This window comes from Microcoleus sp. S13_C3 (assembly GCF_036700905.1).
Taxonomy (GTDB): Bacteria; Cyanobacteriota; Cyanobacteriia; order Cyanobacteriales; family Microcoleaceae; genus Microcoleus.
Genome location: NZ_JAUBPT010000013.1, coordinates 2,243 through 47,582, shown reverse-complemented (window position 1 = coordinate 47,582; position 45,340 = coordinate 2,243). Strand labels below are relative to the sequence as shown.

Sequence of the window (45,340 nt, the reverse complement as noted above, 5' to 3'; positions counted from 1 at the left end):
CAAGAACAGGCTGTCCGGCCTGTTCCACAATACATCACATCTCAAGAACAGGCTGTCCGGCCTGTTCCACAATACATTACATCTCAAGAACAGGCTGTCCGGCCTGTTCCACAATACATCACATCTCAAGAACAGGCTGTCCGGCCTGTTCCACAATACATCCAATTGCTTGTGGGGTGTCCCGCCCTTCTAATTTCTACTAATTTTAGACTTGAATCTCTAAGTAATGCGATCGCTCACGGCTTTGGGCAGGTCTTATTGGTGAAATCACAGGTATAAATATAAGGTTTCTGCCAGTTCAGAGGAATTTCTAATAAATCCCTAGTTCCGGTCATTCCCTGTCCCAGAAAGAGCAGCACAGCGATCGAGTTCAAGATCACATGGATAGTGCGCCAGCGATTTGAACGGTCTTTGTAAATGTCTTCAATGATGGCAAGGGAGAAAACCATAATTAGCGCAGCGGTGATGCCAATGTAGTAGTGAGACCAATACCATTCATTGGTTCGCCGATAAACGCCATCTTGAGTGCCAAGAATCACCAAACCAGTACCTGTTAGGGTCGCAAATATGCCGCGCCATAAAGCGGGTGTCGCTCGATATAGCATCACCAAAGAGGCGACAGTTGCAACAAACATCAGGGCAATGAAAATGACCTGAAAGGAGTTTTTGCTCCAAACATCCTTGCTCAAAATATGCTCAAAAATCGGGTAGGCTAGACCCACCAACGTCACTCCTACCACAGAACCTGACAGAATTCGACCTGCTTTGACGTGTTCTGAACCGACTACAGGTGGAATTTTGCTCTTGGTGTCGATCGCAATTTGCTTCCGACGCTGCATGGTTTGCCACCCCATATTGAGAACAACACCCAGCATAGGAAAAACAATCGCTACAGCTAAAATAGGATGCAGCAAACCCAGAAAATCTTTAAATTCCATAAATAACCTTTTTGTTGAGGAGGGTTGGCTTCATCAACCCGGTTTTTGCCATACATAATATCATATCCGGCCATCTAACCACAGTAAGTTTGTAGTCAGGACTCATAGTAATTGTTCATCTGCCTAGAGATAACTGAAGTCCTGACTACAAACACGCTTTATGAAGGGTAACTCACCGGAAATGTTGATAAATCAGAAAATATAGCAGTTGTCAATTGGGTGAGGTACAGCTTTCTCAATTACGCAATGGAGCAATTACAATTACCTTGTTCTCAGGGAAATGAAAACTGCTGGTGGTAATCTAAGTGGCAGTTAGCGGCGACTAATTGCCTGCATCACTTTGAGCTTAGCGCAACAGTTCTTTGTTATTCAGAATAGCGGGCCAATTTTTGTTTCCTGAAGCAATGTGACCAGGAATATCCCCCATCCATTGTGCTTGTACTGTTTTATCGTAGTTGAGATAAAGCTTCCCATTAACGATTTTCCAGGCGTCAGGCTGGGTGACAACAAGATTCCCTTCACTGGTAGCCTGGGCGCAATATCCACCGTATTGAGGAGCATACTTTTCAGGATTGTTGGCAAACATATCACGGTTTGCTGCACTAGCAAACATCCAAGTTGTTCCACCCCAATTATGTTTAAATTGGCTAGCTCCCATAACTAATTTGCTTTGGGTGAAATAGGCTACGACATCCTGACCATCAAGAGCCACACCTTTTTCGGTGTAGAACTGAGGATGAAGGGTTGTTGTGCTGCTTTTACCAGCACAAGGATTGGCTTTACCAGCGCAAGGATTGGCTTTACCAGCACAAGGATTGGCTTTACCAGCACAAGGATTTTCTTTACTCGCGCAAGGATTTTCTTTACTCGCGCAAGGATTTTCTTTACCAGCACAAGGATTGGCTTTACCAGCGCAAGGATTGGCTTTACCAGCACAAGGATTGGCTTTACCAGCACAAGGATTTTCTTTACTCGCGCAAGGATTGGCTTTACCAGCGCAAGGATTGGCTTTACCAGCACAAGGGTTGGATTGTGCAACCTTGGATGAAACGGTTGTAGAGTTTAAGTTTGTGGAAGCCTTGGAATTGGCGTAGCTAAAATTAGTTGTTACCAAACCGAGAATGGTGGCAATGGCGATCGTGGTAATGTATTTTACTTTCATGTGTCTAATTTCCCGATAAATTGTTAATAGTTCCATGCCAGATATTTGCTTGAGAGTTCTTGCTCTCTGGCAATTTTTATGGCTTTTTGTTGTCCTCAAGACTTGAGGTTGTTTACATTAACACTCAATAAAATGAGTGCTAGATGAGGAAGAGATGGATGGGAGATAAAACTCTGAATACTTTATACGTCCATTTCTTCAGCAAAAATTCATCTAGGAATTAGGAACGCATCATCTAGTTGCAAGGAATGTTTTATAGAGTGGAGATTAAACCTGACTATATTTTAGTAGTGCAGTAATTTAACCGCGAGTTGAGAAATTATGACAGGAAAAGACTGGTTAGTGACTAATGATGGACAGTGCAATATTTTTGAGGCTACAAGTCAAATTGAAGATTTGACCCATCCCTACCGACTTTACCGCTTTTTAACTGACTTGGAAGATGTATTAGAGCAAATTAGTGATGATTATTTACGACTCCAGGCAATTTGTCCCCTTGTCCGCAGGTTGTTAGATAGTTCTTCCTGGTTTCAAATTGCTCTCCTTGAGCCTGACTCTGAGACAGGCTGGGCCGTACAAACACTGTATGATGAACCATTTTTCCCTCTGACGGTGCAGTTGGTCGCTTGGGCTCCGGGTGCAGTTTCTCCGATTCATAATCATGCCAGTTGGGGACTGGTGGCGCTACTTGATGGAGAGGAGAAAAATACTTTTTGGCAGCGATCGCCAACTCGCAAGTTTCCAGATAAAATCACAACAGTAGGAGAGATTTTGCTTGCTCCTGGTGACGTTTTGTGCTTCATGCCAGATGCGATTCATCATGTGGAAGCACTCGGAGATAAACCAACCATTAGTTTTAATCTTTATGGTGTAACAGATTACGATCGACGATTTGAGTTTAACCAGATTAAAGGTACTGCGGACAACTTTTAAGATAGCAGCCTGATGAAAGCAAATATCAACAAATATCAAATATATCGGGCGATTGCAATCGCTGCTGCACCAACTTTCAGGCGTGATTCAGGCTTCGATACTGGACGGGTTCGGAGGCCTGAACCACAACTCCTGCTTTTGATTGCTATAGTTTTGATTTCCATAATTTTGATGCTTAATTATCTTCACTACCTGACGATATAATGAAGCTAATATCCCAAGTTAGAGCCGCTATCAACCATCTCACGGGCAAGCGAATTTCCACCTCTTCGCTTCAGTTTCGCCTGACGCTGGAATTGCTGGTACTCTCGATTTTAGGACTTAGCAGTGTGGCATTTTGGGCCGGCTGGCAAAGGTCACAAAATCTAGTCGGTGCCCATAAAAAAACCCTGGAATACATTGGAATACGCTTTCCCGAACAGGTTGAGCTTTATAGTGAAATGGGCTCACTAGAAATTGGCTTAACCCGAAGCGTCCATAAAGCTTCCACAGGAGGAATCATGGTGTGGGTGAAGCGCAATGATGGGATGCTTTTGGTGAATTCACCTGATATGGATCTGCAATCTTCTAAGATTACGAAGATGATCTCGTTGACGGAAGTACCTGCACAGCCTACTTTTGTTCAGGTGGGCGATCGCTACTTGGTGATCTGTAGCAGAACTCTGAGGATTAAAAATGAGTTACTGGGTACGGTATATTTCTCTCAAGATATCACTGATGAGCAACGTCAATTAAATGATGGGATTCGCAGTCTAATTTTTGTCAGTATTGTGGTAATCTTAGTGTTAATGTTGGCGATCGCCAGTCGCATTCGTCATGCTCTCCATCCTTTGGAACATATGAGTCAGGTAGCTAGCACTTTGTCTGCTGATAATTTGCAGGCGGCAAAACTCCAACTGCATCAGGCTCCTGATGAGATTTTAGGACTAGCACAAACCTTTAATGAGATGTTGTTTCGCTTATCGGGTTCCTGGGAGCAACAACGCCAATTTGTCGGTAATGTTTCCCACGAATTACGCACTCCTCTGACGGTTGTAGTTGGTTATTTACAAAGTTTGCTGCGACGCAGCACTAACTTAAGTGACTATCAGCAACAAGCACTGGAAACAGCCGTTGGGGAAACTGAACGCACGATTCGGATGTTAGAAGATTTGCTCGATTTGGCACGGGCTGATAGTGGCAACTTGCACTTTCGTCTGAATCCGGTGATCCTGAATACTCTGGTGGCTGAGGTGGCCCAGATGAGTCAAAAAGTTAGCAATCGGAAAATTATTTTGGTGTCAACTGATGAGGATGTTGTAGCCTGTGCGGATCAGGATCGTTTACAACAAGTGTTAATTAACTTAGTCGATAATGCAATCAAGTATTCTGCTCCCGAACAACCAGTTGAGTTAGTATTGGAAAAGAGGGAACAGCAGGTGATGATTCATGTGGGCGATCGCGGAATTGGTATTTCTCTCCCCCATCAAAACCGGATTTTTGAGCGGTTTTACCGGGTGGATGAGTCAATGACGCGCTCTAGAGACGGTACAGGGTTGGGATTGGCGATCGCCAAAAGCCTCATCGAAGGCATGGAAGGACGTATTACGCTCCGATCTAAACCGGGAGAAGGTAGTATTTTTACTATCACCTTACCTGTCTGGAATCCGCAGCTATGAGCGATCGCATTCTCGTTGTTGAAGATGACCCTAAACTGGCAAAGTTCATCGAATCTGAACTTAGTCTTGAAGGATATCACGTCACTGTAGCCCCAAATGGATTGGATGGATTAATGATGGCTCGTGATGCTCAACCGGATTTATTAATTTTAGATTGGATGCTTCCCAGCATCTCTGGATTAGACATCTGTTTAAGGTTGCGATCGACTGGTGTTCAAGTACCAATAATTATGTTGACAGCAAAAGATGAAGTACCCGATCGCGTGACTGGATTAAATGCTGGAGCAGATGACTATGTTACTAAGCCTTTCAGTATGGAAGAACTCCTCGCGAGAGTCAAAGCCCGTCTGCGCCGATCTCAAGCAAATGACCCGGATAATTTACAATTTGAAGACCTAGTATTGAACGGTTTAACCCGTGAAGTTTATCGAGGTAGTCAACTAATTGAACTCACTGCAAAAGAGTTTGATTTGTTAGAATTTATGCTGCAAAATCCCCGTCAAGTCATTACCCGCGACCGAATTTTAGAAAAAGTATGGGGTTACGATTTTATGGGCGAGTCAAACATTATTGAAGTGTATATTCGTGCGTTACGGATTAAGTTAGAAGCAAGTAACTCAAAACGCCTGCTGCATACTGTTCGGGGAGTTGGATATGTGTTGCGAGAGCAAAAGTGAGGAGGGGCGGATTTACAAATACTTGGGATATGAAGTATGGATCATGGTGAACCCGCTCCTATTATACTACCTATTTTTTTGTACCAAATAGACCTAGAAATCCGGTCGTTCCTGATAATCTTCCGCAGAACTCGGGTCTAATTCCCACCGACTTTCATCTCGATGTTCAAGCATCTCTGTTGTGTGCAAAATAGCCCCATCTGGCAATTCTATGCCCGCAGCGGCTCCGAGTTCGTCAACAATATCCAGGTCGGGAGTAGGCGTGGTTCCACCCACCGATTGCTCGCCCGTGGCACTTTCTTGTTCCGCCGCCGGATCGCCATCCTCGCCGCCGATTTGGGAACTGGTGGAAGAGTATTCCGAACTGCTGTCCTGCAGGGTTGTTATGTCGTCTTGGCTCAATCCCGGTTGATCGATGACGCCGGTACCGTAAGATTCGGTAATTTCTTGAGGCAATTCGCCCAAATTATCACCATCTCTTGTTGTTTTTGCGTTGCGTTCCTTTTGCTGTGCCACGAGACTTGCTCCTGTTGGTTTTTGAACTCAATTAAATTAAAAGTGTCCGACTTTCGCTTGAGCTGAATTATTTTTAGTTATTGCCAATGGCTGTCATTAAGTGGCATCATAATTGCTATTTAAGCTAAAAGCTTCTATCCCAGGAAATATATTGATTCGGCTCAGCTATTTCATTGGGAATACAAAAAGAGATCGCCCTTTTGCAACGGGCGATCGCTTTTTAATGGGGATGTTAATTCTATTCGGGAAAATCAGGAATTATCCATTTGGGGGGTTCCGTCCGTTTCCTTCTCACCGCTTCCTCTGCTATTTCTAGCATTTTATCCAGAGAAGTATTTTCAATAAACTGGGACGTTGCTTCTGCGTATTCCCGCTTCGGGCACTTGTCGCCCAGAATGCAGCCATTAATGCAAGCTACAGCACAATCGACAGTGTTCTCCACCATAACTTTTTTCCTTTCACGGTTCCAACAACTAATAGGCAGGTACTCTGGGTAAATTTGTCAAGAGGCTGCTCTATATCTTTATTTTACTTCACAAATTGTCATCAAAGGTCGATCGCCAGGGCAAAACTGTTATAAAATCAAAGCAACCTACCTAATCTGCCGATCGTGAGTAATTTTCTGCGGCGCTTAAAACTTTTACCTTGGCGAGAAATGCTGCAAATTGCCGCCCTCGTCAACTCAATCGTGATTGGATTGGAGTTATTTTTAGCCTGGGGTTTCACGCAATCGCGGCCAATCCGCAACGTCGTGACGCTTCTTTACGGTTCCTCCCTGGGGACATTGATACCTTTCGCTGCTGCACTGGGAATGGGAGCTTTAGCAGTGTACTTTTTAGAGTATTGGCAACAACAATTTTTGCTCAACCGAATTAGTTTGTGGGTTTTAGTTTTCTGCGTACTCTTGGGTTTGGTGTTAAAGTCATTCCTACCCATCCCTCCTTTATTAGCAAGTTTATCGGAAGCTGCACTAATCGGAGTTACGGTGGGAGTTTTTTGGAAGGGCCGGCCTTATTGGCGATAGTCATGCCATTTGAGATTTGAGATTTGAGATTTGAGATTTGAGATTTGAGATTTGCTATGACTGATGAAGATTCGGGTTTGGTGCTTGTCTATAGTTACATTTTTTTTGATGATACTATCATTAGACCTCTTGCGAAAGTCTCAGGCGATCTCTAATTTAGTCTTTAAAGAAAGTTCATAATTATAAATACCAGCTATTAAATTAAATCTTAATTTGAATGATAGGTATTTTTAGACCGGATGAGCTGGGATAATTTTAACGAATCAGGAGAATTGAAAGCACAAGTACAAGCTTATTATAGCTTCACAGGATATTATCCCGAATAAGGGAATGCAGAGCGGATTTATCGTAAAGCGAGAAAACCGAGCTTGGTGTAAAGAAAAAGGAATTAGAATCAGTGAACCACCTCTAGGAAGACCTCCAGCAAATGTGAGTAAAGAAAAAAAGAAGCAAGCAAAGGAAGGTGAGAGGATTCGTCAGGCAATTGAAGGAAAATTTGGGGCTGGCGTCAACGAAGATTTAGCCTGAATCTGGTAAGGAGAAAACTTGAGAATACCTCTAGTACAGCTATTGCTATCACTTTTTTAGTAATGAACCTTTCTACCTGGTGGCGGCGGGTTTTTTGTATGTTTTTATGCGGTTCGGGGAAAACAATGCCTGTTTTTGGGTTGAACATAATTTGCGCTTATATTTTACTCAAAATGAAGCCGGAAAAACTCATATTTAACTCGGGTTGAATAATCAATCACTCCCCCTCGCCAAAAAGCGATCGATTATTCAGCAAGCCCTATTTAGTAATGCACAAATTCACCTTTTTGTCAAATTAATTTAGATGCGTTTACCGTGGCTATTCGTAAGGAATGAGAATTAAATAACTTGCATTTTTTGTAGGTTGGGTTGAGGCACGAAACCCAACCCCACGCTTGATTGTTGGGCGGAGTGAAACGGAGGGTTCGTGCCACGGGCCCAACCTACGGAAGTTATTTAAGCCACGATCCTCATGTGCCAATAGCGCACTAGCCAGAGAAATTGTGCGCTATTGACATTTTACAGAAGATAAATTGTGCAGAATTACCGATGATCGACTAAAAACACAATTAATTAATTCCCAATTCCCCAATTTCATCGCATCTCAGGAACTCTCACAGTCTCTGTAGGAGGCATCATGGCTTCTTTAGCATTCAACTTTTGATTCAACTCCCGAATCCGGCGCGACAGCAAGCGAATAATATTCACCGCAATTCCCGGCGTTTCATCAATCGCATCGTATAGCTGCATTTGAGTCAGCATCAAACACTCGGATTGTTCGAGAGTAGAAATAGAAGCCGATCGAGGTTCTGCATCAAACAGCGACATTTCCCCGAAACAAGCCCCCGCTTTCAACTGTGCCAAATCCCGATCGCCTATATGCACGCGCACCGTTCCCGATACCAAAATATAGAGAGACCGCCCTTCTTGTCCTTCCGTAAAAATCCTGTGCTTGGAAGGAAACGAAAGTTCATCCATTACCGATGCTAGACGCACGAGAAAATCATCCCGCAGTTCCTTAAAAATCGGAACCTCCCTCACAAACAATAGGCGTTCGACGCTTGTTAACATAATGAGATGCAATGATTAATTTAAACTTAAACAAAGGAAGAGGAATTGGGCATTGGGCATTGGGGATTGGGCATTGGGGATTGGGCATTGGGGATTGGGCATTGGGCATTGGGCATACTTTCTTGTTATTTCCTCTTCCCTATTCCCTCTTCCCGACATCCGTTACATCCGTTACATCCGTTACAGAATCCGTTGCCGAACTTCCTTCTTCCTTCTTTACCTTTTTCCCCCAGCACCCAACTCTGCCATCATCTCTTCAACTTGAGCGGATACCAAATTATCGGGGTCATTTTGCAGCCTGGGCAACAATTCGACCAAAGCCCGGGGCGAGGCTATTTTCAAATAGGCTAACACTGCTTCGCGGACAAAACCCGTCGGGTGCTGCAGACAGACGAGAGTTTGTTGAGCCGTAAGACTCCAGCGCGCTTCTCTCGCCAAGTGAAAGCAGCAGGCCAAAGCCCAATCCGAAAGGAAGTGGCGCAATTCTAGCAAGCGGCGCAAACGATCGCTAGGGGCTAGAGGTTTGTAAACCATCAATTCCGAGAGGTTGCTCAATTTTTCTCTTTCCGAGTGTTGATCTAACAAATTGATGAGCGATCGCTTCCTAGCTATATCCACAGTATTATCGAGAATTTCCAATCCCCTAGCCACCAAAGAAGGTTGGCCAGAAGCGATGTTGAAAGCAGCGGCTTGTACCGTGTCCAGCGGATAAAGAAACTTCATCAGCAAAAAACACCGCTCCCTAGCATCAGCTTCCAACCCCGCCAGAGCACGCTGCAACAATTGAGCCGTATCGCCCCCATGTGCCCCAGTGCTGTTAGCACCCCCCGACAAATTGCCGTAGCTTGTTACCCCAGACAAATCTACCAGACCTGCATAAATTTGACCGATAAACATTAACTCCTGTTCGATAAGAGTTTCCAAGCCGCTGCGGCCGATGCGGTCTAGAACCCCTTCTATCCCCGCTTCCGAAGGCATTTTTAACAGGATGCGGAGGATATTGCGCCTCGTCGTTCCCCAAGCCGTCATCAAATTGCTCACCAAAATGTCGATCGCCTCATTTGTCCCAATTTGACCCAGAGCCGTCCAAGCTTGCAACCTGACCAAATCCGACTTGTGGATATCCTCAGCCAAATACACAAGCAAAGGAATGGCATCGTTGTGAAGTTTGACTATCGCCTGCAAAGCCGCTTCCCTAGTCGATTTGTAACCAAGTCCGCGCAGCAGCGAAGGATAATATTCTTCCGAATGAGTAGACGAAATCACGTCTAACAGAGCGCAGCGCACTCGCAGAGATTCATCTTGCAACAGATTGGGGATATGCAGCCGCAGTCCTTGCAAATAATCAGCTTCTCCCAGAGCCCGCGTCCCCATAACACGTTCCCGCTCTTGTTTGTGCGTCAGCATTTGGCGCAGCGTGTTAGTAGCCTCTGCCTTTTGCAGGCGATCGCCCCTTCTCATAATTAAAGCAGCCGCCGTACCCCGCACCACCGGATCGACCGTCGGCTGCAAGTAAGGCCGCAAGCTCTCAATATTCGGTTCAGCTTCCGTCAGCCAGATGTAGCGCAAAGCCAAGGCCAGAACCTCCGGCGGCAAGGATTGGTGCGAAAGGGCGCGGACAGCTTCTAAATATGCGGGGTTCGGGTGTTGCAGCATCGTTTCCAAGCTCTGGCGCTGCAAACCTGCAGACAGCGAATCGAGGAGGGGAGCCAGAACTTCTCCGACATTTTTGGGGTCAATTTGCGTCAGGAGTTCTATGCAAGAGCGCTTTTCATCTTCGCCCCCCGGCTTTTGTAGAGTTTCCACCACTGCGCGCTTGAGAGCTTTGAGGTCAACGTCTGTGACGCCCAAGCGCCCCCGCTCCGCACTTTTGACCAACAAACCCACGTATTGAGAGCGGATCAACCATACGACAAACACCCACAACAGCGCCAATATGACGATCGCGCCAATAAATATCAAGCTTTGCTGGTCGTGAAATACATTTTCGTCTTGCTGGGGGAGTATCTTGCCTGTCACCCACAGCATAATCAGGATGCCTACTCCTGTAGCTCCGCAGGACAAAGGTTCGCCCACACCGTTGACCAAAGTTTGAATTCCCGATCGAATATTGTCGGGAATCGGTTGAAATAAAACCGGGCTAACAGTTTCCAACAGCGTGTAGTGCAGCAGTTCGTCTAAAAATCTCAGCAATATCAGCCCGATGAACACAGATACTAGCTGGCCCAGAGATGCTCCTATGGTCAGCACCCCGAGTATAGCGATGCCCGTGGGCAAAATCATCGCCGTCACGAATACACCGATTCTTTCCACCAACCGGCTCGAAGCGAACCACTGAGTCGCCACCTGAAACAGGCCTTGTATGCCTTCATAAATGCCCAGGAAGCTAGCGATCCAGCTAGCTCCGTCCCCCGGGTTTTGGTATTCTAGCTGGCTGTAGAATTGGAAATCTACCAGCACGTAGACGACTTCTGCGAGGATGAAGAAACTGACTAGAGGTACGGCGTATTTTTGAAGTGGGCCTGTAACTTTGCGGGCGGTAAATTCTTCTTGGTCGTCGTCTTCGTCGTCATCCGTCCAGTGAGCCGTTTCCGGGAATGCTTGGCTGTATTTTTCCGTGAGGTAGTAGAGCAACACCGAGCCTGTCGCCACCATCAGCCCCGATATGAGCGTAACGTTTTTGAGTCCGACTACGTACAGCAAAACAGGCAGAGAAAATCCGCTGACTACTCCAGCTACTAGATAGCCGCTACTGACTAGCGGATAGGTGCGCTTGATTTCTCTAATATTAAACAGTTGGTTGGAAGTGATAGAAGTGTTGAGGTCATTGAGGACATAGCAAGCTTCCACCCAAAGCCACATCAAAAAAATAGTAATAAAAGCGATGCTGATGCCAGCTATCTTAGTATTTTCGTAGCCTATTCCGAATCGAAACAAAAATAGCGGTATCGACATCATGCCCAGAACCACTACGACGGTGCGCCTCAGCGGCAGGATTTTTTGCAGCCACGAATAAACAAATCCCAAGCCCGAACCGATAAAGGCGCTGGCTATGTAGATAAAAGGCATTTTGTCGGCACCGTACTCGTCTAAAAACAGACCTACTGTGCTGAGTTCCAGCCAGATCAGCCCGACGGAGGTTAGAGTGTAGACGAGGAACATCAGTGCGGTTCGCTCTACTTCTTCCGATCGCAGGTTAAGCGATCGCAGCACTCCTTGTCTTACTCCCGCCGAACCGCTGATTTGAAAATTTTCCATGCAGCGTTGATTTCCCTGTGTGGTAGCTTATTCCTGACTAACTAACTTCGGAAATCATTAGTCATCAGTCACCAGCTTATGACTGATGACTGCTTACTAATGACTATCTATTTATACTTTCTTTGGCGACAGCAGCATCATCATACTGCGTCCTTCTTTTTTGGGGGCTTGCTGCACTTCTGCGATTTCCTGCAAATCTGTGGCCATGCGCTTAAGCAAGTCCTCTGCTAGGTTGCTGTGTTGGATTTCCCGACCTCTGAACATGATCGTGGCTTTTACTTTGTCCCCAGATTTGATAAAGCGGTCTGCTAGTTTGAGGCGCACTTGGTAGTCGTGTTCTTCAATTTTGTAGCGCATCTTCACTTCTTTAACATCGGCAGTGTGCTGCTTCCGCTTTGCTTCTCGCGCTTTCTTTTCCTGCTCGAATTTGTACTTCCCATAGTCCATTACCCGGCATACGGGCGGGTCAGCTTTGTCGCTGACAAGTACGAGATCGAGTTCTTTTTCTTCTGCGAGGCGCAGCGCTTCTGCAGGCGTCAATATCCCTAGTTGCGCGCCGTCGGTATCGATTACCCGGATTTTGGGGTATCGAATATTTTCGTTGATCTGGGGTAGGTTGCGATTTTGTCTTCTTTCAATCACAGGCATGAATGGTTTTACAAGCAGTAGTTTAATAGCGAAGCTTATTGATAGTTACAGGTTTGAACGCTCAATTTTTCACGATTGACGATCGAACTGTTTTATAAGGTGTTACCCTTACCGGACGTACTACCGCGCCCTATGTCCCCTCCGCTAAAGCCTTGGGGAATATTTGGACTGATCGTAAATGAATTCTTACAATACTTGCTATTCTACTCACTCTGGCTGAGTTTCTGCCTAGTTTTATTTTAACTTCACACAGGATCGCCCGCCCCCTTGCCCGATCGATGACAAAACCGTCAAAAATTCAGGGTAAAAGCTTAAGGATGAGGTAAAACCGCTTTTCCTAGCCCATCTCGCCCCGTCTGGCAAGTCACCCAAGTCGCCTGATGTGCCTTGTAGAATAGGTATAAGAAGTGTAAATTTATGTTGCGATCTGAGGCAAAATTGACAAATTCTCTGCTGTGGCACCAACGGGTGGGAACTCAACGAGACTGGATGTGGCGGGGTTGGCAAACTCGCTACACTTATTTGCGGCCCGATGGGGTACGAAATCAAGGCGCGCTGGAATTTCAAGATTCTGCGGCCGAACCAATGGCCCCGCGCGCATCGGGAACGCCGATTATTTTACTGCACGGGTTTGGAGCTTCGATCGGTCACTGGCGACAAAATCTCGCCCAACTAGCCGAAAACCAAACGGTTTACGCCTTGGATTTGTTAGGGTTTGGCGCTTCCCAAAAAGCTCCGATCGACTACTCTGTGTCTCTGTGGGTCGATCAAGTTTATGATTTTTGGCTAACTTTTATCAGAGAGCCAGTAATATTGGCAGGAAACTCGATCGGCTCGCTAATTTGTCTGGCCGTAGCCGCAGCTCACCCGGACATGGTGGCCGGCACGGTGATGATTAGCCTCCCAGACCCCTCTGTGCGAGCCGAGGCGGTGCCAGGATGGCTGCTTCCGGCGATCGAAGCGGTTGAAAGTTTGTTTGTTTCTCCGATCGTACTGAGGCCTCTGTTTTATTTTGCTCGCAAGCCTTCCTTTGTCCGCCGCTGGGTTTCCTTTGCCTACTCCAACCCCGAAGCTGTTACCGACGAATTAGTGGAAATTCTAGCAGGGCCTGCGGGCGATCGGGGAGCAGCCCGCGCCTTCTGCGCTTTATTTAAAGCTGTAGGCAGTTCAAAATTTTGCCCCAGTGTCAAGACAGTGATGCGAAATCTAACAATCCCCATGCTGTTAATTTGGGGCAAACAAGACCGGATGATTCCCCCTCGGTTCGCCCGCCCCCACCAATTTGTCGAATGCAATCCCCATTGTGTAGAGCTAGTTGAATTAGACAATGCCGGCCACTGTCCCCAGGATGAATGCCCGGAACAAGTAAATCAAGCAATTTTGAACTGGATGAGCCGGAATTTTGCACCTATGGGCGAGAGCGAATTGCAGCACTGTTGATTAGACATGGGGCCGTCAACTACCGCACACCAACCCGAAGGGTCTGGTGTGGGCTTGAAAAAGCCTGTTGACCAGACGGCTAGTTCTTGACTAGCAGGCGTTAAGACCAAGCGTTAAACTTCGTACCTTGAAATGCGTGCCAGTTTCAAGCTCTACAACCGAGCAATTAAACAGGTGATTAAGGGAAAGCCAGTGTTGCTCAGACAGTACCGAGTCTTAACATCGTCGAGGCAAACTTAACCAAGAAATTGAGTGATGCAGTAATGCGTACATTTGTCCTAGATAAAAACTTGAAACCTCTTGACCCATGCCACCGGGCACGGGCAAGAGAACTATTGAAAAAAGGGAGGGCTAAGGTTTTTAAACGCTATCCGTTTACCATTGTTTTACAGGATAAAATTCTCGAAGATTCGGTAACTCACTGTCACCGAATCAAAATTGACCCAGGTAGTAAAACTACGGGTATTGCCGTGGTTCAAGAGCAAACAGGTCGCGTCACGAACGCATTAGAAATTGCTCACCGAGGGCAACAAATTAAAGATACTCTCGAATCTCGCAGAACGCTCAGAAGAGGGCGTCGCAACAGAAAGACCCGTTACCGCCAACCCCGTTTTTTAAACAGAACCCGTAAAACAGGATGGTTTCCACCATCTCTTGATAGCCGTGTTGCCAATATTGAAACCTGGGTTAGGCGAATCAGAAAGGTCTGTCCCGTTACCGCCATTTCTCAAGAATTGGTGCGTTTCGATTTACAACAGTTCCAGAATCCTGAAATTTCTGGAATCGAATATCAAAGGGGCGAATTATTCGGTTTTGAAATTAAGGAATATTTACTGCAAAAATGGAATAGGAAGTGCGCTTATTGCGGTGCGACAAATGTTCCTTTCGAGGTTGAGCATATTCTCGCCAAGTCTAAGGGAGGAAGTAATCGGGTCAGCAATCTGTGTCTTAGTTGCCATTCCTGCAACCAAGCCAAGGGAAGTAAACCCGTTGAAGAATTTCTCAAGAAAAAACCTGAAATCCTTCAGCGGATACTAGCCCAAGCCAAGACACCTCTACTGGATGCAGCAGCCGTCAATGCTACTCGTTGGGAGCTATACAGAAGACTACAGTTAACCGGACTGCCCGTGGAATTGGGTTCAGGGGGACGAACAAAATTCAACCGCCAAACCAGGGGAATAGAAAAACAGCATTGGACTGATGCAGCTTGTGTCGGGGAATCAACTCCCGAAAGACTACTGCTAAATAGCGTGAAACCTTTGCTAATTAAGGCTAAGGGACACGGAAGAAGACAGCGCTGCGGAACCGACAGATTTGGGTTCGTGCGATTCGTTCCCTACAAAGTGGAAGGCTATGCAGCCTGAAACGAACTAGGGGCAAGGAAAACCAGCCTCTCGTATTGGTTGGAACAGAACCTTGACAACTTGATTGACCTGTAGGTGAGCCCTAACAAGGGCAATTCCTACCGCCTTGACGCTTAGGTTGAAGCATCTCCCCCAGGATGGCGACTGACTATCAAAATCTGGAAATCAGCAGGGGGGAGAAACGACAGACAAACCTTACCTCAGAGGGTAATCTGGCTAGCTAAGTTGGGACGGGTTAACGTTCAGTAAACTCACTTGAAACCTTCGTTAATTTGAAGCTGCGGAAATGAGGAGAGAGTAGCCAACAGCTACGACCGCAGCCGTCAAAAAGACAATGGGGAAATGTGGCTGGTGAATTAAATCCGTCACCAGAAAGCGTTCACGTAAGTTATCAACCAGATAACTATACTAACCCCGGAGGAGTGTGAGAACCCACCCCCGACGCAATTAGGTCAATCAGGAACGAATTAAGTCCCCTGTCATCTCTCAGGGTAGGTCGATACTCTGAGCAGGTAGTCAGCCGCATGAGGCAGGGGAATGGGATGGCTTCAGAAGCGAACGCCTCGGGGAAAGCCCAAGGATATGCAGACAGAAGCCCGACTGTTTGGAAGATGTAGAGGTACAAGTAGTAGTACATATACCGTGAGATGAAGGCAAGTAACCAAAAATGTGAAAACCAGAGTACGGATGGTAAGCCTAACGAGTGGAAGAATATTCCCTGGCGCAAGCTGGAACGTAAGGTTTATAAGCTACAAAAGCGCATCTACACAGCCTCGCAGCGTGGTGAAACTCCTCAAGTTCGGAAGTTACAGAAGCTAATGATTAAGTCCAGAGCTGCCAAGCTTCTGGCTGTCAGACGGGTCACGCAGGAGAACAAAGGCAAGAAAACCGCTGGCGTCGATGGGGTGAAAGCGTTATCCCCACGTCAGAGATTGGAACTTGCTAAGAACCTGCGAATAGATGGTAAGGCAATGCCGACGCGAAGAGTTTGGATAGACAAACCCGGTCGAGATGAGAAACGCCCCCTTGGTATACCCGTCATGAGAGACAGAGCGAAGCAGAAGCTAGTGGAACTAGCTCTTGACCCAGAATGGGAGGCTCGCTTCGAGCCAAATAGTTATGGGTTTAGGAAAGGACGCTCATGCCTTGATGCGATTGATGCTATTAACAGCAGTATCCAAAAGATGCCCAAATGGGTATTAGATGCCGATATCGCTAAGTGTTTCGACCGCATAAATCATGAAGCACTACTGACAAAATTAAATACCATGCCGCATTTTCGTAGGCAAATCAAAGCCTGGTTGCGGTGTGGAGTCTTGGATGGAATGAAATACTTCGACACCATAGAGGGAACTCCACAAGGGGGCGTAATTTCCCCCCTACTGGCTAACGTTGCCCTTCACGGCATGGAAAACCAGATTAATCAAGCCTTTGGCGGAGGATACTATATCTCCCCACAAGGAAAAAGAAAACGGTACACAAGTAATACTGTTCGATTAATCAGATATGCCGATGACTTTGTGATTCTTGCGCGTTGATTTAAAAACTATCCAAAAAGCCCAAAAAGTAGTTGCTGATTGGCTTCAAGGCATGGGTTTGGAACTAAAGCCAGAAAAGACTAAAATTACACATACTCTCGATGGAGGAAAAGAGTATGAGACGGGATTCAACTTCTTGGGATTTCATCTCCAGCAATACGAAGTTGGTAAACACCAGTCCCGGACAAAAGACAAAATCAAAAGACTTGGCTTTAATTTCAATACATTAATCACCCCAGCCAAAGATAAGGTACAGGCTCACCTGGACAAACTCCATAACTTAATGTTGGAGGGTAAAGCAAAAGCTAAACCCCAGGCAAGACTAATAGAAGAACTCAACTCCGTTGTTCGGGGATGGGCGAACTACTACAGGACAGTCAATAGCTCAAAAACATTCCATACGCTAGACCACCTGATGTACCAAAGACTAAGGCGATGGGCAAAACGTCGCCACTCCAACAAGAACAAAACCTGGATAGCGGGACGCTACTGGGCCATAAACAGAGGGGAAGGCTGGGAATTCACCGACACAAAAACAGGGGCAACGCTATACAAATATTCCGACACGAAAGTCATCAGTCCTGGTACTAAAGACGAGTATGTGAAGGTCAAAGGCGAAAAAAGCCCCTACGACGGTGATATAGCTTACTGGGCTGCAAGAACTGGAGAGCATCCTGAGTTGCCTAAACGCAAATCAATTCTGCTCAAGCAACAAAGACAAAGATGTATTCATTGTGGGTTATACATCACCGATGTACTGGATACGGAAGTCCACCATAAGGACAAAAATCACAAAAACAATTCATGGGGAAACCTTGAACTTGTACACACAATCTGTCACGACCAGATACACGGTAACTACACATATGAGAGAAATCACGCTGAAGGGAAACAACGGCAGGTTGGAATCTACGGAGTATTGATAGATGAATTTCCGTTTTATATCTAGCCCCCAAAGAGGAGATAGGCAAATGCCACACTCCCCCCTAAACCTGAATAACGGCAAGAGGCTTGCTATGACAAAGCGTCCACAGTTGAGGAGCCGTGTGAAGGGAAATCTTTCAAGCACGGTTTTGAAGACCAGCGGGGGAGGTGACAAACCCGCTGAGTTCAACCCCATTCGTCATGCACCGGCCCAAAAGTTCTTCATGGGTTTTCAAACTGGGGACTTGGTGAAAGCTAACGTCCTCACTGGAAAATATGCAGGAAGCTACACAGGCAGAATTGCAATTCGGTTTAGACCAAGTTTTAAGCTAACCGCAAGAGACAAATGTTTTGACGTGCATCCAAAACATCTGACAACTATTCATAAGGCTGATGGCTATGAATATTAGTCCTAAAAACAAGGATGCCCTGTCGGGCAACTTATTTATTGGCGACAATTTCCCAGACGCTAATCCGTTGGCGGTACTCGCGGAGCTCGATATATCCGCCTCGGTTATAGCGTCCGCCCCCTTGTCGCATTTTAGGTGGACGACTCATGGAGCAAAGTAAGTCTCCGTCTTTCTGTGATGTCATGTATCTACTGTTATTGATGGTTGCTTCTTTGAGAAGCTCAGAGATTGACACAATCACCAAGATAGTGTATCTTCTCTAACTGGTAGTACAGATCCAAGTTATGCAGTTAGTCGAAAGGCAAGTCATTAAACCAAATCACAGGTTTTACCCAGAAGCCGATCGATTGTCTTTGCTGTCCAACAAACTTTACAACTGCGATAACTACTATATCTACGGTCAAAACTTTTTCTCAGGTCAACCAACCAATGCTCTGCGTGTCGATCGTATACTCAAAAAGAGTCTAAAGTACAAAGCATTGCCGACCCAAGTAACACACAAAACTCTCCAATTACTGCTGAAAACATGGACTAGCTATCATAGTGTAAAATTGGCGGGCGCGATCGCGATCGCCCTACTAAGTTTCAAGCAGCACCGAAAATCCCTGACTAAAAAATCCAGAAAAAAAGAGAGCAGGGGTGATATGTAGTTCTATTCAACTGTCAATCTGTTAGCAAAAAAGTAGCAAAAAAGCTTTTCCCAAAGAATATGTTAGTTGGTCTGGAACTAACATTTGGTGGCCTTGAAAAGTTACCTAAATCTGGGAAATCCGGATTATTCCCCAGGTAAGTTGTTAAGTTATTGAGGTAGTTTAGGAAAAGTTAGAACAAAACGCAAGTGTAAAGCGGATTATAACCCTTGCCGTAACGAGCTTCGCCAACATTAAAAAGCTATGAAACCCCTCCCTGGAAGAACGGTAAAATTCTACCTTCTAACTTGTACCTTCTAACTTGTACCTTCTAACTTCAAGAAACACCTTGTTTCTTGCTCCTAAAAATAAATACCTTCCCTTGTGCCAACAATCTTTCAGTCTGCTTATAACCGATCGCCCCCAAGTATACGGGAAAGTTCAAAAATGCCGGGATCTGGCATTTGGGAGCCTGTTAACGCATAAAAAAGTCAATTTAGCCAACAACTGACGGCCCCCGTGCCCCCGGTCTGCTGGCGGCTAACTGCTGAAAGCCTCTGAGGGCAAGCAGCGCCCTTCCAGCTTTTGGCAGTAACGCAAACGAGGAAAAAACTGTCGTGAAATTCCACTGGCTACTACCGAGTTTCTTAAGTGTATTTTTGCTCGCCGGAGCCGCCGAAGCAGCTAGACTGCAATCTTGGCGGTTTGATGCTTCAGAGAACCGGCTTTACATTACAACAGAGGGGGGAGTACAACCCAAGGCTCAACTGATTTTCAACCCGATGCGGTTGGTAATCGACTTGCCGGGGACGAGTCTGGGCCGTCCATCGGTCAGCAAACCGCTCTCAGGGGCGATCGAATCGGTGCGGGTAGGGCAGTTTGACAACGATACGACCAGAATTGTGGTCGAGATCAGAGACGGGTTTACTATAGACCCTCAGCAAGTAAAATTCCGGGGAATTTCTCCGAGCGAGTGGACAGTGGATTTGCCAACGCCGGTGCGGGGAGAAACTCAAAATCCGATTTCAGAGCCAGGGGGAGAAAGGTTATCGGTTGAACCTTCAGCATCCCAAGCCCAGTCAGGCGAGGCGACTGTAGTTCAGAACGTTCAGGTGACGGCGGACGGTTTTTTAGTCCGCACTGCTGGCGGTCGCCCCCAAATTAATTTTGAACAAAGTCGGGCTGGGGACATCGCCACCCTCGATATTGAAGGAGCGAGTTTAGCGCCAGGTCTAAGCAGCCAACAGCCTCAAACGAACGGCCAGCACGGGGTTGACAAGATTGAAGTCCGGCAACTGCCAACAGACCCGCCCGTTACCCGCGTGACTTTGCGGATGAAGAATTCTAATACTCAGTGGCGGGCGTCTGTGAGCAATTTGGGCGGGGTTGTGCTATTGCCTGGAAGTGTAAGACAGCCCTCGGTTCCCCGCCGCCTGACTGTAGACCCTCCGGCGAGACAATCTCAAGGAAATTTAGCGAGAGTTCAGTCAATTGATTTAGCCAGTAACGGCACGCAACTGGTGGTGAGAACTGACCGCCAAGTCTCCTATACCAGCGGGTGGGATCAGGGGTCGAGAGCTTACTGGATCAGGATCGCCTCTAGTGTCCTGACGGGAGAAATTCCTCAGCTCGATGCCAACAGTCCTGTATCGTTTACTGCCAGCCAAGAAGATGCGGAGACTGTGGTGATTTGGGTGCAGCCGCGATCGGGGGTAGAGGTAGGCAGGGTGACGAGACCAAACCCGCAGTTGCTGTCTTTGCAGTTGCGATCGAATGCTAGCGCGCAGCCTTTGACTCGCACTCCCAATTTGCAGCCTTTGCCGAGAAGGACTTTCGGAACCGATGAGTTGCCCCAAGCTTCTAACCGCCGCGCCGTAGTAGCGATCGATCCGGGCCACGGCGGCCGCGATCCGGGGGCAGTCGGGATTCAGGGCATTCAGGAAAAGGAGATTGTTTTGGATATCTCTTTTCAGGTGGCGAGGCTGCTGGAACAGCAAGGGGTGCAGGTGGTGATGACTCGGACTGATGACAGCGAAATCGACCTGGAGCCCAGAGTTTCTTTGGCGGAACGGGTGAATGCTACTTTGTTTGTCAGCATTCACGCTAATGCGATTAATATGAGTCGGCCGGATATTAGCGGGATTGAGACTTATTATTTCGGTAGCGGCGAAGATTTGGCGCGGGTGATTCACGGCAGTATTTTGCAGGGGACGGGGGCGACTGACCGCCGAGTGCGACAGGCGAGATTTTATGTTTTGAGGAAGACTTCTATGCCTTCTGTTTTGCTGGAGGTGGGTTTTGTGACGGGTGCTGAAGATGCTGCTAGGCTTTCTGACCCAGCTTACCGCAGTCAAATGGCGGCTTCGATCGCTCGCGGCATTTTACTTTATCTTCAACAAAGATAATGGGCAGTGGGCAGTTGACTGTTGACTGTTGACTGTTGACTGTTGATTAATGTTATTGGTTATCTGTTATTAGCCACTGCAAACGATTAACAAATGACAACTGACAACTGACAACTGCCAACTGCCAACAGACAACAGATAACTAACTATTAACAAATGACAACAGACTCTGGACAACAAAGAATCGGTATTTTTGACAGCGGCGTGGGCGGTTTGACTGTTTTGACCCAGTTGTACCGACAATTGCCCAACGAATCGATACTTTATTTTGGAGATACGGCGAGGCTGCCTTACGGCACTCGCACGCCGTCGGAAATTGTGGAGTTTGTCCGCGAAATTATGGCCTGGTTGGTGGAACAGGATGTGAAAATGGTCATTATGGCCTGCAACACCAGTTCTGCTTTGGCGATGGAGATGGTGCAGGCTGAATTTGATATCCCGGTGCTGGGAGTAATTCTGCCGGGGGCGCAGGCTGCGGTGCAGCAAGGCAAGCGGATCGGGGTCATCGCAACTCCTGCTACGGCTGCTAGCAATGCTTATCGAAATGCGATTTTGGAGATGGACGATTCTTGCCTAGTTTGGCAGGTTAGCTGTCCGGCTTTTGTGCCGCTGGTGGAGCAAAACCGGATTCACGACCCTTATACTTGTGAGGTGGCTCGGGAATATTTGGCTCCTTTGATTCAGCAGCGCATCGATACGCTGATTTACGGCTGCACTCATTATCCGCTGTTGGCTCCTGTGCTTCGCTCGCTTTTGCCTGCTGGGGTGACATTGATAGATCCTGCGGTACGGGTGGTGGCTGCTGCTGCCAGAGAATTGGAGCTTTTGGGGCTGCGGAATCCTGGTACTGCGCTACCGACTCGTTTTTGCGTGAGCGGCCCCCCGCAGCAGTTTGCCGAGTTGTCGGTGCAGTGGCTCGGTTGTACTCCTGCTGTTGAGAAAATATCCCTGCCGACAGTTGTACGTAGCGAAGCGGGGCGTAAGCCATCGCCCGTATCGCTGGAATCTGGCGAATAAGCCGGAAAATTTATAGGTTAATTAAACCCCCCAAAACTCAGGTAAAGCTGGCTCTGGGGGGTTTAATTATTGCGATGTAACCTAGCCATTACACATCAATAGGTAATATTATTGAACAAAAGCTTTGATGAACAATGCAAATAATGTCCTATACGTGCTGGAGCTCTTCAGCCTTGAACCATGTCACTCTATGTATCACAAGCAGTTTTACTTGTAGACGGCTATAACATAATTGGACTTTGGCCTCGACTCCGAGAGAAGCGCGATCGCGACGAACTCGAAACAGCTCGCCGCGAGTTGATTGAGGTTTTAGTTAACTACAGCGCCGTTCAAGATTTTGAGGCTCGACTGGTGTTTGACGCGCACTATCGAGATACTCCCGGCGTTAAAGAAATTATTACTAAAAATTTATCGGTGCACTACACTGACTTCGGTCAGACAGCAGATACTTATATTGAAAAATCTTGTGCTAGTTTGCGCTACGAGTTGCGATCGGTCAAAGGCAAAGGCCGCATGATTGTCGCCACCTCAGACCGAGCGCAGCAATTGACCGTAGTCGGCTACGGTGCCGAATGGATGTCCGCCGAACAACTAGCGGCTGACGTAGAATCCACCGCCCGCCGCAGCGAGCGCCGGCACAAATCTCGCAAACAAAATTCCAGTCGCTTTCTCGCCAGTTCCCTCGATCCAGAATCCCAGCAGCGCCTCGCCAAGTTGAGAATGGGGCTGCATTAGCTGCTGAAACCCGCTCGCTGTCTGATAAAAAAAAAGTTTCTCAAAGGCCTTGCCAAATCGAGGAAGTTCAGCTATTGTTAGTAAATGTGGGTAACAAAAACACCCAATCCTCGGTAGCTCAGTGGCAGAGCGGTCGGCTGTTAACCGATTGGTCGTAGGTTCAAATCCTACCCGGGGAGTTACAAAAAATCAGAAGTTGGAATTTTCCACCTTCTGATTTTTTCTGTTTAAGAACAGAATACGCAGAACCCCAGAAGAAAACTCACTCTTTGTGGAACAGGCATCTTGCCTGTTCTTGAGAATCGCACAAAGACCTAAGTTCACTTCTAATCTCTGTGAGTGTGAATTAACTCGCCTTCCATAGGTATGGAAATATTCAATTTAGACAACTCCGGGTTCAATACGGCCTTGACAATACCAGAACTCACCATAACTTCCAAACAACCAAGGGCTTGATGAAGTGCAACTCGTGCGTGTTGCACAGAAAAACGTTCCTTAAACACTAACACCAACTGCCGGTAAATTTGTTCAATGTACTGAGTGCGGCCCAAAATGTCAATCAGCAAACCATATAAACCTGTAACAGGCAAGCGCTGACCGTTCTTCACATAACACTTGATCTTGCTAATTTGACCAGCATCATAAACAGCTACAAACTCGACTTCCGCATCCAATAAATCTAACTGAAACACATTGTATGCCGAAAGTAGCCAAGGAGCCTCCTGCTGCGAGAAGCGCTGCATCACCTGCTTAATTGAACTCAACTCAACTCCAGCAATCACAGCTTGACCCAAAATATCATTAGTAAATCCCCCTTGAGCCAACCACTGAAAAGCTTTTTCCGGGCTTAAATTCAACCCCGAATCCCGCGCAATTTCCCTTGAATGTTCTTGTAAATCAGTGAATTGACCGTTAGCAGCGTACCAGTAATCGGCGAACCGAATGTGCTGTTTAACTCTGCTTCGCTGATTGTGGTCGTATTGAGATTTAAGCCAGTTGCTGTCGTGTTTCTGCTGCTCTAATGCCAAAATCGTGTAAGCCAATTCACGAGCGCCGGTATGAGCTAAAGTCATGCCCGCCGCTAAAATCGGGTCAGCAAAACCCGCAGCTTCACCCACCAAAAACCAATTTTCTCCAACTGTTTTATCAGCCAAAAATGACCAATCTTTTGTAGTTTCAATCTTTCCCGTACTGGTAGCATTAGCGATTAACTTGCTGATGCGGGCTTCGCTGTTGAGGGCTTCGGAATATATCTCCTCTGGCCGCTGTTTCATTTGCTTGTAATGTTCCGCAGGGCAAATAAAGCCGATACTGGTGCGAGTTGCGCCCAAGGGAATAAACCAAATCCACCCGTGACTCAAACTCATCACCTGTACGCGGGTGCCACCAACGCCAATTTCATCGGCCCATTCAGCGTTTGTCCAGTAGTCCCAGATAGCGATATTTTGCAACCGCGTCGGGCAGTGTGTTTCAATGCCTAACACTCGCCGCAGTACGCCGATGTGGCCGGAGGCATCGATGTAGTAGCGGGCTGTTATTTGTTCTTGCCGCAGTTGCAGGGCGGTAATGCGCTCGCCCTCTGTATCTACTTTAACAACGGGTGTTTCTTCTCTTACTAAGCATCCCATTTCTTCCGCGTGACGCAGCAAAATTTCGTCATATTTTGCTCGATCGACTTGGAAAGCAGTTTGCCGTCTCTGTCCCTCAAATTTAGCAGGACGCCGCTCATCTTTAAACTGTTCAGGCTTGATAAAATTAAAATCCCAAGGATGCGGATCTGTTCCCCAGCGATAGGTAGCACCGATTTTAATTGGGAAGTCTGCTGCTTCTACTTTGTCCCAACATCCCATTTCTTGAAGCACATCACTAATTTGAGGCAATTGACTTTCCCCAACGTGATCGCGAGGGAATTTTTCTTTCTCTACGATTAGCACGCTCAGATTGGGATTATATTTCTTTATCAGAGTGCCAGCAGTGCTCCCAGCGGGACCGCCGCCCACAATTACAACGTCGTAATGGCTCATATCCAATAGAGATAGTAGATGCTAATTTTGGGAATTGACGAGACAAAGGTATGACTGTTCAGCCTCGTCGGAATGAGCGAGGCTGAAATTTGTTTGCAACAGGTTTTATCCGACGGCTAGTTTTTCCTCTTCCGGGATATGAGAAGTGTGGGAAATATCCAAATTCTCAGTCCAACTATGAGCAATATCTAAATTCTCAGTCCAAGTATGAGCAATATCCAAATTCTCAGTCCAAGTATGAGCGATGTCCAATTTCTCAGTCCAAGTATGGATAAGAGTCGGTGCGAGTTCATCGAGCGCAGTTGAAGAATTGCTGTTAACTTCTGACATTATGAGTCTCCTTGTAAGTAATAAATTTTGTCTGGTTCTAAGAGTTGAAAATTTTACATCGGGTAAGCTATGCAGCTTTTAAAGGTTGCAAAATCTCGCGAGGTTTGGCAAAAGGTTGCTCAAAGCTATGCGTTTTTGCATAAACCAGAAGCTCAGCCGTCAGTTCTGTGAAAACTTCAAACAAGTTCTCAACTATCTCAAAAGCCTCTTGACGGCTTTCAATAGTCAGTTGTATTGTTTCGCTGAATCGCCTCTGCTGAGGTAAATCCTTACTGTGGTTGTTTTCCACCTCCAAATGAAAGCAGCCAAAATAAAGAAGCTCCTTTTGAGTAATTGTTCGCAGTTCTTCGGCAATTGGTGCTGCCGTTGACAAGAACACATTACCAGTTGCTTCTATCACTTCCAGGATTGCTAACTTAGCGATCGGACTGGCCCCAAAAGCGGAGCGAAAAATTTGATGTGATACCCACCGCGAAGCTTTAGCTTCTTCATTCCAGAGAAAATTTAAAGCATCACTGAACTTAACCGCTTTGTTAATACCCAGTGTTTCCAAATCTTCCAAAAACCACAACCAGTGATGATCGTCTTCATAAGTATGATTGTTAACTATTACCTGAAGAGGATCATTGGTTGGTTCTTCTCGGAACACATACTTGTTAAATTCACCAAAACTCATCACGAAAGGAGCAATGCAGGGAGCGAAAGCTAGGCGTTGTCTTGGGTTTATACTTTTGTCTCGCATAAACTCAAATAGCCCAGATTTAGCAAATTCGTGCTTCTTCTTTTCAATCAATGCTAGGACTTCTTCCATGGGGATGCACCTGATGATGGCAACATGGTAGCAAGTTGATCATTCTCAATCTATGATCTGAATCATGCTTGTTTATGATGCAGGTCATATTAGATTGTATTGTCGATCGCCTAAACCAATGTTTTCCAGCCCCGGGCGTCCCATTTTTTCTTGGTGACAAGGCTCAAAGCTAGAGCTAAACCTTGAAGTTATAGGGATCAGTCTGTCATGTGTGCGATCGGCATCACAGAATTTGTTACAATATTGCAATCAATTCGGTGAGGTGTCAGACCGTACATGATTAAGTCGGAGTTCAAACCAGATGTTCGGCTGTCCGTCCGGGCACTTTCAAAGTTTAGGCATCACGCTATCTAAAAAATCCCTGAGTAATTACTGATATTTTAAAGTATCCCCAATTACCCCATTTACAAAAAATACTTAAGTACGATCCGCCCGCGCTCCGATCGATATCAAGCGCAATGTTAACCCAAAACTTCGTCACAGAATAAAAACCATGAATGCACTTCCCGGTTACAAAATCACAGAAGTTGTTCAACTTGGTGTGAAGTCCATCATTTATCGCGCAGTCAGGGAATCTGATCGAGCGTCAGTCATTATTAAAACACTCAATACTGAGTACCCCACAATAGAAGAAATTACCCGTTTGAGACATGAATACAAAATTAGCTCGAATCTCCAACTCGAAGGGATTGTCAAACCCCATAGCTTAGAAAAATATAAAAACAGTTTCGCCCTGATCTTAGAAGATTGCGGCGGTCAATCTCTCCGACACCATCTCGCGGGTAAAAATATTAAAATTCAGAAGTTTTTGCCGCTGGCTATTCAAGTGGCTCAAACTCTCGGAGAAGTGCATCAAAACCAGATTATTCATAAAGATATAAAACCATCAAATATTATCATTACCCCAGATTTTCAACAAGTAAAAATCACCGACTTTAGCATGGCAACGCGCCTATCTAGAGAAGTCCACCAAAATAGCAATACCAGCGTGCTAGAAGGCACTCTAGCCTATATATCCCCAGAGCAAACTGGTCGGATGAACCGAGACCTCGACTACCGAACTGACTTGTACTCTCTAGGCATCACCTTTTATGAAATGCTGACCGGAGAGTTGCCTTTTAATTCAACCGACCCGCTAGAATTAATTCACAGCCACATTGCGGTGACGCCAGTTCCTCCCCATCAACTAAACAATGAAGTCCCGCAGATAATTTCATCTCTTGTCATGAAACTATTAGCTAAAAATGCGGAAGACCGATATCAAAGTGCCTTTGGAGTAAAAGCAGACCTGGAAAATTGTCTAACTCAGCTACAAACTACTGGCAAAATAGAAAATTTCATTCCAGGGACACTTGACAAATGCGGTCAATTTTTGATTACCCAAAAACTCTACGGCCGCACACAAGAAGTCGCTGATTTGATGGCATCATTCGAGCGAGTCAGCTTTGGTAAAACAGAGATGGTGTTGGTAAGCGGTTACTCAGGCATTGGCAAAACCTCAGTTGTCAGTGAAATTCACAAACCAATTGTCAGGCAGCGGGGTTATTTTATAGCTGGCAAGTTTGACCAATTTAAGCGAGATATTCCTTATGCTGCACTGACTCAAGCCTTTGAGTCATTGATGCAGCAGTTATTAACAAAAAGCTCAGACGAGTTGGCAATTTGGAAAGAAAAGCTTTTGTCGAGGCTAGGTCAAAACGGTCAAATTATTATTGATGTTGTCCCTTCTGTCGAACTAATAATTGGTTCGCAGCCTGGTGTTCCACAATTGGGGCCGACAGAATCTCAAAATCGCTTTAATCGATTGTTCAAAGAATTCTTGAAGGTGTTTGCCCAAACAGAACACCCCTTAGTTCTATTTCTGGATGATTTGCAGTGGGCAGATTTAGCTTCCTTAAAATTGATTCAGGAATTAGTTACTGACCAGGATAGCCGATATTTTTTAGTGATAGGGGCCTATCGAGATAACGAAGTAAATTCGACTCATCCGTTAGTTCAAACTGTCGATAAAATTCAACAGACTGGTGCTGATGTGCATCACATTATCCTCCCATGTTTAGATTTGAGCAGCGTCACTGAGCTAGTATGCGATACTTTGGGTAATCAAACTGAAAAGTTAAAGTTTTTGAGCGAGTTAATTTTTAATAAAACTGGCGGAAATCCATTTTTTATAACTCAACTTCTTTCAACTATTCACTCAGAACAAATGTTAGTTTTTGATTTCCCTGTTGGTGCATGGCAGTGGGACATCACGGAAATTGAAGCCGCTGGCATTGCAGATTACAGTGTCGTTGAATTAGTTGCTCGGAATCTTCAACAACTGCCGGAGGAGACGCAGCAAGTATTAAAATTAGCGGCTTGTATGGGCAACCGTTTTAATTTAGAAAATTTGGCAATTGTTAGAGAAAAATCCGGTTCTGAAACGGCGGCTGATTTATGGGATGCACTTCAAGCTGGTTTAATTTTGCCAATGAGCGATGCTTACAAAATTCCGATGCTTGATGAGGAAATCGTGAAAACACACGGGAGGGGTGGGAGGCCCATCCCACAAAACAATCAAAATCATCCCGCAATTATGCAACGCTCAATTGATTACAGGTTTTTGCACGATCGCGTACAGCAAGCCGCCTATTCTCTCATCCCTGACTCCCAGAAAAAACAAACCCACTTAAAAATCGGCTCCCTGCTATTGCAGGGTGGGCACGGGGGCACCGCCCCTACGGCATCGGAAATAGCAGAAAATATCTTTGATATTGTCAACCAACTCAATATCGGGGTGGAATTTATCACAAATGATGAACAGCGATATGAACTAGCTAACTTTAATCTCATAGCAGGCAAAAAAGCTAAGAGTTCTGCCGCCTATGAAGCAGCACTCAAATATTTTAATGTAGGTCTAGAACTTCTACCAGAACAAGCTTGGCAGAGTCACTACGATTTAATAATGGAACTCCATACCGAAGCGCTGGAATCGTCCTATATAAATACCGATTTTGAGCTAGCGTTCCAGTTATCAGAAGTTATTATATTACGCGCCACAAATTTGCTCGAAAAAGTCAAGGTTTATGAGCTAAAAGTTAGTTTCTACTTCAATCAAAATCAATCCCAAGCTTCGCTAGATATAGCTCTAAAAGCTTTGAAAATGCTGGGAGTCTATCTCCCTCAAAAACCAACTAAATTAAATATTTTTATGGGGCTAATACGGACAAAATTAGCTGTGGGAAACAAACGGATTGAGGATTTAGCTGAGTTGCCACCAATGACTGACATTCATAAAATTGCGGCTATACGGATTTTAACGAATATGTGTCCGGCTGCTTCTGTAACAGCACCCGATATGTTCCCACTGATCTCCTTTAAGATGGTTATTCTTTCTCTTAAGTACGGGAATGCGCCGCTGTCTAGTCACGGGTATGGAAGTTACGGGCTGATTCACTGTGCAGTATTAGGTGATATGAATTCTGGATACCGATACGGTCAACTAGCCCTGGCACTTTTAGAACGATTCCACACCAACTTGCACAACTCTCAAGTTTCACTAACTTTTAATGGTTTTATCCGTCACTGGTCTGAGCAGGTCAGGGAAAGTCTTATCGGTTTACTTGAGGGTATTCAGAGCGGACTAGAAACGGGAGATATCAGTAATGCTTGTTATTGTGCGAGTTTTTACAGCAATTATATATTTTTGAGTGGCGAACCTCTGGATTCTGTGGAGACTAAGCAGAGTCAATATATTCAAATGTTGGTTAATTATCAGAATGAATCTATGATTTATAAAGCAAAAGTTGGGGCGCAAGTTGTCTTAAATTTGCAAGGTAAAACAAAAAATCCTTGCCTATTGACGGGCGAAAAGTTTAATGAAGAAACTATGCTGCCAGCATTAAGGGAGGGTCAAAATTATTTAGTATTATTTGTAGTGTTTTTGTATAAAACGTGGCTAAATTATATATTTAAAGATTATGCTATATCTGCTGAAAATGCGGTGACAGCATCAAATTATTCTGAGGGGGCGATGTCTACGATGTATGTTCCCATCCACAATTTTTACTATTCCCTAGCGCTCTTAGCTTTGTATCCCACAGCTTCAAAAGTCGAACAGAAAAAACATTTGAAAAAAGTTGCTTCGCTTCAGAAAAAAATGAAGCATTGGGCTTTGAACTCTCCGGGAAATTATCAGCACAAATATGACTTAGTAGAGGCAGAGAAAGCGCGAGTATTGGGACAATATGAAAAAGCGGCTCTGTATTACGATCGAGCGGTGACAGGATCCTCGAAGAATGAATACATCCACGAAGCAGCGCTAGCAAATGAACGGGCGGCAGAATTTTATCTAGCTAACGGTCGAAAAAAAGTGGCTGAGAGTTATCTGATAGATGCTTACTACGGCTATATTTACTGGGGAGCAACCGCCAAGGTAAAACATTTGGAGTCTGAGTATCCGATGTCTTTACCCCCTGCATCGGCGGCAAGACCCAGCGGCGATCGAACTATTACTAGCACTAATTATAGCACTAGCAGCAGTCACAGCAGTTTATTGGATTTGACAACTGTTGTTAAAGCATCTCAAGCACTAGCTAGTGAAATTGTGTTGGACAAGTTGTTAGAAAAGTTAATGAAAATGGCGATCGAGAATGCTGGGGCCCAAAAAGGTTTTCTCCTGATGCCCAAGAAAGGAAAATTGCGGATTAAAGCAGCGGCATCGGTGGAGTCTTCGGATGTTGCAGTTGAACAAGACCCTAGAGTATCTCCTGCAGAGGTTTTGCCAATAACGATGATTAATTATGTTGAAAAAACGCACTCTGATGTAGTTTTAAGTCAGGCTGCTAGGGAAGGTCTATTTACAGATGACCCCTATATTAAAAGGCAGCAAGTGAAATCTGCGCTTTGTACTCCTATTCTGAATCAAAGCAAACTCGTAGGCCTCCTTTATCTGGAAAATAATTTAGCTACTGAAGCGTTTTCTCCAACTAGGTTGGAGGTTTTAAAAATTCTTTCTTCCCAAGCTGCTATCTCTATAGAAAATGCCGTACTTGTTGCTAATTTGTCGGAGGCTAAGGAACAGTTGGAGGATTATTCGCGGACGCTGGAGGTGAGAGTAGAAGAGCGCACGCAGGAATTAAAGACTAAAGAAGCTAAGCTGCAAGAAGCTCAAAAACTGGCGCACCTCGGCAACTGGGAATTTGATTTGGAGGGGGATAAATTAACTTGGTCTGAGGAAGTATTCCGAATTTTTGGTCTTGACCCTAAACTACCAGAACCGACTATTTTAGAACACAGGAAGCAAATTCATCCAGATGACCTACAGTTGTGGTTAGAAGCCGTAGAGCAGATTAGTCGGTTAGGAAATCCTTGCGAGTTGGAATTGAGAATTTTGCGCCCTGATGGAGCTGTCAGATATATTTATGTTAAGGCGCAAGCTATTTTTGATGGCGGTAAGGTGATTAAGTTATTTGGGACGGTACAGGACATTACGGATCGCAAGTTAGCGGAGGATGCTTTGCGACTGTCTGAGGGGCAATTGAGAGAAAAAGCGACACAATTGGAAGTTACTTTGTCCGAATTACGCTCGACGCAGACTCAACTAATTCAAACTGAAAAAATGTCTTCTTTGGGGCAGTTGGTGGCGGGGGTTGCTCACGAAATTAATAATCCGATTAATTTCATTTATGGCAATGTTCTCCATGCTAACGATTATAGCTCGGATTTGCTGGGATTGATTGAGCTTTACCAGGAGTCTTATCCGAATGCTAATCCTGAGATTGTTGCTAAAACAGAAGATATTGACCTCGCTTTTATTCAAGAAGATTTGCCCAAAATTCTAAAATCAATGCAGGTTGGGGTCGATCGCGTTCGCAATATTGTGCTGTCGCTGCGGAATTTCTCACGCCTGGATGAAGCCGAGATGAAACCAGTGGATATTCACTCCGGGATTGATTCGACTCTCCTAATTTTGCAGCACAGGTTGAAAAAGGATGCAGTGGGACATGGGATTGAGGTAGTTAAAAAGTACGGTCAACTGCCGGAGGTAAATTGTTATGCTTCTGGGTTAAATCAGGTGTTTATGAATATTTTGAGCAATGCAATTGATGCGGTGGAGTTAGGAGTTGGGCGACCGGAGACAACTGCCAAACTAGAAAATCCTTTATCTCCAATCTTTGAGCGAAAGATTGAGATTCGGACTGAGGTATGCGACAAAAACTGGGTGAGAATTTATATTGCTGATAATGGTCGGGGGATGACGGAGGAAGTACGATCGCGAATATTTGACCCTTTCTTTACTACAAAACCTGTGGGCCAAGGTACCGGTTTAGGGTTGAGTATCAGTTATCAGATTGTAGTAGAGAAACACGGCGGGAAGCTAATGTGCTTTTCCGCGCCCGGTGAAGGGGCTGAGTTTGTGATTGAAATTCCCGTGAAGCAGTGAACTTTTTTTAAGTTTTTATATAAGTTTTTTTAACCGCCGATAAACACAGATGAACGCAGATACAATTCTATCTGCGTTCATCTGTGTTTATCGGCTGATATCAAATCCGTTAGCATCGGAATAGTAAGGATCGTCAATTAAATAATTTCCCTTTTTTCTTGTGGGATGGGCGTCCCGCCCGCCCAGAAAGGACGGGCGGGACGCCCATCCCACAACAAACAGGAAAAGTGGATTTTATTTAATTCTCATTCCTAAATTCGAGTTCACTGTTCACTCTCAACAGTCAACCGTCAACAGTCAACATCATTCCGGTGTTACCGGAAATGATATGATATCGGCAGTTAAAAATTCTCAATCTAAATATTAAACATCGCGTTCTGTCCGCACCCATTTAGTTTGCCGCTTCAGGAGAAAACCTAAATACAAAGGGATTTTCCAAAGGATGTAAAAAGGTACAGATAAAAGAGTTGAGCCAGAAATATTGGCACGCCCGAATTTTGCCCAAGCGCCGACAATGGAAACTAAAATCAGCAATCCTTGTACTGCTAACAAGACGGCTGGAATTGGAGATGTTCCCAAAATTGCTGCTAGTAAAGAGGTGGCAAAAGCAGCTAGCCAGATAGCGACTAACAGCGACAGGGGAGGGACTGACAAGTCGAGGGCGATCGCCAATAAGTCAAAACGTTTTTGCTCGACTGAAGCTGCTGTCAGTCGGGGAGTTTGAGTTAACAATGTCTGTATGTGACCGTGTTCCCATCTGGTTCTTTGACTTGTGGCTGCTTGCTGCTGCTGTGGCAAACACCCGGTGACGTTTGCTTCGGGGCAGAATACTGTTGGATGTCCGGCGATCGCCAAATCCAAACTCATCTGCATATCTTCAACAATATTGCTGCTTGCTAGGGAAACCGATCGAATTATCGACCAGGGAAAAGCCATGCCGGTTCCTGTGAGTAAGGATGGGAATCCTAACTGTTTTAATCCGCTGGGACGGACTAAATTTTTCACAAGAAATGCTAAAGCAGAAATGGAATCTTTCGGAGTAGGATTTGGTGGCTGTTCCATGAGATAAGTTGCTTGCACTGGCCTTTGTTCAGCAACTGCAACCCGGGCTAGTTTTTCTATAGAGTCTGGCTGACAGATGCAGTCTGCGTCAACCATGATGACTACTTCGGGGGGGTCTGATTCGATCGACTGCAAGCCAAAATCCAGCGCGTATCCTTTGCCCTTGCGTTGTGTGTCTTGGCGCTCGATCGCACTTGCACCGCAGTTACGGGCGATTTCTGCCGTGGCATCCGTGCAGTTGTCAGCAATCACTAACAGGCGGTCTTGAGGTTTTAGCTGTGGCAATATAGTGGAGATGGTGGCGGCAATTCCTGCAGCTTCGTTATAAGCGGGAATTAAAACTGCTACTTTGGGGCGGGGCGCTTTAGTTTCCGCTGTCTCGCCCTCGCCGGACAAGAAAGCTGCACTGCATTCTAGAAATAGAACTGCAACGGGAATGAGAAGGATCAGGGCGATCGCCCATAGCACAACATCAATCAATAGGAACATTAGCTGATTAATTTCCACAATTCTACTACCTTAATTTAATTTTATTTGTTGCGTTCATTGAGTTTATTTAATCTTATTGCACCTTTGTTAACTCACTGCGCCACGCTATCTAAAGTATCATCATATCATGCCCGCAAAAAATCACCATTCTCACATTTGTAGTGATGACGCTAGTCCTCCTAAAACTACTAGGACTAGCGTCCTCACTACAAATTAATTTGAGTGCGGTTGTGCGGTCGAAAATAATATCATCTCATGTCAATTATGACAATGTTAAATCACTGAATTTAATTAAACCTCAAACAAGCCCAGACTGGAGAAACCCGGTTTCTAAAAGAAACCCGGTTTCTAGGTGTTCTATTTTTAATCAACTAAACACTTAGTCGATGTTTAACATCAAATCCAGTTGCATCCGAAAATAAAATCGAGTCAAGAGTTAACACTCAACCATTCAGTTTTTCGACACCGAGTCAACTGTCAACTGTCAACTGTCAACTGTCAACTGTCAACTGTCAACTGTCAACTGTCAACTGTCAACTGTCAACTCTCAACTGTCAACAATCAACTGTCAACTGTCAACTGTTAACAATCAACTGTCAACTCTCAACAATCATTTCGCTCCTGCAACCGGAATTGATATAACTCATTCATCCCCTGTGGGTGGGCACTCAGGAAGCAATCTCCCAACTCAAAACTAAGTTCAAGCTACGCTGCATCGGGGATAGCCACAGGTTCAGATTTTTTGGTGGTGAACTGTGCGGGGGCCGCAAATTCTCTGAGATATCTCGACACGGATCGCAAATATCCCACTTCTGCTTGAATCAAATCCAGCGTAGAAAGACTCTCAACTAAGTCATCAAACTCATCTGCAGTAACTCCAGCACTGTGCAAGACTTCTTGGTTAAGTCGCCCGCAGATTCCTTGCAGGAGGAGTTCGATAATCTCGCTATAGTCAGCGATTTCCGTTCCGTAACCTTGCAATTTCTTGGGATTGATTCCCCACTGCAAAATCTTCAACAAGTCTTCGGGGGCACTCCACGCAAAAGAGGAAGCAATCACTTCTTTTTCCGCTGCGACAAGAGCGTGCTTGATTTGCACTTCGGGGAAATCTGGATCGATGATTAAGCTTTCCAGCTTCGACACTTGTTTATCTAACACGCCCAAAGAAAAAGGAGCTAATTCTACACTCACCATGTCGCCCGCATCGTTAACACTTCTAAAAGGATCTTCCAACACATTAATTAGGAGGTGAATGTCTGTAGGTTTTTTCCAGTCAAACTGTCCAAGGAAAAAGGGTTCTTCGTATCCCGGCAAAAGTCCTTGAAAATAAATCGGCAGATTTTTGCCTGATTCAAGAATTTTATAAAGAGCTACTTCCAAGGTTTCTGTCGGCCAACCGAGATTACTTACGGCAACAAATTTCAGTTTTCCGGGAACGGAAACAATCAGAGAATTCAGCAATAAATGTACGGCTTCAAAAAGATTTTGAGCAGTTACGTAGCGGTGGGGAGCGTGAACGTTGACAGTTTTACCTTGCTCTACTTTTTTGGACATTTGCTCGCAGAACAAGCTATTTTCCAACATATGAGTAAAGCGAACCATCCCGTAAGTCACATCTCCTTCTTGAGCTGCTTTGGCAAATTGCCATTCGGCAAACTTCTTCGAGGCGGCGTAAACTTCGGTTGTAAAATATCGAGATGTTTTGCCTGTAGAAGAGAAGATGCAGTGTTCTACGCCGTATTCTTCGCAGAGTTGGATGATGTGTTTACATCCTAACAGGCTGGTTGTAACTGTTTCTCGGATTTTGATTTCAGCTAGTCCGGGTTGGCGTTGGGCTGCTAGGTGAAAAACAATTGCTGGTTTTTCTACCTCAAATATGTGTTTGAGCGCGTCGAGGTTGCGAATGTCGGTGGCATAGAAAGTTACAGCACCAACTCTTGTAAAAAGCGGGAGATTTTCTTCGGGGTTTGCACATCGGGCGTTGTCTGCGGAAATGATTTTAGTTGCGCCTAATTCGAGGAGTTTTGCGATTAAGAAACGACCGACACATCCTTCTCCACCGGTGATGAGGATGGTTTTTCCTTTGATTTTGCTGCTGCAGGCGGATGCGTATAGGTGAATAGTGCGACCGCGCACGTCGCTAAAAGGTTCGCTTTCTAATTGTCCGTCGGCTTGATAGGCTGCGATTAGCTGTGCGGTGAGAGTTTGTAAGGCCGCGAGGATTTCTGGATCTTGGGGTTCCGGGGAACCGGGGGGAACTAGCTGCTGGATGCGCTCAATTATTTCCGCTTTGCTGGCACCTTCAAACACTTCTCTTTGGTTAAATGCACTCTTCACTTTTTTTTCTCCTTTAAATTCTAGAAATACCGCTGCTGATAAGCGCGTTGTTAAACAAATTATCGAGGAACCGAATCTTTAAAAGTCTGCTTGGTTTTAGGATTTTTTCGACGGAAAGCTACTTAATTGGAAAGACACGCGAGCGGCTCTGCTTGTACTTTTATTAAGCGCTTTTTTAACCTGCTTACTTCTGCCATCGGCAAATATCGGCACAGTAGGAATGTTCTCTGTCCAAAATTGGTCACTACAACTATATACTTAAATTGCTGAGTGTTGGCAATACTCCGAAGATATCTTTACTATTTCTTTGCAATAACCTGCGAGTTTTCACGCAATTTTAAAGTTTATGTAAAGTAGGGTCTAGGTTTAAAAAACTTAACAATACACTCGGCATTGATTATAGCATTTTACTATTTAATTAAAATGTATTTTTTGTTACTTACTAAAGGGAGATTTTAAGTAAAAATACGCATAAAAGCCCTCATCAAATATTTTCGTCTGCTGAAAATCTTGTTACTTGATGGGTGGGGTAGTCCTGCTGTGCCTACCCCTGTATGGGTGCTGCTACTAGGCGCGAACAATGCGTTCTTTTTTGCTGCCTTCAAAGCCACGAGCGTCCCCAACATCGTAGCCTCCGGTTCGCAAGCGACGGTCTAAATCGCTGGCTTCGGGAGAAGTTTTGGCTGCTTCTTCGATCGTCACTCTGCCTTCAAGCACGAGTTTGTAAAGACCCTGGTTAATAATCTGCATTCCTTCGTAAGTATCATGCTCCATTAATCGGAAAGCTTCATCATCAGCACCTTTCATCAAGTAATCGTGCATGGCAGGTGTATTCACCAAAATATCGTGAACTGCTACTCGACGGTTGTCAACTGTTGGCAGCAAAAGTTGGGCAATTACCGCCACTAAAGAATCGCAAATTTGAATCCGCATCGCCTGTTGTTCTTCGGGCGGGTAGAGGTTCAACAACCGATTGATAGCGTTAATGGCGCTGCGAGTGTGGAGAGTTCCCAATACTAAGTGACCAGTTTGAGCTGCTTGCAACGCTGTATTGATGGTAACGCGATCGCGCATTTCCCCGATCAGAATTACATCTGGATCTTCCCGCAAAACAGCCCGCAAAGCCTGCTGAAACTCGTGGGTATGCAAGCCGACTTCCCGCTGGCTGACCAAGCATTTTTTAGAAGGGTGAATGAATTCGATCGGGTCTTCAATTGTAACTACGTGCTTTTGCTCCATCTGATTGAGGTGGTCGATCATCGCAGCTACGGTTGTCGATTTCCCCGAACCGGTAGGCCCCGTAACCAATATTAATCCCTGCGATCGCAAAATGATATTTTTGAAAACTTCTGGCAACCTCAAGGAATCGATAGTAGGTATTTCCAAACTAATCAACCGCAATACTAGGGCCCCGCCGCTGAGGGAATCAAAACAGTTTAGCCGACACCGCACGAAGCCAGGGTAAAAAATTGCTGAATCTAATTCCTTGGTAGTTGCAAACTGTTTTCGCTGTTCGGGGGTGAGAATTTCGGCTAGGTAATTTTCAAAAATTTCTGGGGTTACTTTGGGGTGGTTAGTTGCTACTTGCATCACGCCCCGAATCCGAAATCGAGGTACTTGGCCGACTCGAATGTGAATATCGGAAGCGCTCGCTGCATGGGCATCTCTGACCATTTGTTCGATCGTACTGAGGGGTGTCTCCACAGACCGCTTCTGGGCTGCGGGGGGCGCACTCGGCGCTGGTGCAGGAGGTGGCGCGGGAGTTGCAGCCAAGGGCGGGGGCGGGGGCGGTGTTCGGCGGGCTTGAGCCTCTGGTCGAAGGGGTGTAGGATTGTTTAATGGGTTCATTTTTGGGTCTCCAGTCAATCGATTTTAGATTTTAGATTTTAGATTTTAGATTTACTCGACAGATTAATCTGCGAGCAGGAACTAGAGTCTAAAATTTGGGGATCGACCCTGACTGAGTGTCGGGGGCTTGTATCCGTTTTTTGGGGGGTCAATGTAGATTTATTGCGAAAAAATGCCCGATTTCTAATTTTATCGCTCGCAGCTAATTCGGTGTTAAATGCTGAGAATATTTTACAATTAGGCTTGATGGGGCGATCGAGTAATTAACAATTTAAACTCCTATGAACATCGGTCACAAAATCGCCGACTGGCTCGAAAATCGTGCTGTTACCCCTGCCTACGCGGGTTGGCTGCTGTCGGGGATGACGGTTTTCTTTTTTGGGTCGGCGACTAATACAATGTCTGGGTGGCTGTACGTGCTCAGCGGTGGGGGTTTAGCGCTGTTGGGAGTAGCTGCGGTTTTGCCGGGAAAATCGCTCCGTTCCTTGGAAGTCCGTCGCCGCCCGATCGAACCGGTGAGTGCGGGCGATCAAATCACCGTTGAACTAGAAATCGAAAATCGCGCCCGCCAACCTAAGACTCTGTTGCAAGTTATAGACATCTTGCCGTTTGTATTGGGAGAACCCGTCGCCCGCCCCATCGAAGTCATAGAGCCTAACAGTATATACAGGCATACATACTATCTGGAAGTCCGGCAGCGCGGCGTCTATCGCTGGCAAGAGGTAAACTTGAGGACGGCGGCACCTTTAGGGTTGTTTTGGTGCCGACGCAGCCGCCCAGTCAAAGCGGTGGCGGTTGTGTATCCACAAGTTTTGCCGTTGAGCACTTGTCCTTTGATCGATCGCATCGGTCAAGAAGACAGCCCGCAATTTTACAATCGCAGTCGATCGCAAACTGCCACAGAAGGTCTCACCCGCAACCTGAGACCTTACCGTCACGGAGACCCCACCCGCCTGATTCACTGGCGCACCAGTGCCCGCTACGGAGAACTGCGGGTGAGAGAGTTAGAAGTTGCAGCCGGGGGTCAAGAAATTATTATTGCTCTCGACAGCGCTGCGGCGTGGCAGCCAGAAGAATTTGAACGAGCCGTGACAGTAGCTGCGTCTCTTTACTTCTATGCTAGCAAGCGCCTGTTAAACGTCAAACTTTGGACTGCCGGGACTGGACTCGTATCGGGGAACCGGGTAGTTTTGGAAACTTTAGCGGCGGTTAATGCTGGGGAAGATGCGATCGATAATCGGTCGAAACTGCCGATAATTTGGTTGACTCAAAACTCTGCAAGTTTAAGCACTCTTTCCCCTGGCAGCCGCTGGGTGCTCTGGCCGTTGGCAACTGCTGAAACCGGCGACAAAACGTTAGTCAAACACGATTTACCGGGTTTGAAAATTCGCTCTGACCGACCGTTAGAACTTCAGTTACAAGATACTCTGGAAAGAGCGATTAATTATTAAGTAAGATAGACCACGAAAAAACCTGTGAAAGAGCGATTAGTTATGAAGATAGACTTGATTAATCTAAAACCTCAAGAACCATGATACACTACAGGAGTGTAATTCATCAACTTAAGGGTCTTACAGGGCCTGGCAATTGCTTGGCAAGTTAAGAGCAGCTTAGATTACTGTGACTCCGGTCATAAACATCATATCTCATTCACCAAACAGGAGAAAAAATGACTTTCTGGGAGAAATTAAAGCAGAACGTATCACAAATCAATGATTCTCTGCAAACCAATATTTCCAAGTTTAAAAACAATGATTTTGCTGATGCCTCAATGGCAATATGTGCATTGATTGCTGCTGCTGATGGCACTATCAATACAGAGGAAAGACAAAAAACGGCGGCTCTAATAATTTCCAATCAAACACTCCAAATTTTTCCGGCGTCGGAGTTGAAGCAAAAATTTGATTTTTATTGTGAGAAGCTATCACAAGACTTCGATTTTGGTAAAATTGAGGCTATCCAAGCGATAGGGAAACTTAATAAAAAACTAGACCAAGGTCGTGCCGTCATCCAAATTGGCATTATTATCGGTGGTGCGGATGGTAATTTTGACAAAGATGAAAAGAAGGTTGTCAAAGAAGCTTGCCATGCTGTAGGCATTAATCCTGGGGAATTCGATCTCTAAATTCAGCTATTTTATGGTTCTAGCCAATCAATTATTCAAGGCTTTATATCTGCGAATAGCATTGTTCATTGAGTTTATTTGCTCTGCGTGAAATGAGGGAGGCATTAAGCTATGAACAGTATGAACGAGTCCATTGTGCATGACATCGGTCGGAAGTGCAGAATGATCGAGTCCTAGTGTATGTCCTATTTCATGGGCAATGGTATTTGCAATTAAGTTAGATAGTTGATTGAGACTAAGGCTGGCATTGTAAGAAGCATAGAATACTTGATCAATCCGAATAATCGCCCGATCTGTAACCATTCCCGATTTGAAGCTAGCCACGCCGAGATAGTCAACCGGCTGGCTATCAACGAATATATAAACATGAGTAAAATCTTCGCCCCACTCTTTGCGATCGGGGGGATCGGATGTCAAAAATACCTTGACGCTTCTAAATGCGCCGTAGAGTTTGGAGAAAGCGTCCATCAGTAAGGAAAATATCGCTTCTTTATTTTCGGGTGCGACATCCATTCCTGATACATCTACCCAACTGCAACGGCGAAAATCGCTATCATTATCAATTAGAACTATTCCACAGGAAGGGCAAAACTCCCACTGAGGCTGGATACGGGAACGACAGCCCTGACAGCGGAGTTTGGGGGGTTTAGTCAGGTTTAGCCGTTGAGAGAGGGGGAGTTTTAGCTTGCGATTGTGTTTGGTTAGGTCTAGGCGATCGTACAGAGACATTGATTCAGTGTCTGATTCCAGCAAGTAAGTAGTAGGACACAATTAATTACACAAAAATTTGGGCTACAAGCCTTGTCTAGTAAAGAATCAGCAAAAAATCAGTGTGTAATTAATTCTGTCCAATTACTTATAAAGCATCTAGGTATTGAGCGAGTTGTTAAGCATAGGTTTTCACAAGTTCCTGTAACCCATTAACCTTAACACCGTTACCGATGGCTGCCATTTTCCACTCATTATTATGCTTGTAGATTTCTGCCATCAGCATCCCCGTCATGCCTTTGTATTCAGAACCTGATAGGTTGTATTTTGCGAGTTCTTGATTATTAGACGTATTAACCAAACGCACAAACGCATTTTGAACTTGTCCGAAGTCTTGCTTACGTGCCGTGCAATCGTAAATGTTAACTGTGAAAACCAGTTTTACAATTTCCGAAGGCATCCGAGATAAATCGATGAGTATTTGCTCGTCATCCCCGTCTCCCGCCCCTGTGCGATTATCACCTAGATGTGTAATAGCTCCTGAACGGTGGGAGAGATTGCTAAAATAAATGATGTTGGCATTATTATTCACTTTGCCATTTTGATCTAAACAAATCACTGAGGCATCCAAGTCATAATCTGGAGCACTGCTAAAAGCCCCAAACAAACCTCCACCGGAGCGTTTCGCCACATCCCACCCTAATCCGCACATCAGTTTTGTTAGCCCTGGCGCTTCTTTGGAAAGCGAGATGCGCTGTCCTTTTTGTAGGTTAATTCCCATGTGTTTTACCTTTTTATATCAAATCCGGTTGTATCGGAATTGTATGGACGGGGCGGGTTTATGAGATTGTTGGTTTTAGCCAAATATTGTCGGTGAACCCGCCCCTACGGAAGTCGATCGGATATAATTCCAAATTAAACGGAAATGATATTAGCTATAGCGATCGAGTAATGCTTGTAAACCACCTTGATAACCTGATCCCACTGCATTGAGACGCCACTCGCCGTCTTTCCGGTAGAGTTCGGCCATGATCAGTGCTGTCTCTATGGAATAATCTTCTACCAAGTCATAGCGAACAGCTTCCTGTTGTGTTTGGGCATTAACGATCCGCACGAAGGCATTTTGCACCTGACCAAAATTTTGATGGCGTTGCTGTGCTTCATGGATGGTTACAGTTACAAGAATTTTTTGGACATCATTAGGCACTTTTTTGAGGTTGATTTTGATAACTTCATCATCCCCCTCGCCCGCCCCCGTGAGATTATCTCCCAGGTGCTGCACTGATTTGTCGGGATCTGGACTTGTGAGATTGTTATAAAAAATGAAGTGGTTGTCAGAAATTAATTTTTCGTTAGCACCTAAGAGGAACAATGATGAGTCTAGGTCAAAGTCAGAACCCGTGTCTGTAGCTTTAACGTCCCATCCGAGTCCTATGAATACTTCTGAGAGACCGGGTGAAATTTTTTCAACTAAACCCAAAGGAGTCCCGCGCTCTACCTGTACCCAGGTGAGCGTCGGGAGGAATTGGCGTGAGCGAAGAGAGCCGCCCCGAACCAAACCGATGACTTTATGTGTCGGAAGGGTGAGGGGCGGTCGATGAGCGAACAGATGATTTTTACTACACCACTTGCTTTTGGTGTCTTCACGAGATAGAATTTTCCCAGAGTTCGTGAAAGTAATGCCTCAAATAATCACCGCCAAGTTAAAGCTAAACCTGAATGCCGAGCAAAAAGCTCTGGTGTCTCAGACTACCTTGGCTTATCGCGATGCCTTGAATCATACTTCGCGAGTTGCTTTTGATGCGAACAAAACCAGCAATGGCGCTAAGTTGCAAAAGGCTGTCTACAATGAATTGCGAGTTCGATTTGGACTCGGTGCTCAGATGGCTTGTAATGTACCAAGACAAGTTTCGGCAACTTACAAAACTCTCTGGACTAAAGTAAAACAATCTAACGATGGTATTGCTAAAGGGTACACCAAGAAACGGTACAAAGGACTAGACCAACCTCCTAAATATATCTCTCGAACCTGTACCTTAAATTATCAACGCGATTACTCGTTTAAATCCGAGCAAAGGGTGAGTATTATCACCCTAGCTGGTAGAATAGTAGTCTCGTATGAGGGCTACAACAAACATCTAGATTTGATTGCCAATGGTTCCAAGGTTGGAGCAGCTAAAATTGTCTATCAGCGTTCCTCTAAAGTTTACTATTTGATGGTAAGTATTGAGGTAGAAACCCCTGAACTCGACCCACTGAAAATAACCAGAATTTCTGGCGTTGACGTGGGAATGCGCTACTTAGCCGTAGAAACAGACTTACAAAACAAGTCTAAATTTTACTCTGGTTCAGAAGCTAGACATAAAGCCAACCGCTATCACAAAGCACGGATAACTCTTCAGCGTAAAGGCACTCGTTCGGCAAAGCGCAGGCTAATTGCTTTGTCGGGAAGAGAAAGACGGTTTATCGCTGATGTAAACCACCAGATCAGTAAGGATATTGCCAAACGTAACACCCTAATTGGACTAGAAAACCTCACCGGAATACGGGATAGAACCAAGTCCAATTCGGGCAAAAAGGCTAGCAGAAAACAGCGAAGAGCTAATCGAAATAAAGCTAAATGGTCGTTTGCCGAATTACACGGCTATATTGACTACAAAGCTAATTTGAACGGCTCTTTAGCTACTAAAGTCCCAGCTAATTATACCTCGCAAAGCTGTCCAAAATGTGGACACACCTCGGTAGCAAATAGACCTAAAAAAGGGCTATTGTTTCGCTGTGAATGTTGCGGGCACGAGCTTCATGCTGATTTGGTGGGTGCGCGAAATATTGCCATGAGAACGTTACTCGTCCGGCAAGACTGGGCGAGTACGGGGAGCTTGTCAGCATCCCCTAATGTGTCGGGCGGTGAAACTAAAGCTGAGATTCTGCAAAGATTCTCGGAATTGCGGTGGAGCTCAGATGCAAGCCCACGTCATAGCGGTACTCCGCTTGATGCTGGGTAGTTGACTCTTCCTCTTTATTAGAATTAGAAGTGGTTATGGAGGGAGGCGCGGACTGGAAAACTTTATTAAGTTTTTGCTGGAAATAGTTGGAGAATTTTAAATCTTAAATAATAAGAATATTAGCTAACTGTGCAGATGTCAATAGGGATTACAACTCTTAATTATTTTTTTTGTATGAGTACAAAGCAATCATGCCCTGCTTCCCACAGTTGTGTAATCTCAGCTTGGGTTATTGTGCTTGTGTATTTTGACAAACTCTCGCAACTTGGCTCTGTTTTGTGATGCAAGTGACCATTAGCAGGCCGTTTCCACAATGCCCTCCGATTGGAAGTCTCCTGTGATGCAATACCATCGACTTGTGGCGGCGATGGTGTTGTGACGGATTCCCAACTCTTGAGCAACTTCGATTTTCTTCATGCGATTTAACTCGATCGCTCGGATGACCTGATGAAGGAGGTATAACTGTACAGTTTGGGCCCAAAAGTCTGCGCGATCGCTCTGCAAAACTGGCCACTAATTTTAGTCTATTTTCTAACCGACGAAAGCGGTTGCTATAGTTTAATTTAAATGCCGATCGGCTCGAATCGAACTCTTTGCCTGACAATAAAAGCTCAATCCCTATCACTCCGTAGTGTCGGGGAGAATTTCGACTACATACTCCGGTACATATTCGGGTCGATTCTCTGGTCGATTCGGGGGCAAATTATCGGGCAAATTATCGGGCAAATTATCGGGCAAATTCCTCGGTGGAGGTTCGAGTCTGACTCGCCGGATCGGGAGATTTGCAATTAGTGCTGTGGCCCGCTGGTCGCTCTCCAGCGAAAACTCAGACCCGGTGGTATCGATTTCCACGTAGCGAGATACCACCTCTAGAATTTCTCGGCGCATCGACTCAACCATTTCGGGGCTGAGTTCTGAGCGATCGTGGGCTAGAACCAGTTTGAGGCGCCGTTTTACCTCGTCGCGGCTGTTGTCAGGGGTGCGCGGGAAAAGTCGTTCGAGAAGTGTGTGTATCATGGGTCGGGCTGATTTGTCAAGGGTTAGGCATAGAAAACGTTATACGATTTTCGATTTTCGATTTTCGATTTTCGATAGGGGAATCAGTGATTCCCGTCAGGTTTGGAGCTGGTCTACAGTTTCATTCTTTTTGGGAACTGGTGTCACTGGGGGAAATTTTGGGCTAGTTTTTGTGATGCGGTCGAGTTTCGATTTTCGATTTTCGATGGGGGAATCAGTGATTCCCGTCAGGTTTGGAGCTGGTCTACAGTTTCATTCTTTTTGGGAACTGGTGTCACTGGGGGA

The 45,340-nt window shown here is 45.5% G+C and carries 37 protein-coding genes, 1 tRNA gene and 1 pseudogene; 20 read left to right on the top strand and 19 right to left on the bottom strand.

The window, feature by feature from the left end:
* A partial coding sequence (locus QUA16_RS05975) for a hypothetical protein (RefSeq protein ID WP_333181052.1) occupies nucleotides 1-279 on the top strand: 279 nt, incomplete at its 5' end.
* On the opposite strand, the gene QUA16_RS05970 is transcribed toward QUA16_RS05975, so the two are convergent.
* A complete protein-coding gene (locus QUA16_RS05970; protein WP_333103415.1) occupies nucleotides 237-938 on the bottom strand; it encodes a DUF4079 domain-containing protein in 702 nt (233 codons plus the stop codon). The two genes, QUA16_RS05975 and QUA16_RS05970, sit on opposite strands and share 43 nt — an antisense overlap.
* A 346-nt stretch (nucleotides 939-1,284) precedes the next feature.
* On the bottom strand, nucleotides 1,285-2,136 hold the full coding sequence (locus QUA16_RS05965; RefSeq protein ID WP_333181051.1) for a YHS domain-containing (seleno)protein: 852 nt from the start codon (nucleotides 2,134-2,136) through the stop codon (nucleotides 1,285-1,287).
* Between the two features lie 285 nt (nucleotides 2,137-2,421).
* On the opposite strand from QUA16_RS05965, the gene QUA16_RS05960 reads away from it, so the two are divergent.
* The 3 genes from QUA16_RS05960 (at nucleotide 2,422) to QUA16_RS05950 (ending at nucleotide 5,368) form a co-directional block, all read left to right on the top strand.
* On the top strand, nucleotides 2,422-3,033 hold the full coding sequence (locus QUA16_RS05960) for a cupin (RefSeq protein WP_333103418.1): 612 nt from the start codon (nucleotides 2,422-2,424) through the stop codon (nucleotides 3,031-3,033).
* A gap of 203 nt (nucleotides 3,034-3,236) precedes the next feature.
* Nucleotides 3,237-4,691: a HAMP domain-containing sensor histidine kinase gene (locus QUA16_RS05955; RefSeq protein WP_333103419.1), complete on the top strand. Its 1,455-nt coding sequence runs from the start codon at nucleotides 3,237-3,239 to the stop codon at nucleotides 4,689-4,691.
* On the top strand, nucleotides 4,688-5,368 hold the full coding sequence (locus tag QUA16_RS05950; protein WP_333103420.1) for a response regulator transcription factor: 681 nt from the start codon (nucleotides 4,688-4,690) through the stop codon (nucleotides 5,366-5,368). Before QUA16_RS05955 ends, QUA16_RS05950 begins: the two co-directional genes overlap by 4 nt.
* A 93-nt stretch (nucleotides 5,369-5,461) precedes the next feature.
* Here the strand turns inward: QUA16_RS05950 and QUA16_RS05945 are convergent, their stop codons facing one another.
* Both QUA16_RS05945 and QUA16_RS05940 read right to left on the bottom strand, forming a co-directional pair.
* Complete coding sequence (locus tag QUA16_RS05945; RefSeq protein WP_333103421.1) at nucleotides 5,462-5,884, bottom strand: DUF6335 family protein; 423 nt, start codon at nucleotides 5,882-5,884, stop codon at nucleotides 5,462-5,464.
* A 238-nt stretch (nucleotides 5,885-6,122) separates the two neighbouring features.
* Entirely contained in the window at nucleotides 6,123-6,329 is a 207-nt protein-coding gene (locus QUA16_RS05940; RefSeq protein ID WP_333103422.1) for a hypothetical protein, read from the bottom strand.
* A 165-nt stretch (nucleotides 6,330-6,494) separates the two neighbouring features.
* Here QUA16_RS05940 and QUA16_RS05935 point away from each other — a divergent pair, with 165 nt between their 5' ends.
* Both QUA16_RS05935 and QUA16_RS05930 read left to right on the top strand, forming a co-directional pair.
* Nucleotides 6,495-6,908 carry a peptide chain release factor 1 gene (locus tag QUA16_RS05935; protein ID WP_333103423.1) on the top strand — a complete coding sequence of 138 codons (414 nt, stop codon included), beginning with the start codon at nucleotides 6,495-6,497 and terminating at the stop codon, nucleotides 6,906-6,908.
* 224 nt (nucleotides 6,909-7,132) lie between these two features.
* A pseudogene (locus QUA16_RS05930) lies at nucleotides 7,133-7,645 on the top strand (transposase); the annotation flags it as partial.
* 385 nt (nucleotides 7,646-8,030) lie between these two features.
* Here the strand turns inward: QUA16_RS05930 and QUA16_RS05925 are convergent.
* The 3 genes from QUA16_RS05925 to infC form a co-directional block, all read right to left on the bottom strand.
* Nucleotides 8,031-8,507, bottom strand: coding sequence for a Crp/Fnr family transcriptional regulator (locus QUA16_RS05925; RefSeq protein WP_190660410.1), 477 nt, complete (start codon nucleotides 8,505-8,507; stop codon nucleotides 8,031-8,033).
* A gap of 216 nt (nucleotides 8,508-8,723) precedes the next feature.
* Nucleotides 8,724-11,765, bottom strand: a complete 3,042-nt coding sequence (locus tag QUA16_RS05920) for a HEAT repeat domain-containing protein (protein WP_333103424.1) — start codon at nucleotides 11,763-11,765, stop codon at nucleotides 8,724-8,726.
* 111 nt (nucleotides 11,766-11,876) lie between these two features.
* Nucleotides 11,877-12,413: a translation initiation factor IF-3 gene (infC, locus tag QUA16_RS05915; protein ID WP_006635262.1), complete on the bottom strand. Its 537-nt coding sequence runs from the start codon at nucleotides 12,411-12,413 to the stop codon at nucleotides 11,877-11,879.
* A gap of 417 nt (nucleotides 12,414-12,830) precedes the next feature.
* Between infC and QUA16_RS05910 the strand changes: the two genes are divergently transcribed.
* The 5 genes from QUA16_RS05910 (at nucleotide 12,831) to QUA16_RS05890 (ending at nucleotide 18,089) form a co-directional block, all read left to right on the top strand.
* Entirely contained in the window at nucleotides 12,831-13,853 is a 1,023-nt protein-coding gene (locus QUA16_RS05910) for an alpha/beta fold hydrolase (protein ID WP_333103425.1), read from the top strand.
* Between the two features lie 263 nt (nucleotides 13,854-14,116).
* The gene (gene iscB / locus QUA16_RS05905) at nucleotides 14,117-15,217 is read left to right on the top strand and encodes an RNA-guided endonuclease IscB (RefSeq protein WP_333103426.1); all 1,101 of its coding nucleotides are present in this window, start codon (nucleotides 14,117-14,119) and stop codon (nucleotides 15,215-15,217) included.
* Nucleotides 15,218-15,864: 647 nt separating this feature from the next.
* Nucleotides 15,865-16,755: a reverse transcriptase N-terminal domain-containing protein gene (locus QUA16_RS05900; RefSeq protein ID WP_333103427.1), complete on the top strand. Its 891-nt coding sequence runs from the start codon at nucleotides 15,865-15,867 to the stop codon at nucleotides 16,753-16,755.
* Entirely contained in the window at nucleotides 16,745-17,704 is a 960-nt protein-coding gene (locus QUA16_RS05895) for a group II intron maturase-specific domain-containing protein (RefSeq protein ID WP_333103428.1), read from the top strand. Before QUA16_RS05900 ends, QUA16_RS05895 begins: the two co-directional genes overlap by 11 nt.
* A 67-nt stretch (nucleotides 17,705-17,771) precedes the next feature.
* Complete coding sequence (locus tag QUA16_RS05890) at nucleotides 17,772-18,089, top strand: hypothetical protein (protein ID WP_445252147.1); 318 nt, start codon at nucleotides 17,772-17,774, stop codon at nucleotides 18,087-18,089.
* Between the two features lie 31 nt (nucleotides 18,090-18,120).
* Here QUA16_RS05890 and QUA16_RS05885 read toward each other — a convergent pair whose 3' ends face one another.
* On the bottom strand, nucleotides 18,121-18,324 hold the full coding sequence (locus QUA16_RS05885) for a hypothetical protein (protein ID WP_333056096.1): 204 nt from the start codon (nucleotides 18,322-18,324) through the stop codon (nucleotides 18,121-18,123).
* A gap of 49 nt (nucleotides 18,325-18,373) precedes the next feature.
* Between QUA16_RS05885 and QUA16_RS05880 the strand changes: the two genes are divergently transcribed.
* The 5 genes from QUA16_RS05880 (at nucleotide 18,374) to QUA16_RS05860 (ending at nucleotide 23,054) form a co-directional block, all read left to right on the top strand.
* Nucleotides 18,374-18,739, top strand: a complete 366-nt coding sequence (locus QUA16_RS05880) for a hypothetical protein (protein ID WP_333103430.1) — start codon at nucleotides 18,374-18,376, stop codon at nucleotides 18,737-18,739.
* Between the two features lie 596 nt (nucleotides 18,740-19,335).
* Entirely contained in the window at nucleotides 19,336-21,123 is a 1,788-nt protein-coding gene (locus tag QUA16_RS05875; protein ID WP_333103431.1) for an N-acetylmuramoyl-L-alanine amidase, read from the top strand.
* A gap of 156 nt (nucleotides 21,124-21,279) precedes the next feature.
* Nucleotides 21,280-22,140: a glutamate racemase gene (gene murI, locus QUA16_RS05870; protein ID WP_333103433.1), complete on the top strand. Its 861-nt coding sequence runs from the start codon at nucleotides 21,280-21,282 to the stop codon at nucleotides 22,138-22,140.
* Nucleotides 22,141-22,320: 180 nt separating this feature from the next.
* Entirely contained in the window at nucleotides 22,321-22,875 is a 555-nt protein-coding gene (locus tag QUA16_RS05865) for an NYN domain-containing protein (protein ID WP_015176151.1), read from the top strand.
* Nucleotides 22,876-22,982: 107 nt separating this feature from the next.
* Nucleotides 22,983-23,054, top strand: a tRNA-Asn gene (locus tag QUA16_RS05860).
* Between the two features lie 147 nt (nucleotides 23,055-23,201).
* Here the strand turns inward: QUA16_RS05860 and QUA16_RS05855 are convergent.
* From QUA16_RS05855 to QUA16_RS05845, 3 genes are all read right to left on the bottom strand, one after another.
* Entirely contained in the window at nucleotides 23,202-24,899 is a 1,698-nt protein-coding gene (locus QUA16_RS05855) for an NAD(P)/FAD-dependent oxidoreductase (protein WP_333103434.1), read from the bottom strand.
* A 105-nt stretch (nucleotides 24,900-25,004) separates the two neighbouring features.
* Nucleotides 25,005-25,229 carry a hypothetical protein gene (locus tag QUA16_RS05850; RefSeq protein WP_333103435.1) on the bottom strand — a complete coding sequence of 75 codons (225 nt, stop codon included), beginning with the start codon at nucleotides 25,227-25,229 and terminating at the stop codon, nucleotides 25,005-25,007.
* A 67-nt stretch (nucleotides 25,230-25,296) separates the two neighbouring features.
* Nucleotides 25,297-26,040, bottom strand: a complete 744-nt coding sequence (locus QUA16_RS05845; protein WP_333103436.1) for a hypothetical protein — start codon at nucleotides 26,038-26,040, stop codon at nucleotides 25,297-25,299.
* A 493-nt stretch (nucleotides 26,041-26,533) separates the two neighbouring features.
* Here QUA16_RS05845 and QUA16_RS05840 point away from each other — a divergent pair, with 493 nt between their 5' ends.
* Nucleotides 26,534-32,464, top strand: a complete 5,931-nt coding sequence (locus tag QUA16_RS05840; protein WP_333103437.1) for an AAA family ATPase — start codon at nucleotides 26,534-26,536, stop codon at nucleotides 32,462-32,464.
* A 363-nt stretch (nucleotides 32,465-32,827) separates the two neighbouring features.
* Here QUA16_RS05840 and QUA16_RS05835 read toward each other — a convergent pair whose 3' ends face one another.
* The 3 genes from QUA16_RS05835 to QUA16_RS05825 all read right to left on the bottom strand — a co-directional run bounded on the left by QUA16_RS05835 (nucleotide 32,828) and on the right by QUA16_RS05825 (nucleotide 38,200).
* The gene (locus QUA16_RS05835; protein ID WP_333103438.1) at nucleotides 32,828-34,015 is read right to left on the bottom strand and encodes a glycosyltransferase family 2 protein; all 1,188 of its coding nucleotides are present in this window, start codon (nucleotides 34,013-34,015) and stop codon (nucleotides 32,828-32,830) included.
* A gap of 705 nt (nucleotides 34,016-34,720) precedes the next feature.
* The gene (locus tag QUA16_RS05830; RefSeq protein ID WP_333103439.1) at nucleotides 34,721-36,352 is read right to left on the bottom strand and encodes a polysaccharide biosynthesis protein; all 1,632 of its coding nucleotides are present in this window, start codon (nucleotides 36,350-36,352) and stop codon (nucleotides 34,721-34,723) included.
* 567 nt (nucleotides 36,353-36,919) lie between these two features.
* The gene (locus tag QUA16_RS05825) at nucleotides 36,920-38,200 is read right to left on the bottom strand and encodes a PilT/PilU family type 4a pilus ATPase (protein WP_333103441.1); all 1,281 of its coding nucleotides are present in this window, start codon (nucleotides 38,198-38,200) and stop codon (nucleotides 36,920-36,922) included.
* Nucleotides 38,201-38,481: 281 nt separating this feature from the next.
* Here QUA16_RS05825 and QUA16_RS05820 point away from each other — a divergent pair, with 281 nt between their 5' ends.
* Nucleotides 38,482-39,651: a DUF58 domain-containing protein gene (locus QUA16_RS05820; protein WP_333103442.1), complete on the top strand. Its 1,170-nt coding sequence runs from the start codon at nucleotides 38,482-38,484 to the stop codon at nucleotides 39,649-39,651.
* 218 nt (nucleotides 39,652-39,869) lie between these two features.
* Nucleotides 39,870-40,325 carry a TerB family tellurite resistance protein gene (locus QUA16_RS05815; RefSeq protein WP_333103443.1) on the top strand — a complete coding sequence of 152 codons (456 nt, stop codon included), beginning with the start codon at nucleotides 39,870-39,872 and terminating at the stop codon, nucleotides 40,323-40,325.
* A gap of 27 nt (nucleotides 40,326-40,352) precedes the next feature.
* On the opposite strand, the gene QUA16_RS05810 is transcribed toward QUA16_RS05815, so the two are convergent.
* The 3 genes from QUA16_RS05810 to QUA16_RS05800 form a co-directional block, all read right to left on the bottom strand.
* Nucleotides 40,353-41,096, bottom strand: a complete 744-nt coding sequence (locus QUA16_RS05810) for a zinc-dependent metalloprotease family protein (protein ID WP_333181050.1) — start codon at nucleotides 41,094-41,096, stop codon at nucleotides 40,353-40,355.
* A 115-nt stretch (nucleotides 41,097-41,211) separates the two neighbouring features.
* Nucleotides 41,212-41,814 carry a TerD family protein gene (locus QUA16_RS05805; protein WP_333103445.1) on the bottom strand — a complete coding sequence of 201 codons (603 nt, stop codon included), beginning with the start codon at nucleotides 41,812-41,814 and terminating at the stop codon, nucleotides 41,212-41,214.
* Nucleotides 41,815-41,964: 150 nt separating this feature from the next.
* Nucleotides 41,965-42,591: a TerD family protein gene (locus QUA16_RS05800; RefSeq protein WP_333103446.1), complete on the bottom strand. Its 627-nt coding sequence runs from the start codon at nucleotides 42,589-42,591 to the stop codon at nucleotides 41,965-41,967.
* Nucleotides 42,592-42,712: 121 nt separating this feature from the next.
* On the opposite strand from QUA16_RS05800, the gene QUA16_RS05795 reads away from it, so the two are divergent.
* Nucleotides 42,713-44,038: a transposase gene (locus tag QUA16_RS05795; protein WP_333103447.1), complete on the top strand. Its 1,326-nt coding sequence runs from the start codon at nucleotides 42,713-42,715 to the stop codon at nucleotides 44,036-44,038.
* A 294-nt stretch (nucleotides 44,039-44,332) separates the two neighbouring features.
* Here QUA16_RS05795 and QUA16_RS05790 read toward each other — a convergent pair whose 3' ends face one another.
* Together QUA16_RS05790 and minE are read right to left on the bottom strand one after the other, a co-directional pair.
* Entirely contained in the window at nucleotides 44,333-44,542 is a 210-nt protein-coding gene (locus QUA16_RS05790) for a hypothetical protein (RefSeq protein WP_333181048.1), read from the bottom strand.
* Between the two features lie 117 nt (nucleotides 44,543-44,659).
* Nucleotides 44,660-45,055, bottom strand: coding sequence for a cell division topological specificity factor MinE (minE, locus tag QUA16_RS05785; protein WP_445252146.1), 396 nt, complete (start codon nucleotides 45,053-45,055; stop codon nucleotides 44,660-44,662).
* Between the last annotated feature and the right edge of the window lie 285 nt (nucleotides 45,056-45,340).

Coding starts and splice junctions, on each gene's coding strand:
- QUA16_RS05835 (WP_333103438.1), bottom strand. CDS start 34,015: ATGTTCCTATTGATTGATGTTGTGCTATGGGCGATCGCCCTGATCCTT.
- QUA16_RS05840 (WP_333103437.1), top strand. CDS start 26,534: ATGAATGCACTTCCCGGTTACAAAATCACAGAAGTTGTTCAACTTGGT.
- QUA16_RS05965 (WP_333181051.1), bottom strand. CDS start 2,136: ATGGAACTATTAACAATTTATCGGGAAATTAGACACATGAAAGTAAAA.
- QUA16_RS05825 (WP_333103441.1), bottom strand. CDS start 38,200: ATGAACCCATTAAACAATCCTACACCCCTTCGACCAGAGGCTCAAGCC.
- QUA16_RS05795 (WP_333103447.1), top strand. CDS start 42,713: ATGCCTCAAATAATCACCGCCAAGTTAAAGCTAAACCTGAATGCCGAG.
- QUA16_RS05805 (WP_333103445.1), bottom strand. CDS start 41,814: ATGGGAATTAACCTACAAAAAGGACAGCGCATCTCGCTTTCCAAAGAA.
- QUA16_RS05880 (WP_333103430.1), top strand. CDS start 18,374: ATGCAGTTAGTCGAAAGGCAAGTCATTAAACCAAATCACAGGTTTTAC.
- QUA16_RS05925 (WP_190660410.1), bottom strand. CDS start 8,507: ATGTTAACAAGCGTCGAACGCCTATTGTTTGTGAGGGAGGTTCCGATT.
- QUA16_RS05890 (WP_445252147.1), top strand. CDS start 17,772: ATGACAAAGCGTCCACAGTTGAGGAGCCGTGTGAAGGGAAATCTTTCA.
- QUA16_RS05865 (WP_015176151.1), top strand. CDS start 22,321: ATGTCACTCTATGTATCACAAGCAGTTTTACTTGTAGACGGCTATAAC.
- infC (WP_006635262.1), bottom strand. CDS start 12,413: ATGCCTGTGATTGAAAGAAGACAAAATCGCAACCTACCCCAGATCAAC.
- QUA16_RS05845 (WP_333103436.1), bottom strand. CDS start 26,040: ATGGAAGAAGTCCTAGCATTGATTGAAAAGAAGAAGCACGAATTTGCT.
- iscB (WP_333103426.1), top strand. CDS start 14,117: ATGCGTACATTTGTCCTAGATAAAAACTTGAAACCTCTTGACCCATGC.
- QUA16_RS05960 (WP_333103418.1), top strand. CDS start 2,422: ATGACAGGAAAAGACTGGTTAGTGACTAATGATGGACAGTGCAATATT.
- QUA16_RS05950 (WP_333103420.1), top strand. CDS start 4,688: ATGAGCGATCGCATTCTCGTTGTTGAAGATGACCCTAAACTGGCAAAG.
- QUA16_RS05970 (WP_333103415.1), bottom strand. CDS start 938: ATGGAATTTAAAGATTTTCTGGGTTTGCTGCATCCTATTTTAGCTGTA.
- murI (WP_333103433.1), top strand. CDS start 21,280: ATGACAACAGACTCTGGACAACAAAGAATCGGTATTTTTGACAGCGGC.
- QUA16_RS05910 (WP_333103425.1), top strand. CDS start 12,831: ATGTTGCGATCTGAGGCAAAATTGACAAATTCTCTGCTGTGGCACCAA.
- QUA16_RS05850 (WP_333103435.1), bottom strand. CDS start 25,229: ATGTCAGAAGTTAACAGCAATTCTTCAACTGCGCTCGATGAACTCGCA.
- QUA16_RS05940 (WP_333103422.1), bottom strand. CDS start 6,329: ATGGTGGAGAACACTGTCGATTGTGCTGTAGCTTGCATTAATGGCTGC.
- QUA16_RS05955 (WP_333103419.1), top strand. CDS start 3,237: ATGAAGCTAATATCCCAAGTTAGAGCCGCTATCAACCATCTCACGGGC.
- QUA16_RS05900 (WP_333103427.1), top strand. CDS start 15,865: ATGAAGGCAAGTAACCAAAAATGTGAAAACCAGAGTACGGATGGTAAG.
- QUA16_RS05820 (WP_333103442.1), top strand. CDS start 38,482: ATGAACATCGGTCACAAAATCGCCGACTGGCTCGAAAATCGTGCTGTT.
- QUA16_RS05920 (WP_333103424.1), bottom strand. CDS start 11,765: ATGGAAAATTTTCAAATCAGCGGTTCGGCGGGAGTAAGACAAGGAGTG.
- minE (WP_445252146.1), bottom strand. CDS start 45,055: ATGATACACACACTTCTCGAACGACTTTTCCCGCGCACCCCTGACAAC.
- QUA16_RS05815 (WP_333103443.1), top strand. CDS start 39,870: ATGACTTTCTGGGAGAAATTAAAGCAGAACGTATCACAAATCAATGAT.
- QUA16_RS05855 (WP_333103434.1), bottom strand. CDS start 24,899: ATGAGCCATTACGACGTTGTAATTGTGGGCGGCGGTCCCGCTGGGAGC.